Annotated in this window: 53 protein-coding genes and 1 tRNA gene (2 of these 54 only partly in view); 12 read left to right on the top strand and 42 right to left on the bottom strand. The window is 69.9% G+C overall.

The genetic code is table 11. The features are described from left to right. A protein-coding gene (locus tag AB0N68_RS11230) for a DEAD/DEAH box helicase (RefSeq protein ID WP_187661463.1) crosses the window boundary here: on the top strand, nt 1-1,933 show its 3' portion. It extends 542 nt beyond the left edge of the window; 1,933 of the gene's 2,475 nt are visible here — the last part of the coding sequence; its start codon lies off the left edge, out of view; the stop codon is at nt 1,931-1,933. 11 nt (nt 1,934-1,944) lie between these two features. Beyond that, entirely contained in the window at nt 1,945-3,465 is a 1,521-nt protein-coding gene (lnt, locus tag AB0N68_RS11225) for an apolipoprotein N-acyltransferase (RefSeq protein WP_313366726.1), read from the top strand. Here the strand turns inward: lnt and AB0N68_RS11220 are convergent. The 4 genes from AB0N68_RS11220 to AB0N68_RS11205 all read right to left on the bottom strand — a co-directional run bounded on the left by AB0N68_RS11220 (nt 3,462) and on the right by AB0N68_RS11205 (nt 6,146). Then, a complete protein-coding gene (locus AB0N68_RS11220) occupies nt 3,462-3,845 on the bottom strand; it encodes an RNA polymerase-binding protein RbpA (RefSeq protein WP_025103442.1) in 384 nt (127 codons plus the stop codon). The genes lnt and AB0N68_RS11220 overlap by 4 nt on opposite strands. A 116-nt stretch (nt 3,846-3,961) precedes the next feature. Further along, the gene (locus tag AB0N68_RS11215; RefSeq protein WP_259951527.1) at nt 3,962-4,738 is read right to left on the bottom strand and encodes a glycerophosphodiester phosphodiesterase family protein; all 777 of its coding nucleotides are present in this window, start codon (nt 4,736-4,738) and stop codon (nt 3,962-3,964) included. After that, a complete protein-coding gene (locus tag AB0N68_RS11210; protein WP_025103444.1) occupies nt 4,735-5,664 on the bottom strand; it encodes an SPFH domain-containing protein in 930 nt (309 codons plus the stop codon). The genes AB0N68_RS11215 and AB0N68_RS11210 overlap by 4 nt, the downstream gene beginning before the upstream one ends. A gap of 8 nt (nt 5,665-5,672) precedes the next feature. Next, nucleotides 5,673-6,146, bottom strand: a complete 474-nt coding sequence (locus AB0N68_RS11205) for an NfeD family protein (protein ID WP_025103445.1) — start codon at nt 6,144-6,146, stop codon at nt 5,673-5,675. Nucleotides 6,147-6,268: 122 nt separating this feature from the next. On the opposite strand from AB0N68_RS11205, the gene AB0N68_RS11200 reads away from it, so the two are divergent. Next, entirely contained in the window at nt 6,269-7,033 is a 765-nt protein-coding gene (locus AB0N68_RS11200) for an SDR family oxidoreductase (protein WP_259951525.1), read from the top strand. Nucleotides 7,034-7,096: 63 nt separating this feature from the next. Here the strand turns inward: AB0N68_RS11200 and AB0N68_RS11195 are convergent, their stop codons facing one another. Continuing rightward, the gene (locus tag AB0N68_RS11195) at nt 7,097-7,684 is read right to left on the bottom strand and encodes an HdeD family acid-resistance protein (RefSeq protein WP_101845765.1); all 588 of its coding nucleotides are present in this window, start codon (nt 7,682-7,684) and stop codon (nt 7,097-7,099) included. Between the two features lie 179 nt (nt 7,685-7,863). Between AB0N68_RS11195 and AB0N68_RS11190 the strand changes: the two genes are divergently transcribed. From AB0N68_RS11190 to AB0N68_RS11170, 5 genes are all read left to right on the top strand, one after another. Further along, entirely contained in the window at nt 7,864-8,262 is a 399-nt protein-coding gene (locus tag AB0N68_RS11190) for a helix-turn-helix transcriptional regulator (RefSeq protein WP_259954888.1), read from the top strand. 5 nt (nt 8,263-8,267) lie between these two features. Beyond that, nucleotides 8,268-8,678 (top strand): VOC family protein, encoded by a 411-nt coding sequence (locus tag AB0N68_RS11185; protein ID WP_292795149.1) that lies wholly within the window; start codon nt 8,268-8,270, stop codon nt 8,676-8,678. A gap of 27 nt (nt 8,679-8,705) precedes the next feature. Continuing rightward, nucleotides 8,706-11,063, top strand: coding sequence for an ATP-binding cassette domain-containing protein (locus AB0N68_RS11180; protein ID WP_292795147.1), 2,358 nt, complete (start codon nt 8,706-8,708; stop codon nt 11,061-11,063). 77 nt (nt 11,064-11,140) lie between these two features. After that, the gene (locus tag AB0N68_RS11175; protein WP_280565455.1) at nt 11,141-11,692 is read left to right on the top strand and encodes a hypothetical protein; all 552 of its coding nucleotides are present in this window, start codon (nt 11,141-11,143) and stop codon (nt 11,690-11,692) included. 468 nt (nt 11,693-12,160) lie between these two features. Beyond that, nucleotides 12,161-12,628 carry a hypothetical protein gene (locus AB0N68_RS11170; RefSeq protein WP_268776316.1) on the top strand — a complete coding sequence of 156 codons (468 nt, stop codon included), beginning with the start codon at nt 12,161-12,163 and terminating at the stop codon, nt 12,626-12,628. A gap of 15 nt (nt 12,629-12,643) precedes the next feature. On the opposite strand, the gene AB0N68_RS11165 is transcribed toward AB0N68_RS11170, so the two are convergent. Next, nucleotides 12,644-13,420 carry a peptidoglycan recognition protein family protein gene (locus AB0N68_RS11165; RefSeq protein WP_280565457.1) on the bottom strand — a complete coding sequence of 259 codons (777 nt, stop codon included), beginning with the start codon at nt 13,418-13,420 and terminating at the stop codon, nt 12,644-12,646. After that, nucleotides 13,417-13,923, bottom strand: coding sequence for a hypothetical protein (locus AB0N68_RS11160; protein WP_280565459.1), 507 nt, complete (start codon nt 13,921-13,923; stop codon nt 13,417-13,419). The genes AB0N68_RS11165 and AB0N68_RS11160 overlap by 4 nt, the downstream gene beginning before the upstream one ends. An 83-nt stretch (nt 13,924-14,006) precedes the next feature. Between AB0N68_RS11160 and AB0N68_RS11155 the strand changes: the two genes are divergently transcribed. Then, nucleotides 14,007-14,651, top strand: coding sequence for a hypothetical protein (locus AB0N68_RS11155; RefSeq protein ID WP_280565461.1), 645 nt, complete (start codon nt 14,007-14,009; stop codon nt 14,649-14,651). Nucleotides 14,652-14,666: 15 nt separating this feature from the next. Here the strand turns inward: AB0N68_RS11155 and AB0N68_RS11150 are convergent, their stop codons facing one another. Next, complete coding sequence (locus tag AB0N68_RS11150) at nt 14,667-15,734, bottom strand: GNAT family N-acetyltransferase (RefSeq protein WP_280565463.1); 1,068 nt, start codon at nt 15,732-15,734, stop codon at nt 14,667-14,669. Between the two features lie 319 nt (nt 15,735-16,053). On the opposite strand from AB0N68_RS11150, the gene AB0N68_RS11145 reads away from it, so the two are divergent. After that, nucleotides 16,054-17,379: an MFS transporter gene (locus AB0N68_RS11145; protein ID WP_187661479.1), complete on the top strand. Its 1,326-nt coding sequence runs from the start codon at nt 16,054-16,056 to the stop codon at nt 17,377-17,379. 7 nt (nt 17,380-17,386) lie between these two features. On the opposite strand, the gene AB0N68_RS11140 is transcribed toward AB0N68_RS11145, so the two are convergent. The 7 genes from AB0N68_RS11140 to polA are packed head-to-tail and all read right to left on the bottom strand — an operon-like array spanning nt 17,387 to nt 26,645. Further along, nucleotides 17,387-18,199 carry an arginase family protein gene (locus tag AB0N68_RS11140; RefSeq protein ID WP_280565464.1) on the bottom strand — a complete coding sequence of 271 codons (813 nt, stop codon included), beginning with the start codon at nt 18,197-18,199 and terminating at the stop codon, nt 17,387-17,389. Between the two features lie 52 nt (nt 18,200-18,251). Then, the gene (locus AB0N68_RS11135; RefSeq protein WP_280565465.1) at nt 18,252-18,998 is read right to left on the bottom strand and encodes a formylglycine-generating enzyme family protein; all 747 of its coding nucleotides are present in this window, start codon (nt 18,996-18,998) and stop codon (nt 18,252-18,254) included. Between the two features lie 19 nt (nt 18,999-19,017). Continuing rightward, nucleotides 19,018-19,773 (bottom strand): SGNH/GDSL hydrolase family protein, encoded by a 756-nt coding sequence (locus AB0N68_RS11130; RefSeq protein ID WP_101845740.1) that lies wholly within the window; start codon nt 19,771-19,773, stop codon nt 19,018-19,020. A 28-nt stretch (nt 19,774-19,801) separates the two neighbouring features. Then, nucleotides 19,802-21,154 (bottom strand): MFS transporter, encoded by a 1,353-nt coding sequence (locus AB0N68_RS11125; protein ID WP_313366728.1) that lies wholly within the window; start codon nt 21,152-21,154, stop codon nt 19,802-19,804. 51 nt (nt 21,155-21,205) lie between these two features. Then, on the bottom strand, nt 21,206-22,240 hold the full coding sequence (locus tag AB0N68_RS11120) for an LLM class flavin-dependent oxidoreductase (protein WP_187661483.1): 1,035 nt from the start codon (nt 22,238-22,240) through the stop codon (nt 21,206-21,208). Between the two features lie 55 nt (nt 22,241-22,295). Beyond that, a complete protein-coding gene (locus tag AB0N68_RS11115; protein ID WP_280565467.1) occupies nt 22,296-23,972 on the bottom strand; it encodes a DUF885 domain-containing protein in 1,677 nt (558 codons plus the stop codon). Between the two features lie 39 nt (nt 23,973-24,011). After that, complete coding sequence (gene polA, locus AB0N68_RS11110; RefSeq protein ID WP_280565469.1) at nt 24,012-26,645, bottom strand: DNA polymerase I; 2,634 nt, start codon at nt 26,643-26,645, stop codon at nt 24,012-24,014. A 45-nt stretch (nt 26,646-26,690) separates the two neighbouring features. Between polA and AB0N68_RS11105 the strand changes: the two genes are divergently transcribed. Further along, on the top strand, nt 26,691-27,119 hold the full coding sequence (locus AB0N68_RS11105; protein WP_280565471.1) for a hotdog fold thioesterase: 429 nt from the start codon (nt 26,691-26,693) through the stop codon (nt 27,117-27,119). On the opposite strand, the gene AB0N68_RS11100 is transcribed toward AB0N68_RS11105, so the two are convergent. Both AB0N68_RS11100 and AB0N68_RS11095 read right to left on the bottom strand, forming a co-directional pair. Continuing rightward, nucleotides 27,094-27,657 (bottom strand): GNAT family N-acetyltransferase, encoded by a 564-nt coding sequence (locus tag AB0N68_RS11100; protein WP_187661486.1) that lies wholly within the window; start codon nt 27,655-27,657, stop codon nt 27,094-27,096. The two genes, AB0N68_RS11105 and AB0N68_RS11100, sit on opposite strands and share 26 nt — an antisense overlap. A 9-nt stretch (nt 27,658-27,666) precedes the next feature. Next, entirely contained in the window at nt 27,667-28,284 is a 618-nt protein-coding gene (locus AB0N68_RS11095; protein WP_025103469.1) for an ANTAR domain-containing response regulator, read from the bottom strand. 100 nt (nt 28,285-28,384) lie between these two features. On the opposite strand from AB0N68_RS11095, the gene AB0N68_RS11090 reads away from it, so the two are divergent. Beyond that, nucleotides 28,385-28,470: transfer RNA gene (locus AB0N68_RS11090), tRNA-Leu, on the top strand. A 22-nt stretch (nt 28,471-28,492) separates the two neighbouring features. Here the strand turns inward: AB0N68_RS11090 and AB0N68_RS11085 are convergent. The 25 genes from AB0N68_RS11085 to carA form a co-directional block, all read right to left on the bottom strand. Then, nucleotides 28,493-29,140, bottom strand: coding sequence for an esterase/lipase family protein (locus AB0N68_RS11085; protein ID WP_187664154.1), 648 nt, complete (start codon nt 29,138-29,140; stop codon nt 28,493-28,495). A gap of 2 nt (nt 29,141-29,142) precedes the next feature. Further along, nucleotides 29,143-29,949 carry an alpha/beta fold hydrolase gene (locus AB0N68_RS11080; protein ID WP_280565479.1) on the bottom strand — a complete coding sequence of 269 codons (807 nt, stop codon included), beginning with the start codon at nt 29,947-29,949 and terminating at the stop codon, nt 29,143-29,145. 109 nt (nt 29,950-30,058) lie between these two features. Next, nucleotides 30,059-31,507 carry a pyruvate kinase gene (pyk, locus tag AB0N68_RS11075; RefSeq protein ID WP_136052871.1) on the bottom strand — a complete coding sequence of 483 codons (1,449 nt, stop codon included), beginning with the start codon at nt 31,505-31,507 and terminating at the stop codon, nt 30,059-30,061. Between the two features lie 56 nt (nt 31,508-31,563). Continuing rightward, entirely contained in the window at nt 31,564-33,030 is a 1,467-nt protein-coding gene (locus tag AB0N68_RS11070) for a glutamate synthase subunit beta (RefSeq protein WP_292795113.1), read from the bottom strand. Beyond that, nucleotides 33,023-37,546: a glutamate synthase large subunit gene (gltB, locus tag AB0N68_RS11065; protein ID WP_292795252.1), complete on the bottom strand. Its 4,524-nt coding sequence runs from the start codon at nt 37,544-37,546 to the stop codon at nt 33,023-33,025. Before gltB ends, AB0N68_RS11070 begins: the two co-directional genes overlap by 8 nt. A gap of 142 nt (nt 37,547-37,688) precedes the next feature. Continuing rightward, nucleotides 37,689-38,714, bottom strand: coding sequence for a prolipoprotein diacylglyceryl transferase (gene lgt, locus AB0N68_RS11060; RefSeq protein WP_313366729.1), 1,026 nt, complete (start codon nt 38,712-38,714; stop codon nt 37,689-37,691). A gap of 10 nt (nt 38,715-38,724) precedes the next feature. Then, nucleotides 38,725-39,528 (bottom strand): tryptophan synthase subunit alpha, encoded by an 804-nt coding sequence (trpA, locus tag AB0N68_RS11055; protein WP_292795110.1) that lies wholly within the window; start codon nt 39,526-39,528, stop codon nt 38,725-38,727. Continuing rightward, nucleotides 39,525-40,793 carry a tryptophan synthase subunit beta gene (gene trpB, locus AB0N68_RS11050; RefSeq protein ID WP_268776307.1) on the bottom strand — a complete coding sequence of 423 codons (1,269 nt, stop codon included), beginning with the start codon at nt 40,791-40,793 and terminating at the stop codon, nt 39,525-39,527. The genes trpA and trpB overlap by 4 nt, the downstream gene beginning before the upstream one ends. Next, nucleotides 40,790-41,566 carry an indole-3-glycerol phosphate synthase TrpC gene (gene trpC, locus AB0N68_RS11045; RefSeq protein WP_268776306.1) on the bottom strand — a complete coding sequence of 259 codons (777 nt, stop codon included), beginning with the start codon at nt 41,564-41,566 and terminating at the stop codon, nt 40,790-40,792. Before trpC ends, trpB begins: the two co-directional genes overlap by 4 nt. Next, the gene (locus AB0N68_RS11040; RefSeq protein WP_071328620.1) at nt 41,566-41,796 is read right to left on the bottom strand and encodes an HGxxPAAW family protein; all 231 of its coding nucleotides are present in this window, start codon (nt 41,794-41,796) and stop codon (nt 41,566-41,568) included. Before AB0N68_RS11040 ends, trpC begins: the two co-directional genes overlap by 1 nt. 47 nt (nt 41,797-41,843) lie before the next feature. Beyond that, entirely contained in the window at nt 41,844-42,434 is a 591-nt protein-coding gene (locus AB0N68_RS11035) for a Trp biosynthesis-associated membrane protein (RefSeq protein ID WP_187661491.1), read from the bottom strand. Continuing rightward, nucleotides 42,431-42,814: a phosphoribosyl-AMP cyclohydrolase gene (hisI, locus tag AB0N68_RS11030; protein ID WP_259954836.1), complete on the bottom strand. Its 384-nt coding sequence runs from the start codon at nt 42,812-42,814 to the stop codon at nt 42,431-42,433. Before hisI ends, AB0N68_RS11035 begins: the two co-directional genes overlap by 4 nt. Next, nucleotides 42,811-43,572: an imidazole glycerol phosphate synthase subunit HisF gene (gene hisF, locus AB0N68_RS11025; RefSeq protein WP_101845708.1), complete on the bottom strand. Its 762-nt coding sequence runs from the start codon at nt 43,570-43,572 to the stop codon at nt 42,811-42,813. The genes hisI and hisF overlap by 4 nt, the downstream gene beginning before the upstream one ends. Beyond that, the gene (gene hisG, locus AB0N68_RS11020; protein ID WP_187661494.1) at nt 43,572-44,411 is read right to left on the bottom strand and encodes an ATP phosphoribosyltransferase; all 840 of its coding nucleotides are present in this window, start codon (nt 44,409-44,411) and stop codon (nt 43,572-43,574) included. The genes hisF and hisG overlap by 1 nt, the downstream gene beginning before the upstream one ends. Before the next feature lie 38 nt (nt 44,412-44,449). Next, nucleotides 44,450-44,713, bottom strand: a complete 264-nt coding sequence (locus AB0N68_RS11015) for a phosphoribosyl-ATP diphosphatase (RefSeq protein WP_025103484.1) — start codon at nt 44,711-44,713, stop codon at nt 44,450-44,452. Next, complete coding sequence (gene rpe, locus AB0N68_RS11010; RefSeq protein WP_259954830.1) at nt 44,710-45,390, bottom strand: ribulose-phosphate 3-epimerase; 681 nt, start codon at nt 45,388-45,390, stop codon at nt 44,710-44,712. The genes AB0N68_RS11015 and rpe overlap by 4 nt, the downstream gene beginning before the upstream one ends. Nucleotides 45,391-45,394: 4 nt before the next feature. Beyond that, a complete protein-coding gene (locus tag AB0N68_RS11005) occupies nt 45,395-46,762 on the bottom strand; it encodes an RsmB/NOP family class I SAM-dependent RNA methyltransferase (RefSeq protein WP_292795103.1) in 1,368 nt (455 codons plus the stop codon). 92 nt (nt 46,763-46,854) lie between these two features. Further along, nucleotides 46,855-47,775 (bottom strand): methionyl-tRNA formyltransferase, encoded by a 921-nt coding sequence (locus AB0N68_RS11000; protein WP_292795101.1) that lies wholly within the window; start codon nt 47,773-47,775, stop codon nt 46,855-46,857. An 18-nt stretch (nt 47,776-47,793) separates the two neighbouring features. Then, complete coding sequence (locus tag AB0N68_RS10995) at nt 47,794-49,752, bottom strand: primosomal protein N' family DNA-binding protein (RefSeq protein ID WP_292795250.1); 1,959 nt, start codon at nt 49,750-49,752, stop codon at nt 47,794-47,796. A gap of 16 nt (nt 49,753-49,768) precedes the next feature. After that, complete coding sequence (gene metK, locus AB0N68_RS10990) at nt 49,769-50,962, bottom strand: methionine adenosyltransferase (protein ID WP_071328627.1); 1,194 nt, start codon at nt 50,960-50,962, stop codon at nt 49,769-49,771. Between the two features lie 88 nt (nt 50,963-51,050). Then, on the bottom strand, nt 51,051-51,305 hold the full coding sequence (gene rpoZ, locus AB0N68_RS10985; protein WP_025103490.1) for a DNA-directed RNA polymerase subunit omega: 255 nt from the start codon (nt 51,303-51,305) through the stop codon (nt 51,051-51,053). A gap of 109 nt (nt 51,306-51,414) precedes the next feature. Beyond that, the gene (gene gmk / locus AB0N68_RS10980) at nt 51,415-52,326 is read right to left on the bottom strand and encodes a guanylate kinase (RefSeq protein WP_259954489.1); all 912 of its coding nucleotides are present in this window, start codon (nt 52,324-52,326) and stop codon (nt 51,415-51,417) included. Then, on the bottom strand, nt 52,319-53,164 hold the full coding sequence (gene pyrF / locus AB0N68_RS10975) for an orotidine-5'-phosphate decarboxylase (RefSeq protein ID WP_292795099.1): 846 nt from the start codon (nt 53,162-53,164) through the stop codon (nt 52,319-52,321). Before pyrF ends, gmk begins: the two co-directional genes overlap by 8 nt. Next, the gene (carB, locus tag AB0N68_RS10970) at nt 53,161-56,448 is read right to left on the bottom strand and encodes a carbamoyl-phosphate synthase large subunit (RefSeq protein WP_313366731.1); all 3,288 of its coding nucleotides are present in this window, start codon (nt 56,446-56,448) and stop codon (nt 53,161-53,163) included. The genes pyrF and carB overlap by 4 nt, the downstream gene beginning before the upstream one ends. Beyond that, on the bottom strand, nt 56,448-56,918 hold the 3' end of the coding sequence (carA, locus tag AB0N68_RS10965; RefSeq protein ID WP_292795095.1) for a glutamine-hydrolyzing carbamoyl-phosphate synthase small subunit. The gene runs 732 nt beyond the window's last position; the window shows 471 of its 1,203 coding nt (coding positions 733-1,203); its start codon lies beyond the right edge, outside the window; it ends in the stop codon at nt 56,448-56,450. Before carA ends, carB begins: the two co-directional genes overlap by 1 nt.

Raw genomic sequence — 56,918 nt, 5'->3', positions numbered from 1 at the left:
GAACGCCGAGGAGTTCGGCGACTGGCTCGACACCGTGCGCGGAGACACCGAGGTCATCGTCTCCGAGATCCGTCCGGTGCCGCTGGAGCAGCACGTGCTCGTACGCGACGACCTGCTGCCGCTCTTCGACGACCGGGCGGGCATCGCCACGGCCCAGGTGAACCAGGAGCTCATGCGCATCCGTTCGTTCACGGGTTCCACCTACGAGAGCAACCGCCAGGCGCAGTCGTATCGCAGCAATCGCCACGCCGGGCGCCAGGCCGCCCGACCGCCACGGGGCGGCCGCCGCCCCGTGCGCGCCGCGAACGCGCACCGGATCGAGCGCATGGACCGCCCTGACGTGGTCGAGCTGCTGGAACGGTCGAATCTCCTTCCCGCCATCTTCTTCATCTTCAGCCGCGTGGGCTGCGATGCCGCGGTGCAGCAGGTGCGGCGCTCCGGCCTGCGCCTGACCTCGTCGGAGGAGCGCGCGGAGATCCGGGCCCTCGTCGAGGAACGCACCCGCACGTTGCAGGACGAGGATCTCGGGGTGCTCGGCTACTGGGAGTGGCTGGACAACCTCGAACGGGGCGTGGCCGCCCACCATGCCGGCCTCCTCCCTGCCTTCAAGGAGGTCGTCGAAGAGCTGTTCCGGCGCAAACTGCTCAAAGTCGTCTTCGCGACCGAGACGCTGGCCCTCGGCATCAACATGCCGGCGCGCACGGTCGTGCTGGAGAAGATGGAGAAGTTCAACGGAGAGGCGCGCGTCGCGATCACATCCGGCGAATACACGCAGCTCACGGGCCGCGCCGGGCGCCGCGGCATCGATGTCGAGGGGCACGCGGTCGTGCAGTGGACCGAGGGCATGGACCCGCAGGCCGTCGCCGCCCTCGCATCGCGGCGGACCTACCCGCTCAACTCCAGCTTCCGGCCGACGTACAACATGGCCGTCAACCTGATCGATCTGTTCGGGCAGGCCAGGGCGCGGCAGATCCTGGAGTCGTCGTTCGCCCAGTTCCAGGCCGACCGCGCCGTGGTCGGCCTGGCCCGACAGGTGCGGGAGGCCGAGGAGTCGCTGGCCGGCTACCAGTCGGCGATGGCGTGCGAGCACGGCGACTTCCCGGAGTACGCCGCCATCCGCCGCGAGCTGAGCGATCTCGAGAAGAAGAATCGACAGGACACCCAGGCTCCCCGTGCCGCCCGGGACAAGCGGATGAAGCGCATCCAGACGCTCCGCACGCGGATGCAGCGCCACCCGTGCCATCGGTGCCCCGACCGCGAGAAGCACGCTCGCTGGGCCGAGCGCTACTGGAAGCTCAAGCGACAGACAGACCGTACGCGGCGTCAGATCGAGACCAGGACGGGAACGGTGGCTCGCGTCTTCGACCGTGTCGTCGAGGTGCTGGAGACGCTGGACTATGTGCGTCGCGACGAGGACGGGATGCACCTGACCGACGCCGGCCGCACGATGCGGCGGATCTACGGTGAGCGCGATCTACTCGTGGCCGAGTCGCTGCGTCAGGGGCTCTGGAAGGGACTGGACGCCCCGTCACTCGCGGCGATGGCGTGCTCCCTCGTGTACGAGCCGCGTCGGGACGAAGCCAACGCGGGGGAGCGGGGCCTCCCGCGGGGTGCCTTCCGAGCGGCATACGAGAAGACGACCGCGTTGTGGGCCGAGCTCGACGACCTGGAGCAGGACCACCAGCTGCCGGGAAGCGAGCCGCTGGCCGCGGGACTCGCGGGAGCGATGCACGCGTGGGCGCGGGGCGGCATGCTCGATCGCGTGCTCATCGACGCGGACATGGCGGCCGGTGATTTCGTGCGATGGGCGAAGCAGACCATCGACCTCCTCGATCAGCTGTCCATCGTCGCGGAGGACGCCGCACTCGCACGCACCGCCCGGGCAGCCCTCGACGGTGTGCGCCGTGGCATCGTCGCCTACTCCTCGATGTGAGATCCGCCCGCATGATCGAAGCTCCCGTTCGCCGACGCGCCCTCCTGCCCCTGTGGGCCGCCGTACCCGTCGCCGCCCTGGCTGCGCTGCTCATGGACCTCGCGTTTCCCGAAGCGGCGATCTGGATCCTGGCTTTCCCCGCCACGGGGCTGCTGCTGCTCGCGCTGATCGGTCGACGGGCCGGTGGCGCACTGCTCGTGGGACTGGTCTACGGCATCGTGTTCTTCGCCCTGCTCGTGTCCTGGACGTCTCGATATCTGGGGCCGCTGCCCTGGGCTGCCCTGAGCGTGGTCGAGGGCGCGCTCACGGCCGTGGCGCTGATCCCGCTGACCCTTGCCTACCGGTGGCTGCCCCGGGCCTGGCCGGGCACCGCGGGTCGCCTGCTGACCCTCCCGGTCGTTGCGGCGCTGTGGGTAGGGAGGGAGCTGTTCCTCGGCTGGTGGCCATACGGCGGCTTCCCCTGGGCTCGTCTCGGGATGAGCCAGGCGGAGAGCCCGCTCGCGGCGCTCTCTTCCTGGGTGGGCGTCAGCGGACTGAGCTTCCTCATGGTCTTCCTCGTCGCCATGGTGATCGAGATCGTCCGCACGGGGCTGTGGCGGCGGCCGGTCACCCTCCTCGCGCCGGTCGCACTGGTCCTGATCCTCTTCCTCACCCCGCTCTTCCCGACCACGCCGTCCGGATCGATGCGCATCGCCGCGGTGCAGGGGAACGGGCCGACCGGCTACTTCGACCAGCGCGAACCCTTCGCCGTCGTCCAGGCGCAGACGGAGGCGACCGAGCCCCTCTACGGCGAGGACGTCGATCTTCTCGTCTGGCCGGAGGGCGGGCTGGACACGGATCCGTTCGCGAACTCCGCGATCGCGCGGCGGATGACCCTCGTGGCGAACCGCATCGATGCGCCGCTGCTCGCCAATGCCGCCACCGGTCGGGGCAACCTCTACTACAACACGTCGATGCTGTGGCTGCCGGACGCCACGGCGCCTCAGAAGCACGACAAGCGCCACCCCGTGCCCTTCGGCGAGTATGTGCCGGATCGGGCCTTCTTCAACGCCCTCGTCCCCGACCTCATCGGGCTGATCCAGCGCGAGTACACCCCGGGGACCAACCCGCCGATCGTCGAGGTCGACGACGTCCGCGTCGGTCTCGCGATCTGCTTCGACGTGATCTACGACGACGTCATCACCGAGGGCCTGTACGGCGGCGCCGAAGTACTGGTCTTCCAGACGAACAACGCCGACTTCCGCGGCACGGACGAGAACCTGCAGCAGCTCGCCTTCGCTCGGATGCGCGCCATCGAGACGGGCCGGAGCGTCGTCAACATCTCCACGGTCGGCACGAGCCAGGTCATCCTCCCGGACGGTCGCACGGTCACCAGCCTGGACGCGGATGAGGCCGGAGCGATGCTCGAAGATGTCGAACTCCGCTCCGGCCTCACGGCGGGAATCGTCCTGGGCCCCTGGCTGCAGCAGGTGCTGCTCTGGGGCGGTCTGGGTGCGCTCGGTCTCGGGTGGTGGCGCGCCCGTCGGCGCTAGGCGCCGATCTTCTCTCGGGTGGGGTCCTCGCCGGCACCGCGCCGGGCTCGGATGTAGGCGAGGCGCTCTTCGAGAAGCTCCTCCAGCTCCGCACGGGTACGACGCTCCATGAGCATGTCCCAGTGGGTGCGGGCGGCCTTCTCGTCGGTGACCTCGAGGGTGACGGCCTCGCCGTCGACCTTCAGGCGGGCTTCCGCTCCGCAGGAACGGCACTCCCAGGTCTGAGGCGGTTCGGCATCGGCTGCGAACATGAGCGTGGTGTCGTGTCCGCAGGTGTCACAGGTGTAGGTGGTCTCACGGCGCTCCATGAAAACGACGCCCTCTTCGCTCTGTAGGCTCTGGGCGCCGAGTCGGATGCCGCGCAGGCTGCGATCTGCCATTGTGTGGTCCTCTCGTCGCTGTCAGGTATAACGTTCGAGCCTGTGCGCTTCATCCACGTGGGGGCGTTCTGCCCGGTATTCACAGCGGAATCCCAGCGCCGGAGGATAAAGGGCGCTCAGACCGTCCGCAGCGTGGCGACGGCGAGGTCGGCGCGGTCGGTCACGACGCCGTCCACACCGGCGTCGACGAGGCGGCGCATGTCCTCCGCCTCGTTCACCGTCCACACGTGGACCTCGGTACCGAGGCGGTGGGCGGCGCGGAGGAGGGCCGGCGTCAGCACTGTGAGCGCCCCGTGGCGCTCCGGGATCTGCACGGCATCGATCTCCCGCAGCAGCCGGCCGGGGGAGAGGCGCATCGCGGACAGCGTCCGGAGCGCCGCGATCGTCCGGCTCCCGCCCGAGGTGGCGGGCCGGAGCCCGGTGCCGGTCTGTCGCACGGCCTCCACCGTCGCGCGCCGGTTGGCGTCCGAGAAGCTGGTGACCAGGACACGGTGCGTGTGCGCGGCCAGGACGGGCCCCAGGGGAGCCGCAGCGGTCGGCGTCTTCACGTCGATGTTGAAGCGCGTCTCCGGAAACGCGGAGAGCGCCTCGGCCACGGTGAGCAGACCGCCGTGCTCCGCGAAGAGCGCGCTCAGCTCCCTTGTCCGGACCTCGTGGACAGCGCGCGGATCGTCCACCAGACGCCGGAGGTCGTGATCGTGGAAGAGCACGACGTCGCCGTCTGCGGTGACCTGGCAGTCCGTCTCGATGTACTCGGCCCCGGCGGCATGAGCAGCGGCGAAGGCGGCCGCCGTGTTCTCCCAGACCCCGGACTCCCGCCCTTCGGCGGTCACGAGACCGCGATGGGCCAGGATCCGGGGCTGCTCGGCCTTGACGAAGTACGGGTGGGTCACGCGCCAGCGGGGGGAGTGGTCGAACCCGGCCCGGTCTTCGGGGTGAAGGCGGTGCCGATGCCCTTGAGCGCCTCGGTCAGCTCGCTCGGGATGATCCACAGCTTGCTGGACGGGCTCTCGCTGATCTTCGGGAGCATCTGCAGGTATTGGTAGGCGAGGAGCTTGTCGTCCGGAGCGCCCTGGTGGATCGCGGTGAAGACGCTCTGGATCGCCTCCGCCTCACCCTGGGCGCGAAGGACCGCTGCCTGCTTGTCGCCCTCGGCCCGGAGGATCTCCGCCTGACGAAGGCCCTCCGCCTCGAGGATCGCGGACTGCTTCGTCCCCTCGGCGGTCAGGATCGCCGCACGGCGGTCCCGCTCCGCGCGCATCTGCTTCTCCATCGAGTCCTGGATCGAGACGGGCGGGTCGATCGCCTTGAGCTCGACACGGCCCACGCGGATGCCCCACTTGCCGGTCGCCTCGTCGAGGACCACGCGGAGCTGGCCGTTGATGTTGTCGCGGCTCGTGAGCGCCTCTTCGAGGTTCAGACCGCCGACGACGTTGCGGAGCGTCGTGGTGGTGAGCTGCTCCACGGCGCCGAGGTAGTTCGCGATCTCGTAGGTGGCGGCACGGGCGTCGGTCACCTGGAAGTAGACGACCGTGTCGATGGAGACGACGAGGTTGTCCTCGGTGATCACGGGCTGCGGCGGGAAGGAGACCACCTGCTCGCGCATGTCGATCAGCGGCCGCAGACGGTCGATGAAGGGCACGAGGATGTTGAGGCCGGGGGAGAGGGTCTTGTGATACCGGCCGAGTCGTTCCACTACGCCGGCGGTCGCCTGCGGGATGATGCGGATCGCCCGCGCGATCGTGACGATCACGAAGATGATGACCGCGATCACCAGGATCCAGATGATCACGGTCGGGATGATCGATGCGTCGTCCACGCGTGCTCCTAGTCGTTGAGGGGTCGGACGATGGCGGTCGCGCCGTTGATCGCGCTGACGGCGACAGGCGCCCCCGCGGGGATCGCCATCGGGGTGGTGGTTCGGGCGGTCCAGGTGTCGCCGTTCGCGAGCTTCGCCTGGCCGGAGATCTGCGTGATCTCACTGAGCGCGATGCCGCGGAGGTCGACGAGGGCCTCGACGTTCGAGCGGGTGGGGTCGGCTCCGCGATGCAGTCGGCGTAGCAGCGGTGGCCGCAAGAAGAGGATGAAGAGGGCGGATGCCAAGGCGGCGATCAGGATCTGGATCCAGACCGGGAGCCCGACGAAGTCGGTGACGAGTCCGATCACGCTGCCGAAGCTCAGCATCAGGAAGGTGAAGTCGAGGGAGAGCATCTCGATGACGAGGAAGACGGCGATGAGGACGAGCCACCCGATCCATGCCCAGTGGTCGATGAACGTGACGAACGTCGAGAAGTTGTCCATGCGGCCTCCTTTGCCGTCAACGTACCACGCGCAGCGGCGCCGGCCCGGTCGGCACCGCGCCCCCTTGGTAATCTGTGAGTGCCGTGCGCTCACGGCGTTCCACGCACCATGAGGAGTCACCCGTGACCGACGTTCTTCCCGCAGGATCCCTCGACGGCAAGGTGGCCCTCGTCACCGGCTCATCGCGGGGGATCGGCGCCGACACCGTGCGGTACCTCGCCGAGGCCGGCGCCGACGTCGTCATCAACTACCGGAACAAGGCACCGCGCGCGGAGAAGCTCGCAGCGCAGCTGCGCGAGCTGGGCCGCCGGGCGCTCGTCGTCGGCGCGGACCTCACCGACCCGGCGTCGATCGCCGAGATGTTCGACGCCGTCCGCGCCGAGTACGGGCGTCTCGACGTCCTCGTCCTCAACGCCTCGGGCGGCATGGAGTCGGGGATGGCCGAGGACTACGCCCTGACGCTCAACCGGGACGCGCAGCTCAACGTCCTCAACGCCGCGACCCCGTTGCTGTCGGATGGCGCACGCGTCGTGTTCGTCACCAGCCACCAGGCGCACTTCATCCGCACGACGCCGACGATGCCGGAGTACGAGCCCGTCGCGCTGTCCAAGCGGGCCGGCGAGGACGCGCTGCGGGAACTGATCCCCGGCCTCGCAGAGAAGGGGATCGGCTTCACCGTCGTCTCCGGCGACATGATCGAGGGCACGATCACCGCGACGCTGCTCGAGCGCGCGAACCCCGGGGCGATCGCCGAGCGCCGCGAATCCGCCGGCCGTCTCTACAACGTGTCCGAGTTCGCCGCCGAGGTCGCCAAGGCGGTCATCGACCCCGTCCCCGCGGACAACACCCGCCTCGTCGGCGACGTGAGCGCCTTCGCCGCGGAATAGTCGTCCGACGCCACGACGCCCCGGACCTGCTCGGCAGGTCCGGGGCGTCGTGCGTATCCGAGATCAGACGGCGGCAGCGCCCGTGGTGAACGCCTTCTCATCCTTGCCCAGCGTGATCGCGCGGATGATCTGCACGATACCGAGCACGACGAGCGAGATGCCCAGGAGCAGCCACAGCGCGAATCCGGCGATGACCGGCGAGAAGAGGACGATGATTCCGGCGATGATGCTGAGGATGGCGTAGATCACGGTCCACACTCGCGACCCATCGCTGCCGAGCAGCGAGAGCGCCACGACGCCGTCGACGATCCAGCTCACGCCGATGAAGATCACGACGACCAGCGCGAGGGTGGCGGCGGCGACGTTCAGGTTGAAGAACGCGATGACGCCGGCGACGATGTAGAGCAGGCCGAGGACGATGTGGCCGACGCGAGACCAGCCGCCCTTGGCGCGGGAGAAGATGCCGAGGCCGATGTAGACGACTCCCGCGACGATCAAGTACGACGCGAAGATCGCCGTCACGATGACGGCGGACTTCACCGGCCAGACGAGCAACGCGATACCCGCGAGCAGCGCGAGCACGCCGGAGACCGCGAGAGCGACGCGGATGGACTTGAAGAAAGACTTCGTTTCTGCGACTGCTTCAGACATGACGGGGAACCCCTTCTGAGAGAATCCTGTGAGGATGCCCCCAGGGTAGCGCCGGAAGTCCGACAGCGGGGGAGGAGCGGCTCCGCGCGTCGCGGATGGTCATTCCCCGTCTTCCGGCGTCATGGCAGGATCATCACGTGACACCGGTGGATGACGCTCGACTGCGGGAGCTGGTCGTGATGCGGAAGGTTCGCGACCGCATCGATCGGGAGTACGCGAAGCCCCTGGACGTCGAGGCCCTGGCGCGGGGCGTGCACATGTCCGCCGGCCACCTCAGTCGGCGGTTCCGCGAGACCTACGGCGAATCCCCGTACTCCTATCTCATGACCCGCCGCATCGAACGCGCCATGGCGCTGCTGCGTCGCGGCGACCTCAGCGTCACCGAGGTGTGCTTCGCCGTGGGCTGCTCCTCGCTGGGAACGTTCAGCACCCGGTTCTCGGAGCTGGTCGGTGTCCCACCCAGCGTGTACCGTGAACGCGCCGCGAACGTCGAGGGCATCCCCTCGTTCCAGGCGAAGCAGGTCACCCGACCGATCAGGAATCGAGAAGCGCCGCGCCCCGAGGCGCACCTAACGTGAGCATCATGAACATCAGCATCCACTACGCCTTCCTCCCGCACACCGACGCCGAAGCGGCGCTCGGCTTCTACCGCGACGCCCTCGGCTTCGAGGTGCGCAACGACGTCGGCTATAACGGTCTCCGCTGGCTCACGGTCGGCCCCGCAGGCCAGCCGGAGACCTCGATCGTGCTCCACCCGCCGGCCACCGACCCCGGCATCACCGACGCCGAACGGCAGACGATCCTGGAGCTCATCGCGAAGGGCAGCTATGGCGCTCTGACACTCGCGAGCGACGACCTGGACGCCCTGTTCGACCGTCTGGTCGCGGAGGGGGCGGACGTGGTCCAGGAACCCATGGATCAGCCCTACGGTGTGCGCGACTGCGCGTTCCGCGACCCCGCGGGCAACCTGCTCCGCATCAACCAGGCCGCCTGACGGCCCCACCACCACGAAGGACGCCGCATGACCGCTGCCGAGCACCCCGCGGACACCCACGATCTCATCCGTGTGCAGGGCGCGCGCGAGAACAACCTCAAGGACGTGAGCGTCGACATCCCGAAGCGACGCCTCACGGTGTTCACCGGGGTCTCGGGTTCCGGGAAGAGCTCTCTCGTCTTCGACACGATCGCCGCCGAATCGCGCCGGATGATCGACGAGACGTACAGCGCCTTCGTGCAGGGCTTCATGCCGTCCGTCCCTCGACCCGACGTCGACGTGCTGGAAGGCCTCACCACGGCGATCATCGTGGACCAGGAGCGCCTCGGCGCGAATCCGCGGTCCACCGTCGGCACGGTGACGGATGCCAATGCGATGCTCCGCATCCTGTTCAGCAAGCTCGGACAGCCCTACATCGGCGGGCCGACGGCGTTCTCGTTCAACATCCCGACGCAGAAGGCCAGCGGCGTGATGACCGGGCCGGGCGGGGAGAAGAAGATCGTGAAGGACGCGATCTACCTCGGCGGCATGTGCCCGCGATGTGAGGGCAGGGGAGTGGTGTCCGATCTCGACCTCTCGCAGATCGTCGATGAGTCGAAGTCCCTCGACGAGGGCGCGATCATGGTGCCCGGATACACCGCCGACGGCTGGATGGTGAAGGGGTTCTCGCAGTCCGGGTTCTACCCGCCGGACAAGCCCATCGCCTCGTTCACCGACAAGCAGCGCCACCTGTTCCTCTACGGCGAGGTGACGAAGGTCAAGATCTCCGGTATCAACATGACCTACGAGGGCCTGATCCCGAAGATCACGAAGTCCATGCTCTCCAAAGACCTCGACGCGCTGCAGCCGCACATCCGCGCCTTCGTCGAGCGGGTGGCCACCTTCGCGGTGTGCCCGGAGTGCGACGGCACGCGCCTCACCGAAGGCGCACGATCGTCCAAGATCGACGGTGTGAGCATCGCCGATGCCTGCCGCATGCAGGTGACGGACCTCGCCGCGTGGGTCAAAGGTCTCGACCTCCCCGGTGCGGGGCCCCTGCTCCAGGCGCTGAGCGCCAACCTCGACGCCTTCGTGACCCTCGGCCTGGGGTATCTGAGCCTGGACCGGCCATCGGGAACGCTGTCCGGGGGAGAGGCGCAGCGGATCAAGATGCTGCGGCACCTCGGCTCCTCGCTGACCGACGTCACGTACGTGTTCGACGAGCCGACGATCGGGTTGCACCCGCACGACATCCAGCGGATGAATGGCCTGCTGCTCCGACTCCGCGACAAGGGGAACACGGTGCTCGTCGTCGAGCACAAGCCGGAGACCATCGCGATCGGCGATCATGTCGTGGATCTGGGGCCGGGTGCCGGAAGCGCCGGGGGAGAGATCTGCTATCAGGGGAGCGTCGAAGGCCTCACGGCCAGTGGAACGCTGACGGGGCAGCACCTCGACGACCGCGCGCAGCTCAAGGGCGCCGTGCGCGATCGCACCGGCGCGATCGAAGTCCGTGGCGCCTCCACGAACAACCTCCAGAACGTGGACGTCGACATCCCGACCGGTGTCCTGACCGTGGTCACCGGCGTCGCGGGCTCCGGAAAGAGCTCGCTCATCCACGGTTCGGTGACCGGACGCGAGGGCGTGGTGGCGATCGACCAGTCCGCCATCAAGGGCTCGCGTCGCAGCAACCCCGCGACCTACACGGGGCTGCTCGAACCCATCCGCAAAGCCTTCGCGAAGGCGAACGGAGTGAAGCCCGCCCTGTTCAGCGCGAATTCCGAGGGCGCCTGTCCCACCTGCAAGGGTGCCGGTGTCATCATCACCGAGCTCGGGTTCATGGACACCATCGAAACTCCGTGCGAGGACTGCGGTGGTAAGCGCTTCCAGGCGGCGGTGCTGGAGTACAAGCTCGGCGGCAAGGACATCACCGAGGTGCTCGACCTTCCGGTCTCCGAGGCCCGTGTGTTCTTCAGCGAGGGCGAGACCAAACTCCCGGCCGCGGCTGCCATCCTCGGACGCCTGGAAGACGTGGGGCTCGGCTACCTGTCGCTCGGACAGCCGTTGTCGACCCTGTCGGGCGGTGAGCGCCAGCGCATCAAGCTCGCGATCCAGATGGGCGAGAAGGGCGACGTCTACGTGTTGGACGAGCCGACGACCGGCCTGCATCTCGCCGACGTCGACACGATCCTCGGTCTGCTGGATCGACTTGTCGATGCTGGCAAGACGGTGGTCGTGATCGAGCATCATCAGGCCGTCATGGCACACGCCGACTGGATCATCGACGTCGGACCGGGAGCCGGCCACGACGGCGGTCGCATCGTGTTCGAGGGAACGCCCGCCGAGCTCGTCGCAGACGGGTCGACGCTGACGGGTGAGCATCTCGCGGCGTACGTCAACGCATGATCGAGGGCCGCGGTGGCGGAATCTCCATCCTCTCTCGAAAGAACTCAGGCGCCGACCCAAGCACTGCTGGAGAACACATGACGACCTACGACCAGCTTCTGGAGTCAGCGCGCGAACACTACAACGTGCCCGCCATGCCTCTGGTGGACGATGTAGCCTCCTTCCTCACCTCACTAGGCGCTACGCCACTGGATCTTGATCGGTACGGCGAGGATCTGATCGATGAGTTCGTGGATCCCGAACTCGCGATCGTCGCCTTCACGCTGCGCGCACCGCAGCTGCTGCGTCAGCGTGCGAGCTCCGAAGAACTCGAGAACTTCGCCTCGGACTCATCCTCAGAGTTCGACCCGCTCGAGTACGGAGAAGCCAACGAAGAGTGGACCGTGTACTCCCACGAGATCGAGGAGTTGTCACGCATCCACGTCGTGCTGGAGCGCGCTGACCACACGGCTGAACGCGTCGGTAACTTTCGAGTCTATGGAGGCGCGCAGTGGCTGCGCGTAATGCTCTGGGCCGCTACAGGCGTGGTGCCCCGAGATCCCGGCTCTCCCACGAGTGGCTCCACGCTCTTCGGACGCGCGTTCCAGTTCGCGGATCGAGCGCCGTTCACTGCGGCGCCTCTCGTATGACATACGGTGGCGTCGGCCGCGCAGCTCGTGCTGCGTGGGTTATCGCTCGCGCGTTCCGAGAAGCGTCTGGTCGTGACCTCTCGACCACAGAAGCGGATTCGAGCTGAGCGGCTGAGCCCAAGCTCGGCGGCAAGGACATCACCGAGGTGCTCGACCTTCCGGTGTCCGAGGCCCGCGTGTCCTGGGAACGCCGTCCGAGCCCGTCGCTGACGGGTCGACGTTGACGGGTGAGCATCTCGCGGCGTACGTCAACGCATGATCGAGGGCCGCGGTGGCGGCTTTCCCACCCTGTCTCGTCCTGCCAGATCCCGGATATGGATTATCCGATAATGCACATTATGTCAGCTTGAGGAAAGTGGCCCTCTCCTGAGTCGCCGGCCGCGGTGACACGGGTGGATGCTGCATGATGGGCCTGTGCCCACTCGTCCATCCCCTCGGAATCGCGGCCGCGTCGGTGCGCTCGCGTTCTTGGCCGCATTCGTGCTCTCGTTGGCGGCGTGCGGGACGTCGGACTACAGCCTGACGGAGGCCGATGCGTACGGGACATGGCGGGCGGGAAGCGACCTGCCGACGACGCTCGAGCTCGCTGAGGACGGTACCTTCCAGGCGACTGCGTGGCCACGTGATGTGGGGTGCGGTGGGAGTCCGCCACGCACCGCGGCGGAGCTGCGCGGGGCAGATGCCGTTGACTTCTCCGGGACCTGGGAAGAGGGCTCAGGCGGCGCTCTGAATGAGATCACGCTGGCCACGGATCCGGATTCACCGTGCGGGACGACCTGGATCTACGCCGGTTTCCGAAGCGAAGACAGCGTCCTCTATACCTGCATGCTCCTGGATGTGCACGTCGACGAGGCGACGGCGGCAAACTGGTTCATCCTCTACAAGGGTGAGCCGGAGTCGACGCCGGACTCGAGTCGGTGCTTCAACTACAACTAGCCCGCTCCCCTGCCGTCACTCTGGCTCCCTCCTGATCTCCTGCGCCCGCGCCACGATGTCATCCACTCGCGATTGGAGGAACGGACCGGGACACTCCGTTCCCGACCATGTCTCCTGGTGGGTGATGACGTGCTCTCGGTCGATCCGGAAGCGCACCGGAACGCCGTCCAGGGTCCGGCCGTCGAAGCCTGCGAGCCACGCGATCTCCTCCACCTGCGCGGTGGTCACCGTGTACTCCGGGGCTCCGGTGAAATCCAGCGTCTCCACCGCCACGGACCGCCAGTTCCAGTCCGCGCCGGTGGACGACGGCTTCGCTCCCGGGCGGATGGTCTCGATGACCGATCCGTCGTGTCGCAGATAGAAGGTGGGAGCCGATGATCTCCGGTTGCAGCGGGAGAAGAACTCCAACTGGTCGGAAGTCGTGCCGGTGTGGTGGATGATGAAGCGGTCGATGACAGGGCTCACGGTTCGGCGATCACTCCCCGCGATGCTGCGGTCGGCGCGAACCGTGGGATCGGCACAGTCCTCGAAACCGAGCGGTACCTCGAGACCCGTGACCGCGCGGTCGTAGACCGGCTCATACTCGGGCAACCCTCGGGGATTGTCCGGGCGGCGTCCGGTGTCGTCTGCCTCTCCCCCGGAGTTCGCGGAGAGCCAGATGCCGACGCCGGTCACCGCGACGCCGGTTCCGGCAGCGATGAGGAATCCCCGCCGCGTCTGCGTCGGGACGTGCTCATCGGCGTCCCGTGCTCCCGGGTCCTCCGGATGCTGACCCTCCCCGCGTGTGCTCACGCGGCCTGGTCGTCGTCTCGGGGTGCTCGGGACTCTCGCGGCCGGCGTCGCCCTGGCCAGACGAAATGCGCGACCGAGAAGGCGAGGACCGTCCACGAGATGACGAACGCCCACCATGGGGACGCCGCTCCCCCGCTTCCGCCCGCCAGCACGACCGACACGATGCAGGCGCCGAGTCCGACGACGACCCCGAGGACGGTGATCTCGCCATGGGCGAGCCACCGCGCGCGCAGCGCCGAGACGAGGCGAAGGGGCAGGCCGACCACCAGGGCGGTGATCATCGACACGACGGACAGCACGACGGCCATGATGCTCGCCCCGATGAAGGACGTCACCCCGTCGTACTCTTCCGCAGCACCGAGTGCGAGGAAGAAAGCCACGATGAACAGGAAAAAGCCACCGATGAAGAACTGGCCGAGGATGAGCGAGGCGGTCGATTCATCCGCTCCTCGAAAGCCCCCGCGTTTCCGCAGGTCTGCAGGGACACGGCGAGGGGAGGTCATATTGTGATCCTACGAGGTGCGGCTTCCCGACGGGGTGCTCACTGCGGGATGCTCGAAGATCCAACGACGACTAGGGTGATTGCGTGAGCGATGGGGCCGTGAACGCAACTGCTGATAGTCGAGCGCGTCGGCTCACATGGGTCACCGGCGGAATCCTGCTCCTCCTCTCGGTCGTCATCTGGTTCACAGCCCGCGGGGAGCTCGCCGGCTTTGCGATCGCGAAGGATGCCGTGTTCGCATCGGCGGCCGTTCTGTTCGTGATCGGTGTCGGTCGTGCGGGTAGCGTCACTGCTCGGCGGCCCGTGAGCACCGTCGCGACCCTCGCGCTGGCTGTCACGCCGTTCGCCCAGTCCCTCTGGTTCGGCCTCGTCCCGGAGTCGCCCGGCGACCCCAACGCGCGCGAAGACGCCTGGGTGCTTGCTGCCGCGCTGTACTACGGGAGTTTGGCCGCGTTGGCGATCATCGCCGCTGTCGGAATCGGACGCGCGGGGGTCCTCCCCTCGCCCTGGCGCTGGGCCCCGCTGTGGGTCGTCTTCTGGACGCCCCTCGCGTTCGTCGTCGGAATCACCGTTTCCTCGTCGGCGCCCTTCGGCACAGCGATATCGAGGATCGCCGGTCATCTCGTCCTGGACGGGCCCGCAATCGGCACCGTCTTCCTCGGCATCGTCGCCCTCGTCCTGGGCATCCGCGAGCAACGTCTGCGCGTCGCGCCGGTCACCATCACCTGAATGACGGCATCCGCGTCATACGGAAAGGGTGCCCGGAGCGTCCGGCCGGACCAGAGCATAGACGAACATGTCGCGACGGCTTCCGGCGATGGTCTGCCAGGAGCGGAGCAGCCCTTCGCGGACGAAGCCCGCGTGCTCGATAGTCCGACACGACGCTTCGTTCCCCGGCTCGACGTGAGCCTGCAGCCTCTGTATATCCTCGATCGTCCACGCCCACTCCGACAGGACGCGAAGAGCCATGGATGCAGTTCCGCGCCCCCGACGACCTGGCCGTATCCAGTACCCGACCGTTCCCCGCCCCTGCTCGATGTCACGGAGCCACAGACCGATCTGGCCCACGCACTCCCCCTGGCGCTCGATCGCGTAGGAATACCCCTCGGCCGACAGCAGACGCTGGTGCTGACGTGTGACCCATGCGGCGGCCTCCGCCCTACCCGGGGCGACGGGCACGCTCGTGACCGAAGTGATCGAAGGGTCCGTGGAGGCCTCGATCACCGCATCGAGATCGTCTGGTTCGAACGGGCGCAGGGTGATCTCGCCGCTGACGATGCGGGGAACGGCAGTTCGCGTCCTGACGGTCAGGATGTTTCGACCGTGGGCGGAGGACGGGCGTTCCCGTCCGGACTCGACGAAGCCGAGCTTCTCGAGCACCCGCCGGGACGGGAGGTTCCATTCCCAGACGCCGGCCCAGACGCGGTCGAAGCCCGACCCGTCTGCCCATGTCAGGACGGCTTGAGCAGCTTCGGTGGCGTACCCCCGGTTGTGCTCGGCGCGCAGCAGCTCGAACGCGAGCTCTGGTTCGGTGCCCACCCCCTCGCCGCCGTAGACGAGACCGCAGTACCCGATCGGATCCCCGGTGTCGATGCGTTCCACGGTGAGCAGCGACGACTCCTCGGCATCGCGGATATGCGCTCGGATGTCGTCCACGTCGGGGCGACCGTCCGGGTCGAGCCGCCGGTGCGGGGGGACTCGTTCGTCGCGTTCGGTCCACAGGTGGCGGAACACGGGCGCGTCCTCGATCGCCTGCCTGCGCAGGCGGAGGCGCGAGGTGTCCATCTCCGGGATGCGGGGCACGTGACTCATCCTCGCAGTCTGGCACTCCTCCGCCCCCGCGCTATGATCTGCAGCGCCTAGTGGGAGGACCAGACGCCGAGCTCGTTGCCGCGCGGGTCGGCGAAGTGGAGGCGCCGGCCACCGGGGAACGCATACGGCTCCTGTAGGATCCGGCCGCCAGCGACTCGCGCACACTGTCGGCGAGCCACTCACCGTACATTTCCATGCCACAGGCCGTGGCCGAGGAGATCGTCCGGTTCGCCGCACCCGCGTGAGGGCGACGATTCCGCGAAAAGTTCGCTCCAACCGCTGTGCGTGCCCGCGCTCCACGCAGGAGTAGCGTGGAAGGGTGCCTCAGGTCTCCCACTCCCCCGTCTCCACGCCGGGGTGGCGGGCCTGGGCGATCTGGTCCGTCGGCGTCGCGGCCTACGTGCTCGCCATCACGAACCGCACATCGCTGGGTGCCGTCGGTGTCGAGGCCGCCGACCGCTTCCAGGCGGACGCCTCGACGCTCGCACTGTTCGCCGTCGTGCAGCTCGCGGTGTACGGCGGGATGCAGATTCCGGTCGGCGTCCTCCTCGATCGCTACGGATCCCGTCCGATCATCACGGCGGGGATGCTGCTCATGGCGGCCGGACAGCTCACCATGGCCCTCTCCCCCAGCATCGGCATCGCGATCGTCGCGCGTGTCCTCCTCGGAGCCGGCGACGCCGCCGTGTTCCCCGCCGTGCTGCGACTGGTGGCCACATGGTTCCCCGCGCAGCGCGGCCCCGTCATGGTCCAGTTCACCGGGATCATCGGGCAGGCGGGGCAGCTGATCGCGCTGGTGCCGGTCGCCGCCCTGCTGCACGCCACCACCTGGTCGATCACGTTCGGCAGCATCGCCGGTCTCGGCCTGCTCTTCACGATCCTCGTGTGGCTCATCGTGCGCAACAACCCCGCCGAGAGCGGTCCGGACGTCTCGGTGAACACGGACACCGGAGTCGTGCGTGTCGTGACGTCGGCGATCGACACGGGCGTCGGCATCCGGGCGGCCTGGGCACATCCCGGCACACGGCTCGCGTTCTGGTCGCACTTCACCACACCGTTCGCCGGCACGGTGTTCGTGCTGCTGTGGGGCATGCCGTTCCTCACGGCCGGCGAGGGCCTGACCACCGCCCACGCGGCGGGGATCATCTCGATCTACGTGGTCGCGGGCATGATCCTCGGCCCGATCATCGGCGATCTCTCCCGCCGCCTGCCGAACCACCGCTCGCTCGCCCTCGTCCTCCCCGCGGTCGGCGTGCAGATGGCGGCCTGGATCGCGGTCATCGCCCTCCCCGGCCCCGCCCCGGACTGGCTGCTCTGGGTCCTGGCGGTCGCTCTGGCGACCGGCGGCCCCGCGTCGATGATCGCCTTCGACCACGCCCGCACGCACAACCCCGTGCATCGCCTCAGCACGGCCACCGGCGTGACGAACGCGGGCGGCTTCATCGCTGCCCTGATCGCCGTGTTCGTGATCGGTCTCCTCCTCGACGCCCAGGGCGCCGGCACCCCGGACACCTACACGCTCGACGCGTTCCGTGTCGCGTTCCTCACCCTGATCCCGCTCTGGGTCATCGGAGTCGTGTTCATCCTGATCGAACGCAAGCGGACGCGGATCCGCATGGGGCTGGAGCCCGACCGGCGTCGCTGAGCGCCCGTCAGCGCAGCAGGTGCTGGACGGTCTCCACGATCAACTCGACGCTGACGCGCTCGGGCACCTCCGCGTCGCCCGCCTCGAACTCGGCGAGTTCCACGCCGCGGACGTCCGCCGACGGGATCGCGGCGAACAGCGCGGCCACCTGGTGCGGCAGCAGACCGTCGCCGACGCGATAGGCCGCAGGGATGTAACCGGGCTCCAAGACGTCCCAGTCGACATGGATCCACACCGGTCGCCCGGCGATGAGCGCCCTGAGCCGCTCCGGGGTGCTCTCCGCGGGGCTGACGACGGTCACTCCTGCACCGGCGAGCAGCTCCCCCTCGGCGGGATCGATGTCGCGACCGCCCACGACGATGACCTGCTTGGGGTCGATGCCCGCCCCGTGGCCGCTGTCCCACAGCCCGCAGGCGGCGGCGAGGACCATGCCGCCGAGGTAGCCGGAGTCGGTGGTGTCTGGCGTGTTGAAGTCGCCGTGCGCGTCGATCCACAGCACCACTGCGTCGGGGTGGTGCTCGGCGACACTCGGCAGCGTTCCGAGGCTCGCCGCACAGGTGTTCGTCACGAGGAGCGGCGTCGCATCCGCGGCGATCGCCTCCTGCACCGCGTCACGCAGGCCCGTGAGCGTCTCCGCAGCTTCGGGCAGCGCGACCGACCAGTCGTCCATCCGAGCCGGCTCCGGGGTACCGACCACGACGGGCTCCCGCTGCAGGAGCGCGGACAGCGCGTCGGCGACGCGGCGTGCCCCGACGAGGGCTCCGTCCGTGCGGTCGGCGACGCGACCCTGGTTGAGGATGAGCGCGAACGGCGTGGTCATCCCTTCAGTCTCCCACCGCGCAGAGTGGGCGACCAAAACCGCCCGGCGCGGGCTACCGTCGGCGCGGGGTCCAGCCCGAGGGCAGACCGCCGTCGACGAAGGCCCGCTCCCGGTCCGCGGCCGCCGACCAGCCCTGCGCCTCATCCTCGGTGTCGAAGGCGCCCCGAGCAACGCGGAAACCGACGTCCTCATGGTGCATGCGCGGCGCTCCCCCGCGGCGAACGGACGCGCGCACGCTCCAGGCGTCGTCGGCGAATCCTCCGCCGCGAAAGACCCGATAGTCGTCGTACCGCGCGGGGTCGAGGAGATCCCAGCACCATTCCCACACGTTGCCGAGCGTGTCGAAGAGCCCGTGCAGGTTCGGGAGCTTTCCGCCCACGTCCTGCGGCGTGCCCACTCCATCGGCCGCGGTCCAGGCGGCCTCGGCCAGCGGCGCATAGTGTGGCCCGGTGGAGCCTGCTCGGCAGGCGTACTCCCACTCGGCCTCGGTCGGAAGGCGGTAGCCGTCCGCTGTGGTGTCCCAGGCCACGTCCTCACCCTCGAAGTGGTACACGGGATCGAGTCCCTCCCACTCCGAGGCGGCGTTGCAGAAGTGGATGGCCCGCAGCCAGCTCACGTCGGCGACCGGGCGACGAGGATGCCGTGATGGTGTGCCCAGGACTTCGGTGACCTGTTCCTCCGTCACCGGGAAGGCGGCGAGGGAGAACGGCTCGATTTCGACGGTCCGGCGGGTGCGGCGCCGGGCGTCGTGCAGCGTGACAGTCCCGGCGGGGAGACGGACGAGTTCGATGTCGCTCATCCGCGGGGCGTGGCGCCGCTCATGCCGGGGTCCGCTCGACCCAGGTCGGATACTTCGCTGCGCGGCCGTCCCCGGATGAGGTCCTCGTCACGCGCCGTCGCACCCACGGGCCGACGAACTCCCGGTAGTACGCCAGGCCCCCGGGCCCTGCGGTCCAGCGGTCGAGCGGCGCCCACCAGGCTGCCGGCGGCTCGAAGCCGAGCCCGTGCAGCACGCGGGCCGCGACGCGGTGGTGGCCGGCCGCGTTCATGTGCAGCCGGTCCTCCGACCAGTACGCGGGTTTCGACAGCTCCGTGTCCGGCCAGTTGAGGGCACGGATGACGTCGGGCCGGTCCTCGATGCGCCGCAGGACCGCCTCGGAGAGCAGATCGCCGCGGCGTTGCACGAGCGATCCCATCGGAAGCTGCCCGCTGGGGTTGGCACCGGAGAGCAGGATCATCGTCACCCCCTCCTCATCGCACCGCCGCAGCACCCGGCTGAACGCGTCGGCGATGTGCTCGACGTCCGTCCGCGGCCGCAGCATGTCGTTGCCCCCGCCGTTGAACGACAGGTGCGTGGGGCGCAGGGCCAACGCGGGCTCGAGCTGCTCCTCGACGATCGGCCACGCCAGCTTCCCCCGGATCGCGAGGTTCGCGTACTGGATGGGGTGCCCCGCGGCATCCGCCCATCCCTGCGCGGCGATGTCGGCCCAGCCGCGCTCGCGCCCATCGGGGAGCACATCGCCCACGCCTTCGGTGAAGGAGTCGCCTATCGCGACGAAACGTACATCAGCCACGCGCCCAGCCTATTCCCGGTCCCGGACGTCACCGGTCGTCCAGCGCCGCTCCGCTCCGATCGACGAGACCCCAGGCCGCCGCGGCGGCGACGAGGAAGCAGGCCGCGAACACGACGAACAGCAGGGGCGCGCCGCCGGCCCCGAGGAGGACGGGAACGGCGAGGGGCGCCACGATGGAGGCGATGCGGCCCACCCCGGCGGCCCAGCCGGCCCCCGTGCCGCGCAGCGAGGTCGGGTAGATCTCCGGCGTCACCGCGTACAGCGCACCCCACGCACCGAGGGTGAAGAACGACAGGGCCATGCCTGCGCCGATGATCATCGGCACCGTCGTGGCGGTGCCGAAGACGACGGCCGAGGCGGTCGCCCCCAGCAGGAAGACCGAGAGCGTGACCCGGCGGCCCCACACTTCGATGAGCCAGGCGGCCACGGCATAGCCCGGGAGTTGCGCGAGCGTGATGATGAGGGTGAAGCCGAACGAGCGGACGAGGTCGAATCCCGCGTCGACGAGGATGCTCGGGATCCAGATGAACGCCCCGTAGTAGGCGAAGTTGACGGCAAGCCACACCAGCCAGAGGCAGGCGGTCCGCATCCGGAACTCGACGCTCCAGAGCGCAGCGAGCCGGGCACGCGCCGTCATCGCGATCGCCCGCGACGCCGGCTCCTTCCGGATCTGCGGGGTGTGCTCGACACCGGCATCGGCCTCGAACGCGGCGACGATGCGGTCGGCTTCCGCGATTCGTCCGCGGGACGCCAGCCAGCGCGGCGACTCGGGCAGACCCCACCGCACGACGAGGGCGTAGACCGCGGGGATCGCGCCGAGCGCGAAGGCCCACCGCCAGCCTGCCTCAGAGGCGGGGATGACGAAGAACCCGATGACGGCAGACGCCGTCCAGCCCACAGCCCAGAAGGCTTCGAGGATGACGATCAGCCGTCCCCGGATGCGCGCGGGCGCGAACTCGCTCACGTAGGTCGAGGCGACCGGCAGCTCCGCTCCCAGGCCGAGGCCGACGAAGAACCGCAGCACGAGCAGCGCCGCCACTGATCCGACCAGCGCACTCGCTCCGGTGGCCACGCCGTAGATGAGCAGCGTGAGGGCGAACACCTGCCGGCGGCCGAAGCGGTCAGCGAGAAGACCGCCGAGGGTTGCGCCGACCGCCATGCCGACGAAGCCGAGCGAGGCGATCCAGCCGGCCTCCCCCTTCGTGAGATCCCACTGCTGTGAGAGCGCCGCGATGATGAAGGAGATGAGTCCGACGTCCATCGCGTCGAGCGCCCAGCCGACGCCGGAGCCCGTGAGCAGGCGCAGGTGCCAGCGGGTGAACGGGAGGACGTCGAGGCGCTCGGCGAGCGAGGTGCGGCTCGGCAGGGCGGTATCGGCCATGATTCTCATCGTAGGGCCGCCCGTCCCGCCGAGCCGCGAGATGACGCCCGCTCAGTCGCGGTCGGCGAGGAGCTTCCGCACCCGAGGGATCACCTCGGTGCCGTACAGCTCGATGCTGCGCATCATCGACTCGTGCGACAGGGTGCCGGTCGCGTACTTGAGGTCGAAGCGGCCGAGCCCGAGGGTCGTGATCGTGTCGGCGATCTTCGCCGCGACGCGCTCCGGCGAACCGGCATAGAGGGAGCCCTCCGGACCGATGTCGTTCTGAAAGCGCGCGCGGCTGTAAGGCGGCCAGCCTCGCTCGCGACCGATGGTGTTGTTCATCGCCTCGAAGCCCGGGTAGGCCTCGTCCCACGCCTCCGCGTCGGTGGGCGCGATGTGACCGGGTGAGTGCACGGCCACCGGGTGGGCGGTCGTCCCGAAGGAGGCGACCGAGCGGTGGTAGAGGTCGACGAACGGCTTGAACCGCCCGGCCGGGCCGCCGATGATCGCCAGCATCAGGCCGAGACCGTGACGCGCGACACGCACGACGGACTCCGGGCTGCCACCCACGCCGACCCACGTGCGCAGGCCCTTCTCGGTCTTCGGGAAGACGTCCGCGTTGTCGAGAGACGGCCGCAGCGAGCCGGACCACGTGACGGGCTCTTCCTTGAGGAGCTCGACGAACAGCTCGAGCTTCTCCTCGAAGAGCCGGTCGTAGTCGCGCAGGTCGTAGCCGAACAGCGGGAAGGACTCGATGAACGAACCGCGCCCGAGGACGACCTCCGCCCGGCCGCCGGACAGGGCGTCGAGGGTGGAGAAGCGTTCGAACACACGCACCGGGTCGTCCGAGGACAGCACGGTCACGGCGGTGCCCAGCCGGATGCGCTCGGTGCGCGCCGCGATCGCCGCGAGCACCATCTCCGGGGACGAGACCGCGAACTCGCGCCGGTGGTGCTCCCCCACCCCGAAGAAGTCGACGCCGACGGTGTCGGCCAGCTCCGCCTGCGCGACGACGTTCCGGATGGTCTGCGCGCCGCTGAGCAGCTCGCCGTCCTGATCCCGGGTGATGTCGCCGAACGTGTCCAGCCCGAATTCGATGCCCATGTCACACCTTCCTATTCAGGTGAATGGAACACGCGGACTCGGGCCGGCATTCCCGTCACCGAGGGAGCAGCGCGCTGCGCAGCGTGTCGAGTCCGACGCCGCCGAGATCGAGGGCGCGCTTGTGGAAGCCCTTGAAGCTGAACGCGTCGCCCTCCGCCTGCTGCACGGCGTCGCGGACCTGCTCCCAGATGCGTTGACCGACCTTGTACGACGGAGCCTGACCCGGCCAGCCGAGGTACCGGTTGACCTCGAACTGCACGAACTGGTCCGACATGTTCACGTTGCGGCGGAGGAAGTCGAGCGCGTACTCGGCATCCCAGACGCCCTCGCCCTCGAGTCGGGGCTTGCCGAGGTGCACGCCGATGTCGAGGACCACGCGCGCCGCCCGCATCCGCTGCCCATCCAGCATGCCGAGACGATCCGCCGGGTCATCGAGGTAACCGAGCTGCTCCATCAGTCGCTCCGCATACAGCGCCCAGCCCTCCGCGTGGCCGGACGTTCCGGCGAGCAGTCGTCGCCACGAGTTCAGCTCGGCGCGGTTGTAGACGGCCTGGGCGATCTGCAGGTGATGCCCCGGCACACCCTCGTGGTACACGGTGGTGAGCTCGCGCCACGTGTCGAACTCGGTGACGCCCTCGGGGACCGACCACCACATGCGACCGGGGCGCGAGAAGTCGTCGGTGGGACCGGTGTAGTAGATCCCGCCCTCCTGCGTCGGCGCGATCATGCACTCCAGCGTGCGGATCGCCTCCGGGATGTCGAAGTGCGAGGCACCCAGCTCGGCGACCGCTCGATCGCTGGTCTCCTGCATCCACCGCTGGAGCGCCTCGGTGCCGACGAGCTTACGGGCGGGGTCCGACTCCAGATGCGCGACGGCCTCCTCGACGGAGGCTCCGGGAAGGATCTCGTTCGCGATCGCCGTCTGCTCGGCCACCATGCGGGCGAGCTCTTCCCGGCCCCACTCGTAGGTCTCGTCGAGGTCGATGGTCGCGCCGAGGAAACGCCGGGAGTTGAGGGCGTAGAGCTCGCGCCCCACGGCGTCCGTCTCACCGGCTTCGGGGGCCAGCTCCTCGGCCAGGAAGCGCCGCAGCTCGCCGTAGGCGACCCGGGCAGCCGCGGAATTGTCCGCCAGCGTGCGGGCGAGCGAGGCGGGAAGCTGACCTTCCTCGGGATCGGCGTGCGCGACGAACGCCGCGAAGAAGCCGTCGTCGGCGATGTAGCGGTCGATCTGCGTCGCGACCTCCGCGACCTGGCGGCGGGCGGGAGTGACGCCCTCGGCGATGCCCAGACGGAGCGTCTCGATGTACCCGCGCAGCGCTGCCGGCACGGCGGAGAGTCGGGTGGAGACGACCTCCCAGTCCTCGACCGTCGCGGTGGGCATCAGGTCGAAGGCGGAGCGGACGTCCTGCGCGGCGGATGCGATGACGTTCAGATCACGCAGGTGCCACTTCGCGTCGTGCAACTCGAGGTCGAGGCGCAGCTCGGCGCTGAGGTCGGTCTTGGTGACCTCGTCGATCGCGTCGACCGGCTCCAGCGCGGCCAGCTTGTCCAGTGTGGCCCGCGTCGCCGCGGCGATCTCCTCGTGACCTTCCGGACTCAGGTCACCGAATCGGTCGTTGACCTCGGAGCGGCCGATGTACGTGCCGAGAGTCGGCGCCAGCATGGCGATCGTGTCGACCCATTCATCGGCGACCCTGTCGATGGCGGAGGGGGTGCGGGGTGCGGAAGTCATGCCTTCCAGCCTAATCCCCGCCCCCTCCGGCCACCGGGATCAGTGCGCGGCTTCGTTCCAGTCCCGACCGCGGCCGACCTGCACGTCGAGCGGCACGGAGAGCTGCGCGGCGTCACCCATCCGCGTGCGGACGATCTGCTCCACCGCGTCCCACTCCCCCGCAGCGACCTCGACGACGAGTTCGTCGTGGATCTGCAGCAGCACCCGCGACTCCAGCTTCGCGGCGTGGAGGTCGTCGTGGATGTGGAACAGCGCGATCTTCATGATGTCGGCCGCGCTGCCCTGGATCGGGGCGTTGAGCGCGGCCCGCTCGGCGTTCTCGCGCAGCACGCGGTTGGGACTCGCGAGATCGGGGAACGGCCGCCGACGTCCGAAGATCGTCTCGGTGTAGCCGACCTCCTTGGCCTTCATCACCGAGGCCCGCAGGTAGTCGCGGACCGCACCGAACCGTGCGAAGTACTCCACCATGAGCTGCTTGGCCTCCGACTGCTCGATGCGCAGCTGCTTGGACAGCCCGAACGCGGAGAGCCCGTAGACGAGGCCGTACGACATCGCCTTCACCTTGGTGCGCATCGCCGGCGTGACCTCGGACGGATCGACGCCGAACACGCGGGCGCCGACGAAACGGTGCAGGTCTTCACCGCTGTTGAAGGCCTCGATCAACCCCTCATCACCCGAGAGGTGCGCCATGATCCGCATCTCGATCTGCGAGTAGTCGGCGGTGAGCAGGGTCTCGTACCCCTCGCCGACCTCGAAGGCGCTGCGGATGCGCCGTGACTCCTCGGTGCGGACCGGGATGTTCTGGAGGTTCGGGTCGGTGCTGGACAGGCGCCCGGTCTGACTGCCGGTCTGCACATAGGTCGTGTGCACCCGGTGGTCCTCGCGGATCGCAGTGTCGAGGGACTCGATGATCTGACGCAGCTTCGTCGCCTCTCGGTGCTGCAGCAGCAGGCTCAGGAAGGGGTGCGGGTGCGACTCCTGGAGGTCGGCGAGCACGGCCGCATCGGTCGAGTACCCGGTCTTCGTCTTGCGCGTCTTCGGAAGCTGCAGGTCTTCGAACAGCACCTCCTGGAGCTGCTTCGGCGACCCGAGGTTGAACTCGCGGCCGACGACCGAGAACGCCTCCTGGGCCAGCGCATCCGCGCGTGTCGCGAGCTCGGCCGAGAACGTCGACAGAACCTCGTGCGAGACGGCGACGCCGGCGAGCTCCATGTCGGCGAGGGTGCGGAGCGTCGGCAGCTCGATGTCGCGGAGCACGGCGTCGACAGGCTCGGGCAGATCGTTCCGCAGGGCCTCGGCCACGCGGAGGATGAACCACGCCTCCTGCGACGGGGTGGCACCCTCGGTCTCCGGCACGAGCTGCGACGGATCGGCCTCGGGGAGCTTCTCCCCCAGGTAGCGCTGGACGAGGTCGGACAGCGTCTTGTCGGGGAAGCTCGGACGCAGCAGCCAGCCGGCGAGGCTCGTGTCGTAGGCGAGCCCGCAGAGACGGATCCCGTGACGGAGCAGCGCCTTCACCTGCGGCTTGGCGTCGTGCAGCACCTTCGGCGCGTCGGACTCCAGCCACGTGCGCAGCGCCGCGGCCGCCTCCTCCGACCAGTCGAGCTCGCGCAGCTCGCTCCCGGTGGCGACGCCGACGCGCACGGGGGCGCCGGACTGCACCACGACCCGGAGAGCGATATCTCCGCTCTGAGCCGCGGCCCAGGTGGCCAGATCGGAGGCGGACACCTGTGCCGGCGCCGGCATCTCGACGACGGAGGCCGGGTCGTCGGCCACCTCGCCCGCACCGACGGCCTCGAAGACCCGCGGCAGCAGCGTGCGGAACTCGAGTCGGGCGAAGATGTCGCGGACGGCCTCGGCATCGATCGGGGCGACCGCGAGATCGGCCGGTGCCACCGGCAGCTCCACGTCGGTGAGCAGGCGGTTGAGCTTGCGGTTGCGGCGGACGTCGTCGATGTGATCGCGGAGGTTGCCGCCGACCACGCCCTTGATCTCGCCGGCACGCTCGAGCAGCTCGTCGAGGGAGCCGAACTGCGTGAGCCACTTGACGGCCGTCTTCTCCCCCACCTTCGGCACACCGGGGAGGTTGTCGCTGGTCTCACCGACGAGGGCGGCGATGTCGGGGTACTGCTCGGGACGGACGCCGTAGCGCTCCTGCACCGTCGTCGGGTCGTAGCGCTTGAGCTGTGAGACACCCTGCACGGACGGATACAGCAGCGTGACGTCGTCGGTGACGAGCTGGATGGTGTCGCGGTCTCCGGAGACCACGAGCACGTCGTAGCCCTGGGCGGCGCCCTGGGTGGAGAGGGTGGCGAGGATGTCGTCGGCCTCGATGCCCTCCTGCGTCAGCACCGGGATCGACATCGCGGCGAGGCAGTCCTGCAGCAGCGGGATCTGGCCCTTGAACTCCTGCGGCGTCTCGGATCGGGTGGCCTTGTACTCCGGGTACTCGTCGGTGCGGAACGAGTGGCGGGAGGTGTCGAACGCGATCGCGAGGTGGGTGGGCTGCTCGGCCTTGATGAGGTTGACCAGCATGGACAGGAACCCGTAGATGGCGTTCGTGTGCTGGTTGTCCTTGGTGGTGAAGTTGTCCACCGGGAGGGCGAAGAAGGCCCGGTAGGCGAGCGAGTGGCCGTCGACGACCATGAGGGTAGGCTTTGCGGAGTCCGTCACCCTGTCAGCCTAACGAGGAGCACGGACACCCGCAGAGGAGGATGCATGAGCGAGCTCGCCACCAGCGAAGGACTCGAGTGGGCGGCCGCCCGCGGCATGGGAGCCCTGGCCGAGAAGATGGGCATGGAGTTCGTCGAGTTCGGCGTCGACCGGTGCGTGGCGACGATGCCGGTGGAGGGCAACACCCAGCCGGTCGGTCTCATGCACGGCGGCGCCTACGTCGTGCTAGGCGAATCGCTCGGCTCGATGGCGGCCAATCTGCATGCGGGAGCGGGCCGCCTGGCGGTCGGGGTCGACATCAACGCCACGCACACCCGGTCGGCCACCTCGGGCGTGGTCACCGGGGTCTGCACGCCCGTGCACCTGGGCCGGAGCATCACGGTGCACGAGATCGTCGTGACCGACGATCAGGGCCGGCGCTGCTCCACGATCCGCATCACCAACATGATCAAGGACGCTCCCGCCGGGCGCTGAGCGGCTCCTCCAGCAACAGCTGGAAGAGGATGTGGTCCTGCCACTCCCCCGCGATCCGCAGGTACTTCGGGGCGATGCCGATGCGCTCGAAGCCGTTGGCGGCGAGCACCCGCTGGGAGGCCACGTTGTGCAGCAGCGTCGAGGCCTGGAGCCGGTGCAGCCGCAGCTCGTCCCGCGCGTGCTCCGCGATGAGGGCCACCGCGCGACCTGCGAGGCCGCGGCGCAGCCGGGTGGAATCGATCCAGTAGCCGAGATCAGCGCTCCAGAACGCGCCGCGCACGATGGTGTTCAGGTTCATCCGGCCGCGGATCTCGCCGTCGTCCGAGAGGATCACGAACCGGGAGCTCCGGCCGAGCGCGGCTTCGGCGACGCACTGCTGGGCGTTCTGCTCCTGCCACTCCTCGGTGAAGAACGCCTCGGAGCGCACCGGCTCCCAGGGGGCGAGATGCTCCCTGTTCGCCCGGTACGCACGCGCGAGTGCGGCTCCGTCCCCGGCACGGACCGGCCGCAGAACGTGCTCTGCGTCCAGCCGGAGCACCGGAGTGCCTTACTTCTTGGGAGCGAGCTGCTCGATGATCGCCTTGGCGACGTCCTGCATCGTCAGCCGGCGATCCATCGACGCCTTCTGGATCCAGCGGAACGCCTCGGGCTCGCTCAGGCCCATCTTCTCGTTGAGGAGCCCCTTGGCCCGGTCGACGAGCTTGCGGGTCTCGAAGCGCTCGACCATGTCGGCGACCTCGGCCTCGAGAGTGATGATCTGCTCGTGGCGGGCCAGAGCGATCTCGATCGCGGGAAGGAGGTCGTTCGGGGTGAAGGGCTTCACGACGTAGGCCAGGGCTCCGGCCTCGCTCGCCCGCTCCACGAGCTCCTTCTGGCTGAACGCGGTCAGCAGCACGACGGGGGCGATGTTGCCCTTGTGCAGCTTCTCGGCGGCGCTGATGCCGTCGAGCTGGGGCATCTTCACGTCCATGATGACGAGGTCGGGACGCAGCTCGGTGGCGAGGGCCACCGCCGTCTCGCCGTCGCCGGCCTCGCCGACGACATCGAAGCCGTTGTCGCGGAGGATCTCGACGATGTCGAGACGGATCAGCGATTCGTCTTCGGCGACGACGACGCGTCGGGGTGCGGATGCCGTGGGCTGCTCAGCCTGTTCTTGCTCGGTCACCCCTCCATCCTAACGGAGAGGTCCTCACCACCGGCTGAAGACAGCGGGCACGCGAGGAAGCGTCCGCCGTCTGCGCTACAGTCGAAGTCGCGAGACACGGGCCGGCGTGGCGGAATGGCAGACGCGGAGCACTCAAAATGCTTTGTCCGAAAGGGCGTGTGGGTTCGAGTCCCACCGCCGGCACCAGCATCGCGAACCGCTCGCCCCGTCACTCGGCGAGGGCGGCGAGTTCGGCCATCACGCGGGGGTGGGCGAGGATCCGGAAGTGCCCTCCCGTCTCCAGCACCACGTTCTTGGCCCCGGCGAGCTCGCTCCCCTCGGGGATGTGCGGATCGAACGCGGCGTAGATCGAGACGATGCGGGCGTTGACGTCGAGCTCCCGCCCCAGGGCGACGATCGAAGGGTCGTCCGGCGAGAACGCCCGCAGCACCCGACCGGGCAGCAACCGCGCATATCGTGAGCCCCCGAAGGGTGTCGCGATGGCGAGCATCCCACGGATCCGCCCGCCCTCGGGGCCGGTCATCACCAGCTTCCCGGCGAGACCGCCCTTGCTGTGGGCGACGAGGAAGACGCCGGAGAGGTCGTGCGCTCGCAGGTAGTCGGCCACCTGGTCGGCCTCATCCTGCACCGGGAACTGGTTGCGGCGCAGCGCGTCCACGACGTGCACCGGGTGGCCCCGCTCGTGCAGCGCGACGATGAGCGGCTCCAGGAAGCGCCAGGTCTCGTAGACGCCGGCGAGCACGACGATCGGGGCGCGGTCTCCGGTGGCGAAGTCGTCCGCCTGGTCGCGGCCGAAGAACGAGCGGACCTGCCAGAACCCGGCGTAGGCGTAGTCCGCGGCCCACCAGCCCAGCATCCTCAGGACGTCGATGGCGCCCTCCCCCGCCGGTCGGCTGCGGCCGGCACCGCCGTCGGCCACGCACCCGTCGTGTGGGTCAGGATCGCGGAAGCCACCGCACGGGGCGCGGACTGCTGCGCGACATGGTGGTGACCGGGGATCTCCACCAGCCGCGACACGGCCGCCGCGTCACGCAGACGCCGGCACCACCGGCGTCCTGCGATCGGATCGTCGCTCCCCCGGATGATGAGGACCGGCATGGTGAGCGCGGCGATCTTCTCCTCCAGGGGATACGCGAGCATGTGCCGGACCTGACGGACATACCACCGCACGCCGCAGCGCAGGTAGTCGGTGAAGACGACGGTGTTGATCGCGGGGGTCTCGCCGAACGTGTCGATGGCCAGTGCGCGCGCCTGTGCACCGAGCGTCCGGTGGGCGTCGTCCGCGACGGGGCCGATCGTGACGACCGTACGGACGTACTCGGGATGCCGGAGCGCCGTCTCCACCGCCCACTGCACGCCCATCGAGTGTCCGACGAGCACGACGCGATCGTCGTCGAGGCTGGCCACCACCTGGGCGAGACCTGCCGCCATCTGCGGGATGGCGACATCGAACCGCGGTTTGGGCAGGCCGCCGAAGCCCGGAAGGTCGACGGAGACCACCCGGGTCGTGTCGGCGAGCACGGCGTGCAGCCGCGACAGATACCGGTGCGACATCCCGATCCCGTGCACGAGGACCACGGTCGGGGCCGTGCTGCCGGCCGGCCGCGGACTCTCCAGGATGCGGAACGTCAGCCCGGAGGTGACGAGGAGGCGACGGAGGACCATGGCAGCACGCTAGCCGAGGCCGCGGTCACGGCCGAGAGGCTTGACGCCCCGGCCCGGAGATGACAGAGAGGGGCGAGGCCGAAGCCCCGCCCCTCTCGGAACGTCTGCGTCAGACGCCGGCCTTGTAGATCGGTGCCGCGCCACGGAGCGCGTCGCCGACCTTGTGCACGCGCAGGTCGTTCGTGGAACCGATGATCCCGGGAGGGGAACCGGAGATGACGACGACCTTGTCCCCCTCGACGGCGAGGCCGTTCTCGAGGAGGTACTCGTCCACCTGGTGGTACATGAGGTCGGTGTGCTGCACCATGTCGACGAGCGTGGAGCGCAGACCCCAGGTCAGCGCCATGCGACGACGGATGCCGGGCTCCGGCGTGAAGGCCAGCATCGGGATGCGGGAGCGCAGGCGAGACAGGCGGCGCGCCGAGTCGCCCGACTGCGTGAAGACGCAGAGGAACTTGGCGTCCACGAACTCCGCGACCTCGAGGGCGGCGAGGGTGATGGCACCGCCCTGCGTGCGGGGCTTCGTGGTGAGCGGCAGGATGCGCTCCAGACCGTGCTCCTCCGTCGACTCGATGATCCGGGCCATCGTCTCGACGACGACGACCGGGTAGTCGCCCACGCTGGTCTCGCCGGAGAGCATGACCGCGTCGGCGCCGTCGAGGACGGCGTTGGCGACGTCGGAGGTCTCGGCGCGGGTCGGCACCGGGCTGTTGATCATCGACTCGAGCATCTGCGTCGCCACGATGACGGGCTTGGCGTTGCGGCGGGCCAGCTCGACGGCGCGCTTCTGCACGATCGGGACGGCCTCGAGGGGCAGCTCCACGCCGAGGTCGCCGCGGGCGACCATGATGCCGTCGAACGCGTCGACGATCTCCTCGAGCGCATCCACGGCCTGCGGCTTCTCGATCTTGGCGATGACGGGGACGCGGACGCCCTCCTCGGCCATGATCTCGTGCACGCGGGTCACGTCGGAGGCGTTGCGGACGAACGAGAGCGCGATGAGGTCGGCACCCGTCCGGAGGCCCCAGCGGAGGTCGTCCTCGTCCTTCTCGCTCAGCGCGGGGACGTTCACGGCGACACCGGGCAGGTTGATGCCCTTGTTGTTCGAGACGGCGCCCGCGACGACGACGCGCGTGGTGACGGTGACGCCGTCGGTCTCGACGACCTCGACCCGGACCTTGCCGTCGTCGATCAACAGGAAGTCGCCGGGCTTGACGTCCTGGGGAAGGCCCTTGAACGTCGTGCCGCAGATCTCCTTGTTGCCGATGATGTCCTCGGTGGTGATCTTGAAGATGTCGCCCTTGGCGAGCTCGTACGGTCCGTCCTCGAAGCGGCCCAGACGGATCTTCGGGCCCTGGAGGTCGACGAGGATGGCGACGGCGCGACCGGAGTCCTCCGCCGCGCGACGCACGTTCGCGTAGTTGTTCTCGTGCACGGAGTAGTCACCGTGGCTGAGGTTCAGTCGGGCGACGTCCACACCCGCATCGATCAGTGCGCGCACCGTCTCATACGTGGAAGTGGCGGGGCCCAGGGTGGCGACGATTTTCGCGCGTCTCAACATGTCTCCAGGGTAGAAGTGGGGGATTACGTACAGGCGACACTGCCGGCCTCAGCCTACGCGGGCTGGAGGCCGATCGCGACATCGCTGGGGCGCACCGGCTCCGGCAGCACGGTGGTGCCCATGAGGAAGCGGTCGACGTTCGCCGCCGCCGCCCGGCCCTCCGCGATCGCCCAGACGATGAGCGACTGACCGCGACCGGCGTCACCCGCCACGAACACACCGGGGATCGACGACTCGTAGCTCGCGGCGCGACGGAAGGCGCCTCGCTCGGTGACCTCCGGCCGGGTGTCCTCGGTGTAGCCGTCCTGCTCCGGCCCGGTGAAGCCCATCGCGATGAGCACCAGGTCCGCGGGGATCTCGCGCTCCGTGCCGCTCTTGGGCACGCGGCGGCCGTCGATGTACTCGGTCTCGGCCACGCGCAGCGCGCGGACCTCGCCGACGTCGTTGGACAGGAACTCCACGGTCGACGCCAGGAACATCCGCTCCCCACCCTCCTCGTGAGCCGAGGCCACCTCGAAGATCGTCGGCATCATCGGCCAGGGCTGGTGATCCGGCCGCGTCTCGCTCGGCTGCTTGCCGATGGCGAGGTTGGTCACGCTCAGGGCGCCCTGGCGGTGGGCGGTGCCGATGCAGTCGGCCCCGGTGTCGCCGCCGCCGATGACGATGACGTGCTTGCCCTCTGCCGTGATCTGGTCGGGCACGGTGTCGCCAGCGACCGCGTGGTTCGACTCCACGAGGTACTCCATGGCGAAGTGCACACCGTCGAGGTCGCGACCGGGGATCGGCAGGTCCCGCGGAACCGTCGCACCGGTGGCGATCACGACCGCGTCGTAGCGCGCGCGCAGGTCGGCCCAGGAGATGTCCTTGCCGATCTCGACGCCGGCGCGGAAGCGCGTGCCCTCCTCCTGCATCTGGCGGAGGCGGGCCTCGAGCTGACTCTTCTCCATCTTGAAGTCCGGGATGCCGTACCGCAGCAGGCCGCCGATCCGGTCGTCCCGCTCGAACACGGCGACGGTGTGCCCCGCCCGGGTCAGCTGCTGGGCGGCCGCGAGACCGGCAGGACCCGAGCCCACGACGGCCACGGTCTTGCCCGTCAGGCGCTCCGGCGGCTCCGGCTCGACCCAGCCCTTGGCGAAGGCCTCGTCGATGATGGAGACCTCGATCTGCTTGATCGTCACGGCCGGCTGGTTGATGCCGAGGACGCACGAGCTCTCGCACGGGGCCGGGCAGAGTCGTCCGGTGAACTCCGGGAAGTTGTTCGTCGCGTGCAGACGCTCGATCGCCGCACGCCCCTCCCCGCGCCAGGTGAGGTCGTTCCATTCCGGGATGAGGTTGCCCAGCGGGCAGCCGGAGTGGCAGAACGGCACGCCGCAGTCCATGCACCGGCCGGCCTGGCGACGGAGCACGGCTTTGTCGCCGGGCTCGTACACCTCTTTCCAGTCCATGATGCGCACGGGCACCGGACGGCGAGCGGGAAGTTCCCGCTCGGTCACCTTCAGAAAGCCTTTGGGGTCAGCCACCGGTCACCTCCAGGATGCGGTTCCAGACGATGTCGCCGTCGGGGTCGATCCCCTCGGCCAGTGCCTCCTCGCGCATGCTGCGCACGGCGGCGTAGTCCCGCGGGAGCACCTTCACGAACTCCGCCGCGCTCGCGTCGAAATCCTCCAGCAGAGTGGCGGCGCGCGGAGACGCCGTGCGCTCCACGTGTTCCACGAGCAGGCCGCGGAGCACTTCGAGGTCGGCGCGGTCCAGCGGCTCGAGCCGGAGTTCGCCGCTGCCGAGCGACTGCGCGTTGACCTTGCCGGTGTCCAGGGCGTGCACGTAGGCCACTCCCCCGGACATGCCGGCGCCGAAGTTCCGGCCGGTCGACCCGAGGATGACCGCGAGGCCACCGGTCATGTACTCGAGAGCATGGTCGCCGACGCCCTCGACCACAGCGGTCGCGCCGGAGTTGCGGACGAGGAAGCGCTCGCCCACCACGCCCGAGATGAACATGGTCCCCGATGTGGCGCCGTAGCCGATCACGTTGCCCGCGATGACGTTCTCGTGCGGGGCGATCGCGGAGCCGCGCGGCGGCCGGATCGTGATGTCCCCACCGGAGAGGCCCTTGCCCACGTAATCGTTGGCGTCGCCCTCCAGCCGGAGGATGATCCCCGGCGGCAGGAACGCGCCGAGCGACTGCCCCGCGGTGCCGGTGAGGGTGACGTCGATCGTCTCCTTCGGCAGGCCGGTGGCGCCGTGACGCGAGGTCACCTGATGCCCGAGCATCGTGCCGACCGCGCGCTCTGTGTTGGCGATCGGAAGCTCCACCACGACGGGGTCGCCGTTCAGCAGCGCCGCCTTCGCGATGTCGATGAGCTGCACGTCGAAGTGCTTGTCGAGCTCGTGGTCCTGGGCGCGCCCGCTGCGGCGCGGTTCGCCGGCCGGGAACGCCGGGCCCTCCAGCACGGGGCTGAGGTCGAGCCCTTCGGCCTTCCAGTGCGCGATCGCCGCGTTGGTCTCCAGCAGCTCGGTGCGGCCCACGATCTCGTCGATCGAGCGGTAGCCGAGCTCCGCGAGCAGCTCGCGCACCTCCTCCGCGATGAACTCCATGAAGTTGACGACGAACTCGGGCTTGCCCGTGAAGCGGTCGCGCAGGACGGGGTTCTGCGTCGCGACGCCCACCGGGCAGGTGTCGAGGTGGCAGACGCGCATCATGATGCAGCCGCTGACGACGAGGGGCGCAGTGGCGAAGCCGAACTCCTCGGCACCGAGGAGGGCGCCGATGATGACGTCGCGACCGGTCTTGAGCTGACCGTCGACCTGCACGACCACGCGGTCGCGCATGCCGTTGAGCATGAGCGTCTGCTGCGTCTCGGCGAGGCCGAGCTCCCACGGTGTTCCGGCGTGCTTCAGCGAGTTCAGCGGGCTCGCGCCCGTGCCGCCGTCGTGACCGGACACGAGGATGACGTCGCTGAGCGCCTTGGCGACACCGGCCGAGACCGCGCCGATGCCGGACTGGCTGACGAGCTTCGTGTGGATGCGCGCCTCGGGGTTCGCCCGCTTCAGGTCGAAGATGAGCTGCTTGAGGTCTTCGATCGAGTAGATGTCGTGATGCGGAGGCGGCGAGATGAGCCCGACGCCCGCCGTGGCGTGTCGGGTGCGCGCGACCCACGGGTACACCTTGGTCGGCGGGAGCTGACCGCCCTCACCGGGCTTGGCGCCCTGGGCGAGCTTGATCTGGATGTCGTCGGCCTCGGTGAGGTAGAGGCTCGTGACACCGAACCGGCCGGACGCCACCTGCTTGATGGCGCTGCGCCGTTCGGGATCGACGAGCCGGTCAGGGTCCTCCCCGCCCTCGCCCGTGTTCGACTTGCCGCCGATGCGGTTCATCGCGACGGCGAGGGTCTCGTGCGCTTCCTTGGAGATGGAGCCGTAGCTCATCGCGCCGGTGGAGAAGCGCTTGACGATGGCGGAGACGGGCTCCACCTCGTCCAACGGCACGGGCTTGCGCGTCCCGGTCCGCAGCGAGAAGAGGCCGCGCAGGGTCTTCAGCTCGGCCGCCTGGTCGTCGACGAGCTTGGTGTACTCGCGGAAGATGTCGTAGCGGCGGGTCCGCGTGGAGTGCTGCAGCTTGAACACCGTCTCCGGGTTGAAGAGGTGCGGAGAGCCGTCGCGACGCCACTGGTACTCGCCTCCGGTCCACAGTCGCTCGTGGGCGCGGGCCGCGGCGTCCTCCGGGTAGGCGTAGTCGTGGCGGGCCTGGTTCTCGGCGAAGATCTCCTCGATCCCGATACCGCCCAGCTTCGACTCGGTGCGCGTGAAGTAGGCGTCGATGAACTCCGGGCTGAGGCCCACGGCCTCGAACACCTGCGCGCCCGCGTAGGACGACACCGTGGAGATGCCCATCTTCGACATGATCTTCAGCACGCCCTTGCCGAGCGCGTAGATGAGGTTCTTGACCGCCTTCTCCGGGGAGATGCCCGTGATGTAGGCGGTGCGCACGAGGTGCTCGACCGTCTCCATGGCGAGGTACGGGTTGATCGCGGAGGCACCGTAGCCGATGAGGGTCGCGACGTGGTGCACCTCGCGCACATCGCCGGCCTCGACGATCAGACCGACCTTCATCCGGTTCTCGCGCCGGATGAGGTGGTGATGGATCGCCGACACCATGAGCAGCGAGGGGATCGGGACGAGGTCCTTGTTCGAGTCCCGGTCGGACAGGATGATGAACTCCGCGCCGTCCTCGATGGCCTGATCCACCTCGGCGCACATCTCGGTGAGACGCTCCGCGAGGGTGTGGGGCCCGGCATCGAAGTGGTAGAGACCGCGGATGGTGGCACTCGAGCGCCCGGGCAGGGCCTTGTCGATGTGACGGATCTTCGCGAGCTCGTCGTTGTCGATGACGGGGAAGTCGAGCGACACCGTGCGGGTGTGCTCGGGCCCCCAGGTCAGGAGGTTGACCTCGGGACCGAGGCCGAGCTTCAGGCTCGTGACGACCTCTTCGCGGATCGAGTCCAGCGGCGGGTTGGTCACCTGCGCGAACTGCTGCGTGAAGTAGTCGAAGAGCAGGCGCGGGCGCTTGCTGAGGACGGCGATCGGCGTGTCCGACCCCATGGCACCCAGCGGCTCGACCCCCGTCTGGCCCATCGGGGTGAGGAGGATGCGGACCTCCTCCTCCGTGTATCCGAAGGTGCGCTGCCGGCGCGTGATGGAGGCCGGCGGGTGCACGATGTGCTCGCGTTCCGGAAGGTCGGCCAGACGGACGGAACCCGCGTCGAGCCACTCCTGCCAGGGGTGCATCGTCGCGAGGTCGTGCTTGATCTCCTCGTCTTCGACGATCCGACGCTGGGCGGTGTCGACGAGGAACATCTTGCCGGGCTGGAGCCGGCCGCGGCGCTTGATGCGCTCCGGCTCGAAGTGCAGGACGCCGGTCTCGGAGCCGATGACCACGAGGCCGTCGGTGGTCTCCGTCCAGCGGCCGGGGCGCAGGCCGTTGCGGTCCAGCGTCGCGCCGACCAGGGTGCCGTCGGTGAAGATGAGGGCGGCCGGGCCGTCCCACGGCTCCATCTGGTTGGAGTGGTACTCGTAGAACGCGCGCAGCTCCGGCGAGATGTCGGCCTGCTTCTCGTAGGCCTCCGGCACCATCATCATGATCGCGTGCGGGAGGCTGCGGCCGGTGAGGGTCAGCAGCTCCAGCACCTCGTCGAACGACGCCGAGTCGCTGGCGCCGTCGGTGCAGATGGGCAGCAGGGGCGAGATGTCGCCGAGAAGCTCGGACTCGAGCTGCGACTGGCGGGCGCGCATCCAGTTGCGGTTGCCGCCGACCGTGTTGATCTCGCCGTTGTGGGCGAGCATCCGCAGCGGCTGCGCGAGCGGCCAGGACGGGAAGGTGTTGGTGGAATACCGTGAGTGCACGACGGCGAGCTCGGAGGCGAAGCGCTCGTCCTGCAGATCCGGGTAGAACGGCTCGAGCTGCAGCGTGGTGACCATGCCCTTGTAGCCGAGCGTGCGGCTGGACAGGGAGACGAAGTAGGCGCCGAGCTCGTGGCCCGCGCGCTTGCGCAGGCGATAGGCGACGCGGTCGAGCGCGATGCCGGTCAGCGGCGCATCGGCCAGGGTGGCGCCGCCGGCGCTCACGAAGAGCTGCTCGAAGGCGGGGCGGGCCTCGTCGGCGAGCTTGCCGAGGTTCTCGTTGGCGGTGGGGACCTCGCGCCAGCCGAGGACGCGGAGGCCCTCCGCGCGGGCGATCTTCTCGATCCCGGCCTTCTGCTGGCGGCGCTCGCTCGAATCGCGAGGCAGGAAGGCCAGCCCGGCCGCGTACTCCCCCACGGGCGGCAGTTCGAAGCCGGTGACCGCGCGGAGGAAGTCGTCCGGCATCTGGGTGAGGATGCCGGCTCCGTCCCCGGTGCCCGCGTCGGACCCGATGGCCCCGCGGTGCTCCAGGTTGCGCAGGGCCTCGAGGGCCAGCGCGATGATGTCGTGCCCGGCTTCGCCGCGCAGCGTTGCGACCATGGCCAGGCCGCAGGCGTCCTTCTCGAACGCCGGGTTGTACATGCCCTGCTTCGGGGGGTATGCGCCGGAGGCGCCGTAAGGGGGCTGGAAGTACACCAGTTACCGTCCTCAGATCTTCAGTGAAACCCGGGGACGTCGTCGGCCCGCTCGTTCAGTGCAATGGTTCTCCCGCCGCGAGTCGGCGTTATCGGGAGCCGTCCCCGCTCGAGGGAGCAGCGCTTGTGGCAGTGGCTCCGGCGGCGACTTCTTCGGCCGGAGGCTCGCTCACGTCCACGAAATCAGAGGGATTGTCCTGCGATTGTACATCAGCGTCCACGTCCTTCCGTCCGCGGCCCGGCTGGTACGGCGAGGGCTCGAGACCGGGGTGACGGCGGGTCTGCACGACCAGGATGACGAGTCCGACGACGACGCCGATGATGGCGGCCCAGACGTTGCTGCGCAGGCCGAGGATGATCTCGCTCGGGTCGATCCGGATCGACTCCCACAGGATGCGTCCGGCGCTGTACCAGATCAGGTAGATCGCGAAGAGGCGACCCCACTGGAAGAACAGCTTGCGACCGAGCCACAGGAGCACGAGGACGCCGAGCCCGTTCCAGATGACCTCGTAGAGGAACGTCGGGTGGAACAGGGTGCCCCCGGGAAGCCCGGGAGGGAAGGCCGAGTTCGTCGACTCGATCTCCAGGCCCCACGGCAGCGAGGTGGGCAGGCCGAAGAGCTCGTGGTTGAACCAGTTGCCGAACCGGCCCATCGCCTGGGCGAGCAGCAGGCCGGGAGCCAGCGCGTCCGCGAACGTCCAGAAGCGGATGCCGGTCCACCGGCAGCCGAGGTACGCCCCGACGGCGCCGCCGATGAGCGCACCGAAGATGGCGATGCCGCCCTCCCAGATCGCCCAGACGGAACCGGGCTCGAAGGGGTTCCAGGTGTTCTTGCCTTCGCCGAAGTAGAAATTCGGGTGGGTGAGCACGTGGAAGATGCGCGCGCCGATGATCGCGAGCGGCACCGCCAGGATCGCGATGTCGATGACCACCCACGGCTCCGCCCCGCGCTTGGTGAGGCGGTGGTTCGTCATCAGCACGGCGACGATGATGCCGGCGATGATGCAGAGCGCGTAGAAGTGGATCCGGAGCGGGCCGAGATCGAAGTACGACACGGGCGGGCTCGGGATGCTGGCGAGCACGCCGGCGGCGGTGCTGTGGAGCGCGGAGGACATGAGTGCGATCCTACTTCTCTGAGACGAAGCGCGCCGACGCGGTGCCGGCGGCCAGGGTTCGGGTGACTTCGGCGAGGGCGGGGACACCGCCGTCGCGGAGGGCGCGGACGAGGGCGGTGCCGACGATGGCGCCGTCGGCGTACTCGGAGACGCCGGCGATCTGCTCCGGGGTCGAGATGCCGATGCCCACGCAGGCGCGGCGGGCGCCGTGGTCGCGCAGTCGCGACACGAGGGTCCGGGCTGCGCGGTCGAGCTCGGCCCGCTCCCCCGTGATGCCCATGGTGGAGACGGTGTAGACGAAGCCCGTCGAGGACCGCACGACGAGATCGAGCCGCTCGTCCGACGAGGTCGGAGCCGCGAGGAAGACCCGGTCGAGACCGAGGCGCTCGCTGGCCGCGATCCACTCGCCGGCCGCTTCCGGGGTGATGTCCGGAGTGATGAGGCCGGCGCCGCCCGCGGCGAGCAGGTCCTCGGCATAGCGGTCCACCCCGTACTGCAGCACCGGGTTCCAGTAGGTCATCACGAGGACCGGGACGTCGGTCGCGGCGGTGATCGCGCGGATGGCGGTGAAGAGGTCCTTCATCCGGAAGCCCGCGGCGAGGGCCTTGGTCGTCGCCTCCTGGATGATCGCGCCGTCCATGACGGGATCGCTGTAGGGCGGCCCGAGCTCGATGATGTCCACGCCGTTCTCGGCGAGGGCGATCGCCGCCTGGATGCTCGTCTCCAGGTCCGGGAAACCGACGGGCAGGTAGCCGACGAAGGTGCTGCGGCCGGCGTCGTGCGCGCGCTGGATGGCCTGTTCGACGCGGCTCACAGCTGCGGCTCTCCCTTCGAGGCCGCGTCCTCGGCGGCGCTCTCCTCGGACACGTCGTGCGCGAGGGCGTCCTCGTCGTACAGCTCGAAGTACCGGGCGGCGGTGTCCATGTCCTTGTCGCCACGGCCCGAGAGGCAGATCGCGATCAGGCCGTCGGGGCCGAGCTCGCGGCCGATCCGCAGCGCACCGGCGAGGGCATGAGCCGACTCGATCGCGGGGATGATCCCCTCGGTCCGGCTCAGCAGCCGCAGAGCCTGCATCGCCTCGTCGTCCGTCGCCGGGATGTACTCGGCCCGACCGATGTCGGCGAGCCAGGAGTGCTCTGGACCCACGCCCGGGTAGTCGAGACCGGCGGAGATGGAGTGCGATTCGACGGTCTGGCCGTCCTCGTCCTGCAGCACGTACGTCTTCGCGCCGTGCAGCACGCCGGGGCGGCCGCGCTCGATCGACGCCGCGTGCTTGTCGGTGTCGACACCGTCGCCGGCAGCCTCCACGCCGTACAGCCGCACGCCCTCGTCGTCCAGGAACGCGTCGAACATGCCGATCGCGTTGGACCCGCCGCCGACGCAGGCGACGACGGCATCAGGGAGCCGGCCGACCTCGTCGAGGATCTGGGCACGGGCCTCTTCGCCGATGATCTTCTGGAAGTCGCGCACCATCGCCGGGAACGGATGCGGTCCCGCAGCCGTGCCGAAGATGTAGTTGGTCGTCTCGACCGAGGCGACCCAGTCGCGGTAGGCGTCGTTGATCGCGTCCTTCAACGTGCGCGACCCCGAGGTCACCGCGATGACCTCGGCGCCCAGCAGGCGCATCCGGGCGACGTTGAGCGCCTGACGCTCGGTGTCGACCTCGCCCATGTAGATGGTGCAGTCGAGCCCGAACAGGGCGGCGGCCGTCGCCGTCGCGACGCCGTGCTGCCCGGCCCCGGTCTCGGCGATGACCCGTGTCTTGCCAAGGCGCTTGGTGAGCAGGGCCTGGCCCAGCACGTTGTTGATCTTGTGCGAACCCGTGTGGTTGAGGTCCTCGCGCTTGAGGAAGACCCGCGCGCCGCCCGCGTGCTCGGCGAACCGTGGCACCTCGGTGAGCGCGGAGGGGCGCCCGGCGTAGGAGGACAGCAGATGGGCCAGCTCGGCTCGGAACTCCGGGTCGGCGATGGCCTCCTCGTAGGCGACCGTCAGCTCGTCGATCGCGGCGACCAGGGATTCCGGCATGTACCGCCCGCCGAAATCGCCGAAGAACGGACCGTGCTGGTCGCGCAGACTCACTTCGCCTCCAGGAAGCTCTCGAGAGTGGCCACCGGGTCTCCGGTCACCAGGGCCTCGCCGATCAGCACGACGTCGGCGCCGGCCGAACGGTAGTGCGCGACGTCGGCGGGCGTGAGCACCGCGGACTCCGCGATCTTGATCGCCGAGTCGGGGATGCGGTCCACGAGACGACCGAACAGATCGCGGTCGAGTTCGAGGGTCTTGAGGTTGCGGGCGTTCACGCCGATCAGGTCGGCGCCGAGGTCGATCGCGGCCTCCAGCTCCTCCGCCGAGTGGGTCTCGACGAGCGGAGTCATGCCGAGCTCGAGGATGAACCCGTACAGGTCGCGCAGGATGTCCGGCTCCAGGCCGGCGACGATGAGCAGGACGAGGTCGGCACCGGCGGCGCGGGCCTCCAGCACCTGGTAACGCGTGGCGATGAAGTCCTTGCGCAGCACGGGAAGCGAGACCCGGGCGGTGACCGCCTCCAGATCGGCGAGGCTGCCTCCGAAACGACGTCCCTCGGTGAGGACGCTGATCGCGGAGGCGCCGCCGGTCTCGTAGAGCGCGGCCTGGTGCGCGGGATCCGGGATCTCGGCGAGGGGGCCGCGGGACGGGCTCGCCCGCTTCACCTCGGCGATGATCTTCACCCGATCGGCGGGAGCGAGGAACGACAGTGCGTCCTTCGCCGCGGGGCGCGAAAGAGCGTCACGCTCGACGACCGCGAGCGGGCGGGACTCAGAACGACGCTCGGCGTCTGCGACAGCGCCGGCCGTCAGGTCGGCGAGGACCACTAGTGCGCCTTCGGAGCGTACTTGGGACCCTTCACGCCGTAGCCCGCCTTCGCGAGCACCCAGCCGACGATCGCCCCGATCGGGATCAGCGCGGCGGAGATCCACACCAGGGTCGGCTGCTCGAAGCAGAACGCGACGGTCGCGGCGGCGAAGCCGACGAGCATGATCACGACGGCGGTCCAGGCCGCAGGCGAGTGTCCGTGGCCGGGGTCAGCGATCGGGTTGGTCATGTTCTCCTCCGGGGACGACGTGGGGATCTGGGTTCAGTCTATCGGGGTCAGCGCGTCGGGTCGGACCCCCGGGACAGCTCGTCCCAGGAATCGACCGCGTCGACGGGGCCGTCGTGCGGCGCATCGGTCGGCGCGTCGGTGCGGTAGCGACGGCCGCCGACCTTCCAGCGCCGCCAGGTGGTCAGCACGAGGACGGCGGCGGCGAGCAGGATCACCCAGCCGCCGAGGGCGAGGTACGGCCAGACGGACGGGATGATGCTCGCCGCGACCTCGTGGACCGCTCCGCTTCCGGCGAGTCCCGTCGTCTCGGTGACGGTCGCGGCCACCGCACCGTACGCGTCGCCGAGGAGGACCTGCAGCGTGGACCAGCCCAGGAACACGGCGGCCGCGGCGGCGAGCACCCCGAAGACGAGACGCACGGCCCGGCCGGCGATCGCGAGAGCCGCACCCAGCGCGAGCACGGCGAGGCTCAGCGGCGCGAGCAGCACGAGAGCGGAGGCGCCGGGGACGAGGATGTCCTCCCCCGCGTCCGCCCGCTGCACGGTGAACCAGGTCTGCGTGGAGGAGATGATCCCGATGGCGCCGGCCAGCAGGAAGCCTGTCACGGAGAGGGACCGGCCGCGCTGCGCGATGCTCACGAGGCCGCCGCCCCGTCGACGGCGTCCAGGTCGGTGGAGTCGAAGCACGTCCGCGTTCCGGTGTGGCACGCGGGGCCGGTCTGGTCGACGAGGAGCAGGAGCGCGTCACCGTCGCAGTCGAGGCGGGCCTCCCGCACGACCTGGATATGCCCGGAGGTGTCACCCTTGCGCCAGTACTCCTGGCGGGAGCGGGACCAGTAGGTCGCGCGGCCCGAGGTGAGCGTGCGGCGCAGGGCCTCGGCGTCCACCCAGGCGAGCATGAGCACCTCGCGCGAATCCCACTGCTGCACGATGATCGGGGCGAGCCCGTCCGCGTTGAACGCGACCTGGGCGATGCGGTCGTCGATGGAGACCTCGTCCTGCTTCGGCGTGTCGGTCATCGGACGAGCACTCCTTCCGCGCGCAGCGCATCCTTCACGTCACCGACGGTCAGGGCTCCGGTGTGGAACACGCTGGCCGCGAGCACAGCGTCCGCCCCCGCCTTGATGGCCGGCGCGAAGTCGGTCGCCCGCCCCGCACCGCCGGAGGCGATCACCGGGATCGGCGCGACTTCACGCATGAGGCGGACGAGCTCGAGATCGAAGCCGTCGCGCGTGCCGTCGGCGTCGATCGAGTTCACCAGCAGCTCCCCCGCCCCGCGCTCCGCGGCCTCGCGCGCCCAGTCGAGCGCGTCCAGCGTGGTCTGCGTACGACCGCCGTGCGTGGTAACGACGAAGCCGGAACGGGTGGTATCGGCGCGCTTGACGTCGAGCGAGAGCACGAGCACCTGGGCGCCGAAGCGATCCGCGATCTCGCCGATTAGCTCGGGACGGGCGATCGCCGCGGAATTCACGCCGACCTTGTCCGCACCGACCGAGAGGAGCCGCGCGACGTCGTCGACGCTGCGCACGCCGCCGCCCACCGTCAGCGGAACGAAGACCTGCTCTGCGGTGCGCTGCACGACGTCGTAGGTCGTCGCCCGCGCATCCACGGTCGCGGTGACGTCGAGGAACGTGATCTCGTCGGCGCCCTGGGCCGCGTAGTGACGGGCGAGCTCCACCGGATCACCCATGTCGCGGAGGTTCTCGAAGTTGACGCCCTTGACGACGCGGCCGTCGGCGACGTCCAGGCATGGGATGACGCGACTCGCGAGGGTCATCAGAGCCTCGCCGCGTGGATCGCCGTGACGAGGATGGCCCGGGCACCGAGGGCGTAGAGGTCGTCCATCACCTGATTGACGCGGCGCCGGGGGATCATCACGCGGACGGCCACCCAGGACGGGTCGCGGAGCGGCGAGATGGTCGCGGACTCCCGACCGGGGGCGATGGCCACGGCCTGATCGACCAGCTCGGTGGGCAGGTCGTAGTCGAGGAGCACGTAGCGGCGTGCGACCATGACACCGCGGAGCCGGCGCAGCAGCGTATCCACGCCGTCGGCCTCGCCGGGACGGCTGATGAGCACGGCCTCGGACTCCAGGATCACGGGGCCGAAGATCTCCAGCCCCGCCTGCCGCAGGGTGGTGCCGGTGGACACGACGTCGGCGACCGCATCGGCGACGCCGAGGCGCACCGCGGACTCGACCGCGCCGTCGAGCTGCACGAGCTCGGCGTTCACACCCTGGTCGCGGAGGAAGGAGCCCACCAGACCCGGGTAGGCGGAGGCGACGCGGACGCCGTCGAGGTCCTGGACCGAGGTGAAGCGTCCGGGAGGACCGGCGAAGCGGAACGTGGACGCCCCGAATCCGAGCTGCTCGATCTCGCGCGCCGGCTGCTGCACATCCAGGAGGAGGTCGCGACCGGTGATGCCGACGTCGAGGGCACCGGAGGCCACGTACGTGGCGATGTCACGGGGGCGGAGGAAGAAGAACTCGACGTCGTTCTCGGCGTCGATGACATGCAGGGTCTTGGGGTCGCGGCGGCCGGCGTAGCCCGCCTCCGCGAGCATCTCGGCGGCGGTCTCGGAGAGCGAGCCCTTGTTGGGAACGGCGATGCGCAGCATGAACGGCTTTCAGTTCGAAGGAGTGGGACCGGGGCGCATCACAGATGTCGATAGACGTCCTGCAGCGTGAGGCCCTTCGCGAGCATCATCACCTGCAGGTGGTAGAGGAGCTGCGAGATCTCCTCGGCTGCGGCGGCGTCCGACTCGTACTCCGCCGCCATCCAGACCTCGGCGGCCTCTTCGACGATCTTCTTGCCGATCGCATGCACGCCGCCGTCGAGCTCCGCGACGGTGCCCGATCCCTCTGGGCGGGTCTCGGCCTTGACGCTGAGCTCGGCGAACAGCTCGTCGAAAGTCTTCACCCCTCCAGGCTACCGGCTCGCGCGAGGTCCCTGAGCCGGGTGACAGCCGCCTCCACGTCGTCCGCACCGTAGACCGCGGAGCCGGCGACGAAGGTGTCCGCCCCCGCTTCGGCAGCCTGGGCGATCGTCGCGTCGGAGATCCCGCCGTCGACCTGGAGCCAGACGGACGAACCGCGCCGCCGGGCCTCCGCGGACAGCGCCTGCAGCTTCGGAATGGTCTCCGGCATGAATCCCTGGCCTCCGAAGCCGGGCTCCACGGTCATCACGAGGATCTGGTCGAACTCGTCCAGCAGCTCGAAGAGTCCCTCGACGGGCGTAGCGGGCTTGACCGCCACCCCCGCACGGGCGCCGATGTCACGCAGCCGACGCGCGAGCGCCACCGGCTCCCCCGCCGCCTCCAGGTGGAAGGTCACGCTCGCGGCACCGAGTTCGGCGTAGCCGGGGGCCCAGCGATCCGGATCCGTGATCATGAGATGCACGTCCAGCGGGACCGGGCTGGTCTCCTGGATGCGCTGGACCATCTGCGGACCGAAGGTGAGGTTCGGGACGAAGTGGTTGTCCATGACATCGACGTGCGCGAAGTCGGCCGTCGCGATGCGCGCGAGTTCCGCCTGCATGTTGACGAAGTCCGCGGCGAGGATGCTGGGGTTGATGCGCGGGGCGCGGGGCAGATCCATGGTCTCAACCTTCCTTCGGGGCTTCTGTCGCATCGCCGGGGCGCTGCAGGAGTGCGAGGAACATCGCGTCGGTGCCGTGGCGATGCGGCCAGAGCTGTGCGCTGCCGGTCTGCGAGCGGCCGTCGTCGGCGAGGTCGATCGGCGACTGGGCCACGCCGCGCAGCACGGCGCGGGCGTCGAGTTCGACGAGCTCAGGACGCAGGCGCCGCACCTCCTCGACCACCGCCGTCGTCTCCGCGAGGTGGGGCGAGCAGGTGACGTACGCGACGATGCCTCCGGGAGCCAGAGCCTCCACGGCCGCCGTCAGCAGACCGACCTGCAGCGGCACGAGCTCGGCGACGTCCGCCGGGGACTTGCGCCACCGGGACTCCGGGCGCCGACGGAGGGCGCCGAGGCCGGTGCAAGGGGCGTCGACCAGGATCCGGTCGAACGCGCCGGGCCGCTCGGCGGCCAGCTCCCGGCCGTCGCGCTCGTGGACGGTGACGTCGCCCGGGACGGCTCGCAGGGCGTTGCGCACGAGTCGGGCCCTGGTGGGCACGACCTCGTTGGCCTCCAGTACCGCGTCGTTCTCCCGGGCGACGGCGGCGAGCAGAGCGGTCTTTCCGCCGGGGCCCGCGCACAGGTCGAGCCACCGCTCCCCCTGACGGACCGGGGTCGCCGCGGTCAGCGCGAGCGCGACGAGCTGCGACCCTTCGTCCTGCACGCGGACCGCGCCCTCGGAGGCGGTCAGCGCGAGACGCGGATCGCCCCCCGGAGACGCGAATGCCGTGGCGGCGTAGGGCCGACGAGGCTCCTGCGGCTCCGCGAGCCCGGGGAGGGCGACGAGCGTGACCTCGGGCGAGACGTTGTCGGCCTCCAGCAGGGCGTCCAGTTCCTCGACACGCCCCTCGGCGGCGAGGGCGCGACGCAGCGCCCGGATGATCCACACCGGGTGCGCAGCACGGAGCGCCAGCCGTTCGTCGTCCGACCGTGCCGCCGCCTCGATGCGCGCGAGCCACTCCTGGGGCGACTCCCGGGCGATCCGCCGGAGCACCGCGTTCGCGAAGCTGGACGCCCCGCGACCGGCGTCGAGCGCGACGAGGTTCACCGACTCGTTCACGGCCGCGTGCGGGGCCACCCGCGTCGCGAGGAGCTGGTGCACGGCGAGCCGGAGCGCGTCGAGCACCGCGGGGTCGATCGCGTCGGCCGGGCGATCCGCGGCCGCGGCGATGATCGCGTCGTACGTGCCGCGGCGACGGAGTGTGCCGTAGGTCAGTTCCGTCGCCAAGGCCGCGTCCTGCGGGTCCAGCCTGGCCTCGGCGATCGCGGTCGGCAGCAGCAGGTTCGCGTAGGCGTCGGAGTCCGACACCGCCCTGATCACGTCGTAGGCCACGCGGCGCGCAGGCTGTACCGTCCGGTCGGGGCCGCGGCCGTTCCGCGTCCGGTCCTCGCGCTGCGGGCCGTTGCCGGGGCGTCGCCGGTCGTTCACGAGCCGGCCACCGGGGTCGTGCCCTGCAGGCCGCGCCACCAGTCGGCGGCGTTCATGGGTCCCTTACCCGCGGGTTGCAGCCGGGTGACGGCGAGCGGTGAGGTGGCCGTCCCGATCAGGACCTCCGCTCGCGTGCCCGCCACGGCACCCGGTGGCAGGTCCTCCGCCCCGGCATCGGCGGGCCGGGCCTCGAGGATCTTGAGCCGCTGGCCGTCGATCGTCGTGTGCGCCCCCGGCTCCGGAGTGACCCCGCGGAACCGGGCGTACACGACGTCGAACGGCTCGCGGAAGTCGAGGAGACCGTCCTCGAGCGTCAGCTTGGCGGCGAACGTCGGCTCGCCCTCCTGCGGCACCGCGTGGGCAGTCCCGTCCGCGATCGCCGCGACCACGTCCGCGGTGAGAGCCGCGCCGTCGAGGGCCAAGGCCTCCAGCGCCTCCCCCGCCGTCGATGTGCCCGGCAGTTCGACGGCGCGCGTCGCGAACACGTCGCCGGCATCGAGCTCCGGGACGAGCTGGAAGACGCTCGCTCCGAGGACCGGATCTCCGGCGATCAGGGCGCGCTGCACCGGCGCGGCGCCGCGCCAGGCCGGCAGGAGCGAGAAGTGCAGGTTGATCCACCCGGCCTCCGGCGTGGACAGCAGAGGCTCGCGGACGAGCCCGCCGTACGCGACGATCACGCCGAGCTCGGGGCGCAGGGCAGCGATCTCCTCCGTCACCGCGTCGTCGAGGCGCGCGGCGTGGATGACGCCCAGGCCGAGTTCGGCCGCGGCCTGGGCGACGGGCGAGGGAGTGAGCACACGCTTGCGCCCGAGGGGGGCGTCGGGGCGCGTCACGACGGCGGCGATGTCGTGCTCGACGGCGAGGCGTCGCAGAGTGGGGACCGCGGCGGCGGGAGTGCCGGCGAAGACGAGGCGCATGAAGGTTCTCCGGAAGGGTCAGAGTTCTGGATCGAGGATATCGAGGCGGACCGAGAGCGTGCTGCGGGCGGCCTTGGTCCGACCGCGGCGACCGCTCACCGCCTCGGCCACGACGGCCGCACGGAGGGTGGTTGCGACGCGGCTTCCCGCGCCGTAGTCGAAGCGTACGAGAGCCCGGACCCGCGGGGGGACGTCGTCCGATTCGACGGGGACGGGACCGAGGACCGCGTCCCCGGGCAGCGAGAGCTCGGAGAGCGCCTCCAGAGCACGGGCGACCGCGGCGGCGGATCCCTCCACGAGCGCGACGCGGGCGGTCGGCGGCATGTGCAGCGGCGCCCGCTGCTCCAGCTCGGTGCGCGCGTAGGCGGCGTGGTTCCAGGTCGCCAGGGCCCGGGCGACGGCGCCGTCCACACCGACGAGGTGGACGGGAGCGCCGGGAGCGGCCAGAGCGGCCGCGTTCGACCACCACCGCAGGCAGGCTTCGCCGATGCGCAGATCCGGCGCCTGCAGCATGCGCGGCCCGTCGAGCAGGACGACGGCCCGGTAACCGCCCTCCGCGAGCGGCTCGGCGCCGCGGGTGGCCACCACCAGCGCCGGGCGCGCGTCGACGCGCTCGACGGGGTGGCTGCCGTCGGCGACGATGACGCGGACGCCAGGGAACGCGCGGCCCAGCTCATCGGCGGTCCGTTCGCTGCCGGACGAGGCGAGTCGGAGACGGGTCGAGGAGCACACCGGGCAGGTCCACGCCCTGGCACCGCGTCCGCACCACCCGCATACCGGGACCGCGCCGCGATGACGGGCGCCGAGCGGACCGCCGCAGTGGGGGCATCGGGCGGGGGCCCGGCAGTCGGCGCAGACGAGGGACGGGGCGAAGCCGGGGCGCGAGACCTGGATGAGCACGGGTCCCTCCGCGGCCGCGTTCCGCGCCGCGAGGAAGGCCGACGACGGCATCCGCTGGGGCGTGGGCTGCTCCATCTCCTGCGGTGTGCTCAGCACGACGCGCGGCAGCACGCGCCGGGCGGCACGGATGTCCTGCAGCCAGCCGCGCGCCACGAGCCGCTCCACCTCGGTCGTCCGCGTATGACCGGCGAAGAGCAGAGCCGATCCCTCCGCCTCCTGCCGCAGCAGCGCCGCATCCCGGGCGTGGACGTAGGGAGCGAGCGGCTCGCCCAGCAGGCTGTCGCCGTCGTCCCACACCGCCACGAGACCGGCGACGACGGGGGCGTACACCGCGGACCTGTTCCCGACGACGATGCAGGGCGCGTCCTCGAGCGTGCGCAGGAAGGAGCGGTAGCGGTCCGGGTTGGTCTGTCGGGAGTCGTGCCGCGCGATCGCCTCCGGGTGGACGAACCCGTCGAGGGCCGCCAGGAGCCGATCGAGGTCGCGGTGGTCCGGGACGACGAGGATGCTCGACTTCCCCGCCGCGAGTGTCGTCGCAGCGGCTGCAGCCAGCATGCGCGCCCAACCGGGTGCGTCATCGGTGAGCTGCGGGATGGCCTCGACCGCCGCACGACCGCTCTCGTCGAGCACCGCCTGCAGCCCGTCGTACAGCCCGACGACGGACGCAGCCGCGTCTCGGGCCTCGGGCTCCGGCTGCGGGATCGGAGAATCGGCGGTCCAGGCCTTCTCGACGCGCACCTGCCGCTTCGGGATGACCAGCCGCAGCACGTCGGACGCCGACCCCGCCGCGCGATCGGCGACCCGCCGAGCCAGTCGGTACAGACGATCCGGCAGCACGGGGACGCTCGACACGATGCTCTCGACCTCGGAGAGCGGCCGATCGGCGTCGCCCTCCACGTCCAGTTCCACCACGAACCCGTCGACCACGCGGCCGGCGGTCCGCAGGGGGACACGCACCCGGACCCCGGGCTCGACGTCACCGAGCTCGGGAGGAAGGGCGTAGTCGAACAGGCGGTCGAGCTGCGGCAGCGGGGATTCCAGGAGCACCCGGGCGATGCGCCGGCTCTCCGGAGAGATCAGCACCGCGGCCTCGTCAGAGCCCGGCAGCGCGCCGCAGCTCCTCGGCCCGGTCCGTCCGCTCCCAGGTGAAGTCCGGCAGCTCCCGACCGAAGTGCCCGTAGGCCGCCGTCTGGGCGTAGATCGGCCGCAGCAGGTCGAGCTGCTCGATGATGGCCTGCGGCCGCAGATCGAACACCTCGTCGATGGCCCGCGTGATGACCTCGTCGGACACGCGCCCCGTGCCGAAGGTCTCCACGTACAGACCGACGGGGCGCGCGACACCGATCGCGTAGGCGACCTGCACCTCGAGGCGGTCGGCCAGACCAGCGGCGACCGCGTTCTTGGCGACCCAGCGGGTCGCGTACGCGCCCGACCGGTCGACCTTCGACGGGTCCTTGCCGCTGAAGGCGCCGCCGCCGTGCCGTGCGGCTCCCCCGTAGGTGTCGATGATGATCTTGCGTCCGGTGAGCCCGGCATCCCCCTTCGGGCCGCCCGTGACGAAGGGCCCCGCGGGGTTGATGTAGTAGGTGACGTCGTCGAGGTCGAGGCCGGTCGTGGCGAGGACCGGATCGATGACGTGCTCGCGGATCTGCGCCTTCAGGTCGTCCTGGGCGATGTCCGGGTTGTGCTGCGTGGACAGCACGACGGCGTCGACGGTCTTCGGGGTGAAGCCGTCATAGCCGAGGGTGACCTGCGTCTTGCCGTCGGGGCGCAGGAAGGGCAGCAGCCCGCTGCGGCGCACCTCCGTCAGCCGTTCGGCGATGCGGTGCGCGGTCCATGCGGCCATCGGCATGAGCTGCGGGGTCTCGTTGGTGGCGAACCCGAACATGATGCCCTGGTCTCCGGCGCCGAGACCGTCGAGCGGATCCACGGACGAGCCGTCGCGGTGCTCCTGCGCGTTGTCGACACCGTGGGCGATGTCGGTGGACTGCTCCCCCACCGAGACGCTGACGCCGCACGAGTCGCCGTCGAAGCCGGTGTCGGAGGACGTGTAGCCGATGCCGTTCACGACCTGCCGGACGATCGTCGGGATGTCGACGTAGGCGTCCGTGCGGATCTCCCCGGCGACGTGCACGAGCCCGGTCGTGACGAGCGTCTCGACCGCGACCCGGGAGCCCGGGTCCTTCGCGAGCAGTCCATCGAGGATGCTGTCCGAGATCTGGTCGCAGATCTTGTCCGGATGCCCTTCGGTGACGGACTCGGACGTGAACAGACGCAGCGCGCTCATCGATGCTCCAGAACGGGGACGGACGGTGGGAGGGTGTGGCACCCATTCTGGACCGCGCCACCGACGTCGCGGCGGCGCGGTCGTCGAGTCACTCCGCGTGACGCAGGCGGAGCTTGTCCTCGTTGATCTCGTGCAGGGCGATGGTGAGCGGCTTGTCCTCGACCGAGGAGTCGACGAGCGGGCCCACGTTGTCGAAGAGGTTGCCCTCGTGCAGGTCGGAGTAGTAGTCGTTGATCTGACGGGCGCGCTTGGCGGCGTAGATGACGAGCTCGTACTTGGAGTCGACGCGCTCCAGCAGGTTGTCGATGGGGGGATCGATGATGCCGTTGTTGCGTCCGGCCATGGGTGGACCTCCTGATCAGGCGACGGGATTCGCCGCGAAGACGATGCTGCGGGCGCGCGACCCTTCGACGAGCTCAGGGACCGGCGTGGTGCTCGACCCTGGAATCAGGTCAGCGCGCAGAGCTTGTAGACAAGTCTACGACCTCGCGGGCGGCGGTGGCGACGTCCTCGTTCACGATGAGGTGGTCGAACTCGTTCTGCGCCGCCAGCTCGACCTTCGCGGTGCGCAGCCGCCGGGCCCGTTCCTCGGCGTCCTCGGTGCCGCGGCCGACCAGCCTGTGCACCAGCTCGTCCCAGCTCGGCGGCAGGAGGAAGATCAGCGTCGCGGACGGCTCCGCATCGCGCACCTGGCGCGCGCCCTGCAGGTCGATCTCCAGCAGGACGGTCTTCCCCTCCGCCAGTGCGGCGTCGATCGGGGCGCGCGGGGTGCCGTAGCGCGAGCGGTTGTGGACCACCGCATACTCCAGCAGCTCGCCGTCGGCGACCAGGCGGTCGAACTCGGCGTCGTCCACGAAGTAGTAGTGCACACCGTCGATCTCGCCCGGGCGCGGCGGCCGGGTGGTCGCCGAGACGGACAGGTGGATCTCCGGGTTGTTCTCGCGGATGTGCGCGGCGACGGTCCCCTTGCCCACCGCCGTGGGGCCGGCGAGGACGAGGAGCCGGCTGCGTGCCCCACGGGGGGTCGGAACGGGGAAGCGCTCGTCGAGCCACTCCTCCAGCACTCGGCGTTGACGGGCGCCGAGTCCGCCGAGGCGCTTGACCGGCGAGATGTGGAGCTGCTCCAGCACCCGGTCGCGCTTGCCCGCGCCGATCGCGGGGAGGGCGAGGAGGAAGTCGGTGATGCGCATGGAGCCCTCGACCGAGTCGGGGTCCTCCGTCGCGCGATGCAGCACGGCCTGCGGGGTGACGACGCGCATGGTGAGGTCGCGCTTGAGCGAGGCCCTGGCGCGTCGTCGCTCGACCGCTCGACGTGCGGCGGCGGCCCTGTCGACCTCGGGGACGGTGCGGCGTTCCTCAGCCACGGCTGACCTCTCGATACTGGGCGGCACGGTCGGCGATCGTCTCGGCGAGGGCCGCCGGGCCCGCGGAGAGGAGGCTGCGGCTCTCGCTCGCGATCACCGAGCCGGCCTGGGAGCCGAAGCGGCGGACGAGATCCACGGGAGTGGCGCCCTGTGCGCCGAAGCCGGGGGCGAGGATCGGGGCGACGGGCGCGAACGGAGTCAGCCCCGCTTCCACCGCGTCCACTGTGGCACCGATGACGAAGCCGAAGCTCCCCCACTCCCCCTCGGGCGTCCCGGTGGCGTTCCGGCGCGACACCTCGGCGATCACGGCCGCGGACACGGTCTCGCCGTCCGCGGTCGTCGCGCGCTGCAGCACGGTCGCCTCAGGGTTGCTGGTCGCGGCGAGGACGAAGAGCCCCTTGCCGTGCTCCTCCGCGAGGGCGAACGCACCCTCCAGCGCACCGACGCCGAGGTACGGGTTCACCGTCAGGGCATCCGCCTCCAGCGGCGCGCCCGCGGGGAGCCAGGCCTGAGCGTAATCCGCCATCGTCGACCCGATGTCGCCGCGCTTGGCGTCGGCGATCACCAGCAGTCCGGCCGCGCGCGCGGCCGCCAGCACCTCCTCGAGGGCCGCGAACCCGGCCGCGCCGTACCGCTCGAAGAACGACACCTGCGGCTTCACGAGACCGGCGCTACCGGCGGCCGCCTCGACGGTACGGAGCCCGAACTCCCGGACTCCGGCAGCATCGGCGGTCAGCCCCCACGCCGCCAGCAGAGCGGCGTGGGGGTCGATGCCGACACAGAGCGGGCCGTGCGCCTCCAGGGCGACGCGGGCCCGCTCGCCGAAGCGTTCCGTCATACCGCGGCCATCCGGTCCTGCGCGTACTCCTGCAGGCTCTTGACCTGGAAGCCCTCGTGCGCGGCGTCCATCCCGCTCACCGCCGCACCGAGCACGGCGATGGTCGTGAAGAGCGCCTTGTCCGCGGCCACCGCGGCGGCGCGGATCTCGTAGCCGTCCGCGCGAGCGGCACCACCCGACGGGGTGTTCACGACGATGTCGATCTCCCCGTCGTTGATGAGGTCGACGATGTTCCGGGCTCCGGACTCCTGCGTCTTGCTGTACTTCTCGACCACCGTGACGGCGATGCCGTTGCGCGACAGGATCTCCGCCGTGCCCTCGGTCGCCACGATCGTGAAGCCGAGCTGCTGGAGGCGGTGCGCCGGGAGGATCACCGCACGCTTGTCGGAGTCGGCGACCGAGATGAACACGGTTCCCGACGTCGGCATGCCGCCGTAGGCCGCGGCCTGGGACTTCGCGAACGCGGTCGGGAAGTCCCGGTCGATGCCCATGACCTCGCCGGTCGAGCGCATCTCCGGGCCGAGGACCGAGTCGACGGTCTTGCCGTCGGCGGTGCGGAACCGCTTGAAGGGCAGCACGGCCTCCTTGACCGAGACCGGGGCGTCCAGCGGGACGCGCGAGCCGTCCTGCTCGGGCAGCATCCCCTCGGCGCGGAGCTCGGCGATCGTCGAGCCGGCCATGATGCGGCTGGCGGCCTTCGCCATCGGGATGCCCAGCGCCTTCGAGACGAACGGTACCGTGCGGCTCGCCCGGGGATTCGCCTCGATGACGTAGAGCACGCCGGCGCTGATCGCGAACTGCACGTTCAGCAGACCGCGCACGCCGACGCCCTGTGCGATGGCGAGGGTGGCCTCGCGGACGCGGTCCACGTCGCTGCGACCGAGCGAGACCGGCGGCAGCGTGCAGCTCGAGTCGCCGGAGTGGATGCCGGCTTCCTCCAGGTGCTCCATGACGCCGCCGATGAAGAGGTCGGTGCCGTCGTACAGGGCGTCCACATCGAGCTCGATCGCGTCGTCGAGGAACCGGTCGACCAGGAGCGGCTTGCCCTCCTCGATCACGACCTCGCCGGCCGTCCGCACGAAGTAGTCGCGCAGCGCATCGGTGCCGTAGACGATCTCCATGCCGCGACCGCCGAGCACGAAGCTCGGGCGCACGAGCACGGGGTAGCCGATCTCCTCGGCGATGCGCACCGCGCCCTCCACGTCGATCGCCGTGCCGTTGCGCGGCGCCAGCAGCCCGGCCTCGTCGAGCAGTCGCGAGAACAGCTCGCGCTCCTCGGCCAGGTCGATGGCCTCCGGGCTCGTCCCCAGGACCGTGTAGCCGGCCGCCTCGATGCCCTTCGCGAGCCCGAGCGGGGTCTGGCCACCGAGCTGGCAGACGACGCCGAGGATGGTGCCGCTCGCCGCCTCCGCGTCCAGGACCTCCAGGACGTCCTCGAGCGTCAGCGGCTCGAAGTACAGCCGGTCGGACGTGTCGTAGTCGGTCGACACGGTCTCCGGGTTGCAGTTGATCATCACGGTCTCGAAGCCCGCGTCCGACAGCGCGAACGAGGCGTGCACGCAGGAGTAGTCGAACTCGACGCCCTGACCGATGCGGTTCGGGCCGGAGCCGATGATGACGACCTTGGTGCGGTCCGACGGCGCGACCTCGGTCTCGGCGTCGTAGCTCGAGTAGTGGTACGGCGTCAGCGCGGGGAACTCCCCCGCGCAGGTGTCGACCGTCTTGTAGACGGGGCGGATTCCCAGGCCGTGGCGCACGCCGCGGATCTCGGCCTCGCTCTCGCCGCGGAGCTGGGCGATCTGCGCGTCGGAGAAACCGTGCTCCTTGGCGTAGCGCAGCGTCGCGTCGTCCAGCTCGCCGGCGGTGCGCACGACCTCGGCGACCTCGTTGATCAGGACGATCTGGTCGAGGAACCAGGGGTCGATGGCCGTGGCCTCGAACGCCTGCTCGATGGTCGCGCCCTTGCGCAGCGCCTGCTGCAGGGTGACGATCCGGCCGTCGGTCGGCGTCTTCGCGATCTCGAGCAGTTCCTCGACGCTGCGCGACTCCTCGCCCCAGTGGAAGCTGGAGCCCCGCTTCTCGAGCGACCGCAGCGCCTTCTGCAGTGCGGTGGCGTAGTTGCGGCCGATCGCCATCGCCTCGCCGACCGACTTCATGGTCGTGGTGAGCGTGGCGTCGGCGGCCGGGAACTTCTCGAACGCGAAGCGCGGGACCTTGACGACGACGTAGTCGAGCGTCGGCTCGAAGCTCGCCGGGGTCACGCCGGTGATGTCGTTCGGGATCTCGTCGAGGCGGTACCCGAGGGCGAGCTTGGCCGCGAGCTTGGCGATCGGGAAGCCGGTGGCCTTCGACGCCAGGGCGCTCGACCGGGACACACGCGGGTTCATCTCGATGACGATGATGCGCCCGTTCTCCGGGTTGACCGCGAACTGGATGTTGCAGCCACCCGTGTCCACGCCCACCGCACGGATGATGTCGATGCCGATGTCGCGGAGCTTCTGGTACTCGCGGTCGGTGAGGGTCAGCGCCGGGGCCACGGTGATCGAGTCGCCCGTGTGCACGCCGACCGGGTCGACGTTCTCGATGGAGCAGACGACGACCGTGTTGTCGGCGGTGTCGCGCATGAGCTCGAGCTCGTACTCCTTCCAGCCGAGGATCGACTCCTCCAGGAGCACCTCGGTCGTCGGCGAGTCGCGCAGGCCGGCACCGCCGATACGGCGCAGGTCCTCCTCGTCGTAGGCGAAGCCGGAGCCCAGCCCGCCCATCGTGAAGGAGGGGCGCACCACGAGCGGGTAGCCGAGCTGCTCGGCACCGGCGAGGAGGTCGTCCATGGTGTGCGCGATGACGCTCTTGGCGACGTCCGCGCCCGCTTCGAGGACGAGCTCCTTGAAGACCTGACGGTCCTCGCCCTTCTTGATGGCGTCCACCTTCGCGCCGATGAGCTCGACGTCGTACTTCTCGAGGATGCCCTGCTCGTGCAGCGCCATCGCGGCGTTCAGCGCCGTCTGACCGCCGAGCGTCGGCAGGATCGCGTCGGGCTTCTCCTTCGCGATGATCGTCTCGATCACCGCGGGGGTGATCGGCTCGATGTACGTCGCGTCGGCGAAGTCGGGGTCGGTCATGATCGTCGCCGGGTTCGAGTTGACGAGGATGACCCGGACGCCCTCCTCGCGGAGGACGCGGCACGCCTGGGTGCCGGAGTAGTCGAACTCGCAGGCCTGGCCGATGACGATCGGGCCGGAGCCGATGACGAGGACGGAGCGGATGTCGTCGCGCTTGGGCATTACTTTGCATCTCCCTGGGTGGGTCCCTGAGCGGGTCGAAGGGTCGCGATGACCATGTCGCGGAAGCGGTCGAAGAGGTAGTTGGCGTCGTGCGGTCCGGCCGCGGCCTCGGGGTGGTACTGCACCGAGAAGGCGGGGATGTCGAGGGCGCGCAGGCCCTCCACGACGTTGTCGTTGAGGCCGACGTGGCTGACCTCGACCTTGCCGTAGCCGTGCGGGCTGTCGAACGAGCCCTCCAGGGGCGCCTCGACGGCGAACCCGTGGTTGTGCGCGGTGATCTCCACCTTTCCCGTCTGCTTGTCCAGCACCGGCTGGTTGATGCCGCGGTGGCCGAACGGCAGCTTGTACGTGCCGAGACCCAGGGCGCGGCCGAGGAGCTGGTTGCCGAAGCAGATACCGAAGAAGGGCAGACCGTCGTCGAGGACCGCGCGCAGCAGTTCGACGTGGTCGCCCGACGCCGCGGGGTCCCC

This window comes from Microbacterium meiriae (assembly GCF_040685015.1).
GTDB lineage: Bacteria > Actinomycetota > Actinomycetes > Actinomycetales > Microbacteriaceae > Microbacterium > Microbacterium meiriae.
This window is presented reverse-complemented; position numbering and strand designations above follow the sequence as displayed.

What these genes read in the sequence shown, in the direction of transcription:
- lnt (WP_313366726.1), top strand. Translation starts at nt 1,945, where the DNA reads ATGATCGAAGCTCCCGTTCGCCGACGCGCCCTCCTGCCCCTGTGGGCC.
- AB0N68_RS11220 (WP_025103442.1), bottom strand. Translation starts at nt 3,845, where the DNA reads ATGGCAGATCGCAGCCTGCGCGGCATCCGACTCGGCGCCCAGAGCCTA.
- AB0N68_RS11205 (WP_025103445.1), bottom strand. Translation starts at nt 6,146, where the DNA reads ATGGACAACTTCTCGACGTTCGTCACGTTCATCGACCACTGGGCATGG.
- AB0N68_RS11195 (WP_101845765.1), bottom strand. Translation starts at nt 7,684, where the DNA reads ATGTCTGAAGCAGTCGCAGAAACGAAGTCTTTCTTCAAGTCCATCCGC.
- AB0N68_RS11190 (WP_259954888.1), top strand. Translation starts at nt 7,864, where the DNA reads ATGCGGAAGGTTCGCGACCGCATCGATCGGGAGTACGCGAAGCCCCTG.
- AB0N68_RS11185 (WP_292795149.1), top strand. Translation starts at nt 8,268, where the DNA reads ATGAACATCAGCATCCACTACGCCTTCCTCCCGCACACCGACGCCGAA.
- AB0N68_RS11180 (WP_292795147.1), top strand. Translation starts at nt 8,706, where the DNA reads ATGACCGCTGCCGAGCACCCCGCGGACACCCACGATCTCATCCGTGTG.
- AB0N68_RS11175 (WP_280565455.1), top strand. Translation starts at nt 11,141, where the DNA reads ATGACGACCTACGACCAGCTTCTGGAGTCAGCGCGCGAACACTACAAC.
- AB0N68_RS11160 (WP_280565459.1), bottom strand. Translation starts at nt 13,923, where the DNA reads ATGACCTCCCCTCGCCGTGTCCCTGCAGACCTGCGGAAACGCGGGGGC.
- AB0N68_RS11150 (WP_280565463.1), bottom strand. Translation starts at nt 15,734, where the DNA reads ATGAGTCACGTGCCCCGCATCCCGGAGATGGACACCTCGCGCCTCCGC.
- AB0N68_RS11140 (WP_280565464.1), bottom strand. Translation starts at nt 18,199, where the DNA reads ATGACCACGCCGTTCGCGCTCATCCTCAACCAGGGTCGCGTCGCCGAC.
- AB0N68_RS11135 (WP_280565465.1), bottom strand. Translation starts at nt 18,998, where the DNA reads ATGAGCGACATCGAACTCGTCCGTCTCCCCGCCGGGACTGTCACGCTG.
- AB0N68_RS11125 (WP_313366728.1), bottom strand. Translation starts at nt 21,154, where the DNA reads ATGGCCGATACCGCCCTGCCGAGCCGCACCTCGCTCGCCGAGCGCCTC.
- AB0N68_RS11120 (WP_187661483.1), bottom strand. Translation starts at nt 22,240, where the DNA reads ATGGGCATCGAATTCGGGCTGGACACGTTCGGCGACATCACCCGGGAT.
- AB0N68_RS11115 (WP_280565467.1), bottom strand. Translation starts at nt 23,972, where the DNA reads ATGACTTCCGCACCCCGCACCCCCTCCGCCATCGACAGGGTCGCCGAT.
- AB0N68_RS11105 (WP_280565471.1), top strand. Translation starts at nt 26,691, where the DNA reads ATGAGCGAGCTCGCCACCAGCGAAGGACTCGAGTGGGCGGCCGCCCGC.
- AB0N68_RS11085 (WP_187664154.1), bottom strand. Translation starts at nt 29,140, where the DNA reads ATGCTGGGCTGGTGGGCCGCGGACTACGCCTACGCCGGGTTCTGGCAG.
- AB0N68_RS11080 (WP_280565479.1), bottom strand. Translation starts at nt 29,949, where the DNA reads ATGGTCCTCCGTCGCCTCCTCGTCACCTCCGGGCTGACGTTCCGCATC.
- gltB (WP_292795252.1), bottom strand. Translation starts at nt 37,546, where the DNA reads ATGTACAACCCGGCGTTCGAGAAGGACGCCTGCGGCCTGGCCATGGTC.
- lgt (WP_313366729.1), bottom strand. Translation starts at nt 38,714, where the DNA reads ATGTCCTCCGCGCTCCACAGCACCGCCGCCGGCGTGCTCGCCAGCATC.
- AB0N68_RS11040 (WP_071328620.1), bottom strand. Translation starts at nt 41,796, where the DNA reads ATGACCAACCCGATCGCTGACCCCGGCCACGGACACTCGCCTGCGGCC.
- hisI (WP_259954836.1), bottom strand. Translation starts at nt 42,814, where the DNA reads ATGACCGACACGCCGAAGCAGGACGAGGTCTCCATCGACGACCGCATC.
- hisF (WP_101845708.1), bottom strand. Translation starts at nt 43,572, where the DNA reads ATGACCCTCGCGAGTCGCGTCATCCCATGCCTGGACGTCGCCGACGGC.
- hisG (WP_187661494.1), bottom strand. Translation starts at nt 44,411, where the DNA reads ATGCTGCGCATCGCCGTTCCCAACAAGGGCTCGCTCTCCGAGACCGCC.
- rpe (WP_259954830.1), bottom strand. Translation starts at nt 45,390, where the DNA reads ATGGATCTGCCCCGCGCCCCGCGCATCAACCCCAGCATCCTCGCCGCG.
- AB0N68_RS11000 (WP_292795101.1), bottom strand. Translation starts at nt 47,775, where the DNA reads ATGCGCCTCGTCTTCGCCGGCACTCCCGCCGCCGCGGTCCCCACTCTG.
- metK (WP_071328627.1), bottom strand. Translation starts at nt 50,962, where the DNA reads ATGAGCGCGCTGCGTCTGTTCACGTCCGAGTCCGTCACCGAAGGGCAT.
- rpoZ (WP_025103490.1), bottom strand. Translation starts at nt 51,305, where the DNA reads ATGGCCGGACGCAACAACGGCATCATCGATCCCCCCATCGACAACCTG.
- pyrF (WP_292795099.1), bottom strand. Translation starts at nt 53,164, where the DNA reads ATGACGGAACGCTTCGGCGAGCGGGCCCGCGTCGCCCTGGAGGCGCAC.
- carB (WP_313366731.1), bottom strand. Translation starts at nt 56,448, where the DNA reads ATGCCCAAGCGCGACGACATCCGCTCCGTCCTCGTCATCGGCTCCGGC.